The sequence below is a fragment of the Sphingorhabdus sp. genome (assembly GCF_041737645.1).
Taxonomy (GTDB): domain Bacteria; phylum Pseudomonadota; class Alphaproteobacteria; order Sphingomonadales; family Sphingomonadaceae; genus Sphingorhabdus_B.
Map to the genome: position 1 here is coordinate 1 of NZ_JBGSRI010000031.1, position 46,778 is coordinate 46,778.

A 46,778-nucleotide genomic window follows, 5' to 3' on the forward strand; every position below is an offset into this window, starting at 1 on the left:
GATCGCCCGGGCATTGCCGCCGTCGGGCAGCAGGCGGCCGACAAGGTTGATGTCCACCGGCTGCGACCGGGAACCGAGATTGCTGCGGACCAAGCGTTTGATTTCCAGCCGCGCATCGGCGCGCGGGAAGGCGGCGAAGGAGGCTTGCGACCAATCGATGCTGCCCGTCGCGCGGCCACGAATGCCGAGGCCGGGCAGGAAGGGATTGATCACCGCGATGTTCACATTGTCGAGCCGCGATTGCAGCTCCAGCCCGTCGCAATAGCTGCCCGCAAGCTTCAATGTACCATTGGCGACGCGGATGGTCGACAGCTTGATCTCATATTCGCGGCCCTTGGGCACGATGCGCAGCGGACCTTCGGTGGAGAAATCGATGCTGTTGGCCCGGCCCTTCGCCGCGATGCGCCACAGTTCGGGCGTCAGGTCGGCGTTGGCGGCGATGCGGAAGGGTACCTGGCTGCGTCCTTCGGCGAGGATCTTCGCGGTGCCGGTGCCGCCGCGATAGTCCACCTTCGCCCGCGCCGCCGCCAGTTCGATGTCGTTTAGCACTGCGTTTTGAAGCTGCACATCGGCGATTATCTGCGGGCTGTCGAAAAGGGTAATGTCGGCCTTGATGATCCCGCGCCCGATGGCGAGTTTCTGCTCCCCGCCGGTCAGTTCGGCGTTGGTTGCGATCGCATCGACCACGGCGCGCTGATACTGGCCCTGTGCCGACAGGGCGATGGTGCCGTCAAAGCCAGCGCCCACGCCGCTAAGCGTTCCCTGAAACGGCCCCGAGACCGCCTGCTGCACCCGGCCGGTCAAACCAATGCCTGCAAAATCGCCGCGCAAGATATCGATGGTAAGCGGCCCATCGCCCGACAGCACGTCGATATCGCCGCTGATCGGGCCATAATCGGTCGCTCCCGTCAGCGTGATCGCATAGCCCTTCGCACTGCGCGTCACGAGCCCGACGACATTAGACAGACCCACGCCGAAGCCCGGCCGCGACGCGGTGACGCGGGCGACGGGGCGATCGAACGTTCCGGTAAGCTGCACCGCGACAGGGCCATATTGATTGGAATAGCCAGCCCCGTTAAAGACAACGCGGCCGCCCTCGGTCACATAGGTGCCGTTGCCGCTGTTCAGCCGGAATTGCGGCGCGACGACGCTGGCCCGCGTGATGCGCAGGACACCATCGGTGCCGTAACGGATGCCCGCGTCAACGAACATCTGCCCGCCGAGGAATTTCTGCACGCCCGCGCTGAACAATTTGGTCGACCGTGCTTTCACCGTCCCCACCAGCGCATAGCCGCGCCCCAAGGTGGTTTCGAGATCGACGTCGGCAACCACGTTGAACAGCCCGACTGAGCTGACCTCAAACCCGTCCACCTTGCCATTGAGCGCACCAGTGTAGAAACCCTTGCCAATATCTCCGACAAGAAGCGCGGTGGCGTTGATCCGGTCGGACCGGATTTTCATATTGTCGGACAGCAGACGCCCGTTGGCGATGGCGATATCGCCGTTCATTTTGACATTGGTCAGCAGCCCGCCCGCAATCTGGTTGATGCCGGTCACGCGCCGCGCGACGGCGTTGACGGGAATGACAAAGCGGTCCGGCTGGCCCTGTGCCTCACCGGTCCCACGCACATCTTCGAAAGTCGTCCGGTCAAAGGCAAGCCGCGTCGCGGTCGCGGAATACGCGATAATCGGCTCGGCAAAGGCGCCGTTTAACAGGGCTTTCCCCCGGACATTTGTGCCGCTGACATTGCTCCCGATTATGCCGGGGCGCAACAACTGGATATCGAGCGCCAGATCGTCAAACCGCCCTTGTCCCATATCGATCTGCCCACTTGCCCCGAGCACAGCAGCGGCCGAACGGACGCTGCCCTTTATGTCGGCGACGCGCTTTGAAAAGGTCGCGGTCAAGTCGACGAAGGCGACAGGCGACAGGCCGCGTACAATCAAGCTATCCGCCATGACCTTGGCCGGGGCCGTCTCACCCTTGGCGGTAAAGGTCCCATCCCGCGCGGTCAGCGCAACATCCGCGACGGATTGCTCACCCATGCGCGCGGTCAGGCGGCCATCCCATTTCTGCCAGCTTCCCTGCCCGGTCAGAGCGGCTTGCATGGGCGCATCGCGCCCCATCAACCCGGCAACCAGCCCCTTGGCCGGCGCGTCAATCTTCAGATCGACATCAAAGCGGTTATCGTCCGGCACCGCATCCAGTTTCAACGCCAGCCGGTCCCCTTTTGCAGACCCCGCGGTTGCCGTCACCACGGCGCGCCGGTCCGCGATGCGCGCCTTGCCGTCAAAGGACGCGACCTGTTCTTCGCCCGTAATCGCTTTAGCAAAAACAATGCGATCAACCTTTAACCGGTCGATCTGGATATCCAGATCAGGCAGCAACGGATCACCCCGGTCCGGCACGACATTGAACGCCGGCATCCGCGCCACATTCAGCTGAGGCGCGGTCAGTGAATCGACGTCCACGACCCCCGTCAGATAGGCGAAGGGGTTCCAGTCGAGCCGGATTTCCGGAGCGCGTGCAAAAGCACCCTTGGGGTCGCGAAACTGCACATCGCGCAGCACCGCACCGCCATAAATCGATCCGTCAATCTGCCCGATCCGGATGTTCAGCCCGTTTTCGAGCGCAACGCCTGCAACCTGCCGCGCGACAAACGACCGGCCGGACTGCGTATCCAACCAGATATAAGCGCCAAAAAGCACGGCCAGCAGAACGCCCAATACTGCGGCTCCACCAATTGCGATGCGCCGCCCCAGCATCAAAATGCCTGCCCGATCGAGACGTAAACGCTGATCTTGGATTCACCCTGTTTCCGGTTCAGCGGCGTCGCAAGGTCAAGCCGGACCGGCCCGAAATTGGTATAGAAACGCCCGCCTATGCCAACGCCGAAGCGCCAGTCGTCAAATTTGGGAATGCTGCTTTCATAGACCTGCCCGGCATCGACAAAGCCCGCGACACCGAAATTGCCAAAGCGGTAGCGTGCCTCCAGCGCGGCTTCGTTCATGCTGCGCCCGCCAATGGGGTCACCATTCAGGTCCTTCGGCCCCAGTTGCTGATAGCCAAAGCCACGCACCGATCCGCCGCCGCCGCCATAATAGCGCCGCGACGGAGCCAGATCATCCCGCCCCGTTCCGCTGATGGTGCCGACGCGCCCGCGCGCCGCAAGCACCAGATTTTCAGTTGGCGAAAAATAATAGGAACCGTCGAGAATGGCGCGGGCGTAAATCCGTTTCCCGCCACCCAGGGCTGCTTCAGGCGACAAGCGCAAGTTCAGGCGATACCCTCTGGTCGGGTTCAGCAAATTGTCGGAGCGGTCGAAACCGACCTGCCCGGGCAGCGCCGCCACATAATAGATACGCCGGTCGCGCAGCCCGCGCCGGATGTCAAATTGGTCTTCCGATGTCGCCAATATTTCGAGGCCCGCCGACCATGTGAATTTCTTTTGCCAGATCGGTGTCGAGGCATAGCTGTAAAAGGCGGCGATCCGTCCGGTGTAGGCTTCAAACGCGTCATAATTGCTGTGCAATGCCGACAAGGACATTTCAAACGTACGGTCGCGTCTTCCGGCATTGGCGCGGGAAAAGGCAACGCTTGCCGCCTGTTCCTGCGTTCCCAGCACGCCCGCCGCGGTCAGCGACCCTTCCGGCGGGAACAGGTTGCGATGCGTCCAGCTTCCTTCGACCCGTGGGCCTTGGCCGGTGCCATAACCGGCGCTGATCGCCAAGGTACGTGCTGGACCCGCCTCTTGCCGGACATGCAAATCGGCATAAGACGTGCCGTCGGGTGCCGTGCCTTCGCCGGGTACAGGTTCGACCGACACCGTTGAGAGCAATCCGGTCGCGACCAACGCCGCACGCAGATCATCGACCTTGCGGCTGTCGTAAAGATCGCCTGTCTTGAACCGCCGCAATATCGCGACATGTTCGGCATCGAAGGCTTCCTTGCCCTCGCTCTTGATCTGCCCGAACACGCTGCGCGCGCCGGGATCGACCGGCAGGGTGTAATCCCCCAGCCCGCTTTCGCTATCGAGCAATATGTCCCGCTGCCCAACCGTTGCGAAGGGATAGCCATTTTCAGGCAGCTTGATCGAAATATTGGCTTCGGCGGCCAAGATCGTATCGGCGACAATCGGATCCCCGCTTTTAGGCACGAAATTGCTGGTGATCAGGTCGGCGGGCTCGACGGCTTTGGTTTCGAACCGGATTTCACCGAGATAATAGCGCCGTCCGGGCACGACATTCAGGGTAACATTGAGCGGTTCTGCCGCAGAAGGCCCATTGCCTTCCGTTGCCGCGGCGTTGGTCCGCTCGGTCGCCACGCGGACGGTGGCGTCGTAAAAACCTTCGCTGGTCAGGATATCGAGCAGCAACTGCCGGTCGGCGCGCGCGCGCTGGCTGACCACGGCACGGGTATCGGCCCGCCCGCCATCTCGACCCAGCGCCGACAGGTCGTAATAACGGCGCAGACTGGTCCGGTAAATATTCCCGTCGGCATCCACCGCGATGTCGGCGCTGGCAGCTGGATCGAGGCCGTTGATTTTGACAACATAGCGCACCGACTGGCTATTTTCATTCTCCGCCGATTGCGTCGGTTGCGGCGGGGGTTCTGCGTCGAACCCATCGATAGATGGCAGAGGCTCGTCCAGCAACGGGTCGACCACCGGCGGGTCGCTCAGGATTTCCACCGCATCCCCGTCGCGCAGGGCCGGGTTAGCCGACTCTTCTGCGGTTTGCTGTGTCTGTTGGCGGGCGTCCTCGCTCGCGCCCGTCTCGTCCCGCGCATCTTGCTCGCGCTGCCATTCTTCTACCGATTCGAGCGGTTTACCGTCGAGGCTGGGGATGGCTGCGTCGAATTCTTCGTCGCTGATGATAGGCGTGTCGCGCTCTTCGGTGGCAGGTGGAGGCGCAGATTCAACAGCTTCAGCCGCGCCTGCCGCATTCTGGGCAAGCACGGGGGTCGTTGCAAAAGCGAGGTGCAACAGAACTAGGGATCGGATCAAAAACGCATCTCCAGCCACTCAAACGCACGAAATCCAAAAAGGCTCCCTGTGCTTTCGATAGCCTGGCAAAAAAGAGATGCAACCGCGAACGGTGTGCCATCGTGCGGATTGCGGTGATTGGAGGGCGACCTCACCGTCGCTGCCCCTCTCCAACTGCGCCTAGGCCTTGCGGCCAAGGCTTCGTATCCTCTCCCCTGAAGGGGAGAGGGGGTATCTCACGCAAAGACACAAAGGCACAAAGAATAAGGAAACAAGGCGCAGCCATCATCATTAGCCTGCGATCAGTCGAAGGGTGGTGGCTTTGACAGGTGCTTCGCTCCTTTTCACTTCCCTTTGCGACTTTGTGTCTTCGTGTGAGCCAAAAAATCCCAACCTTACAGCCCACAGACTGGCGCGAATGCGCGCACCACCACGCTAACCGCTTGACGCCGGTGCGCATTTCCTTTCTTGCGCGAAACATGCGTTTTTTCTCTGACAATGCGGCTCCGGTTCACCCCAAGGTGATGCAAGCCATTGCCGATGCAAACCAGATCGACACCGCCTATGATGGCGACCGCTGGAGCGCGCAGTTGGATGCCCGTTTTGCCGAAACCTTCGGCTGCGAAGTTGCCGTGCTGTGGGTGGCCACCGGCACCGCGGCCAATTGCCTGGCGCTGACATCCTTGTGCCAGTCGCATCAGGGCATCATCTGCCACCGCGAGGCGCATATCGAGGTCGACGAATGCGGCGCGCCCGGATTTTACACCGGCGGGGCAAAGTTGATGCTGGTCGAGGGCGAAGGCGCGAAGGTCACGCCGCAGGCGGTCGGCGATTTTCTGGGGACGATCCGGAACGACGTCCATCAGGTGCAGGCAGCTGCGCTGTCGATTACCAATGCCACCGAATATGGCCTGACTTACCGCCCTGCTGAAGTCGCCGCTTTGGGTGAATTGTGCCGCACTCACAAAATCGGCTTCCATATGGATGGCGCGCGCTTCGGGAACGCCATTGCATCGCTCGGCTGCCACCCTGCCGAGGTTACCGTGCGCGCAGGCGTCGATGTGCTGAGTTTCGGATTTGCCAAAAATGGCGGCATGGGGGCCGAGGCTCTGGTCTATTTCGACCCCGCCCATGCGGACGCCGCGCGCTATCGCCGTAAACGCGCCGGGCATTTGCAATCCAAGGGCCGGTTTCTCGCGGTGCAGTTGCTGGCGATGCTGGACGATGATCTATGGCTTGCCAATGCCGGTGCGGCCAATGCGGCAGCAGCCATTATTGCCGAAGCGGCGCAAGGCCGTTTGCTTTATCCAGTCGAAGCCAATGAGATTTTCATTCGCCTGACCGCGGTTGAAGCTGCCGCATTGCGGGGCCAGGGTTTTGATTTTTACGATTGGGGCGAAGGCGCAGCGCGTCTGGTGACCAGTTGGCACCACACAGAGGACGATATCGCGCCGCTCGCCCGCGCGATTGCCACCTTGTGAGCCGATCCGACCCCGAACCCATTGCCGAACCCGGGCTGCTGACGCCGCGCGTGCTCATCCCCTTTCTGGTGGTGTCACTGATCTGGGGATCGACCTGGTTCGTGATCCGGGACCAATTGAGCGTCGTCCCATCAAGCTGGTCGGTGACCTACCGTTTTGCCGTGGCGGCAACGGGCATGTTTCTGTTGGCGCTGGTGATGCGGCAGCCGTTGCGCGTTGACCGGGAGTTTATGGGCTGGGCCGCTTTTCTGGGGCTGGTGCAGTTTTCGCTGAATTTCAACTTCGTCTATCTGGCGGAGCATCACATTACCTCGGGTCTGGTCGCGGTGATCTTCGCGCTGCTGATCATCCCCAATGCATTGCTCGGCAAATGGTGGCTTGGACGCCAGATCGGGACGCCCTTCATTATAGGGTCGGTCATTGCGACAGCGGGTGTCGGTTTGTTGATGCTGCGCGAATATCGCGTCGCGCCGGTGGGCGGAATGGAGGTGCTCATCGGGCTGTCGTTCACCATCGCAGCCGTGGGCTTTGCCTCAATTTCCAATGTGCTGCAGGTGACACCCCGCATCGCCCGCTTTCCGACCGTGACCATATTGGCCTGGTCGATGCTCTGCGGCACGATTATCAACGCCATCATCGCGTTCATCGTATCCGGTCCGCCGGTAATCGATCCGCGCCCGGCTTATCTGGTTGGCGTGCTCTATCTCGGTATTATCGGCACCGTGCTCACCTTCCCGCTTTATTTCCGACTGATCCGCGACATTGGTCCCGGCAAGGCGGCCTATACGGGCGTTTTGATTCCGGTCATTGCGATGCTACTGTCGACCGCTTTTGAAGGATATACATGGTCATTACTGGCCTTTGCGGGCGCCGGATTAGCGCTGATCGGGCTCGTCGTCGCGATGCAGACACGCAAAGCTTAAGGACTCGCCTTCGCAATAGAATCGCGATAGCTTCGCTGCAAAATAAGGCAGGAGAGGGCTATGGAGCAACTAAGCGGGCAAGACGCGAGTTTCGTCTATCTGGATACGCCGAACACGCCGATGCATATCGGGTCTGTCGCGATTTACGACCCTTCCACGGCTCCGGGCGGTTTCGTCCGCTTCAAGGATATCCTGCGGCATATCGAAGGCCGCTTGGACAAGGCGCGCAGTTTCCGGCAGAAACTGGTGCGGGTGCCGTTTGACCTCGACCATCCTTATTGGGTGGAGGATGCGAATTTCGACCTTGAATATCATGTTCGGCACATCGCCCTGCCGCAACCGGGCGACTGGCGGCAATTGTGTATCCAGGTCGCGCGCCTGCATGCGCGGGGCATGGACCTGACCAAGCCGCTTTGGGAATTCAACATTGTCGAGGGGCTCGACAATATTCCCGGCATTCCCAAAGGCAGCTTTGCGCTAGTGTCCAAGGTCCACCATGCGGCGATTGATGGCATGTCGGGCGTGGAGCTGAGCGCCGCGGTGCATGATCTGGAACCCATGGAAGTGCCTGAAGCGCCGCCGTCCAGCTGGAAGCCGGAAAGCGAACCGAAGCTAGGCGAAATGCTGATGCGGACATGGTTCAATTCGGTGACCCAGCCAGTGAAATTTGCCAAGACCGTGGCGAATACGGTTCCCGGCATTGCTCGGCTGACCAAGGAAATTGCGGGCGGCGATGTGTCGCTGAAATCAGCCCGTATGGCACCGCAAACGATCTTTAACGGCAAAGTCGGCCCCCATCGGGCGTTTGACGGTGTCGTCTATGCCCTTGCCGACATCCGCGCCATCAAGGATCGCATTGAAGGGGCAACCGTCAATGATGTTATCCTTGCCGTTATTGGCGGCGCGCTGCGTGATTATCTGACGGGCCGCGATGCTTTACCCAAGTCAAGCTTGACGGCCATGGCACCGATATCAGTGCGGGCGGAAGGCGAGAAGGAATCGCTCGGCAATCTCGTATCGGCCATGATGGTGCAGTTGGGCACCCATATCGCCGACCCCGCGGAACGGCTTCGCTATATCCATAAGGAAGTGAAGAATAGCAAGGCAATGACCAACGCCGTGGGCGCGCGGACGCTGACCGATTACAGCCAGTTCATGCCCGCCGCGCTCGCCGGACTGGGTGCACGGCTCTATACCCGGTTGGGGGTTGCGAACCTGCATTCGCCAGCTTTCAACTGTGTTGCCACCAATGTCCCTGGCCCGCGCGTGCCGCTTTACTTCGCGGGCGCGAAGCTTGTCAGGATGATGGGTCTTGGGCCGGTTTTTGACGGCATGGGGCTTATCAACACCATTTACAGTTATGGTCCTGAAATCGCCATTTCCTTCACCAGCGACCGGTCCATAATGCCTGATCCATCGGAATATGCCGCTGCATTGCAACGATCCTTCGAAGCGCTACGCGATGCGGATTTCAGCGAGAAGAAAGCGGTCGCCAAAGCAGCCAAAAAAGGAAAAGCAAAGGCGAAATAGAGATGGCAATGCCGTTAGGAAAAAACCTGCGCTTTCCAATGCGGCCATTTTAATTTTTCAAATTTCTCTGAACCTAGATCAATGTACGTGACGGACTATTGATATGGGGTCACCCATTTCCATGTTTGGACTCGCAAAATCTAGTAACCATTCTTGTAAGTCGGTATATCGCAAGGGATGCCGGAATTTGATTCCGGCCCGGTCGCCGTCCACCCATGCGATCGTGGCGTGATGGGCCGATATACCGTCAGCTATTATTCTCAATATATGACCGGAACGCAATTTTGCCCGAGCAGGGATATCCGCCAGTCCGGCGCCTGACAAGGCAATGTCCGCCATGTTACAGGAAAAGCAACCGCCATCGGTTACGATGACGACATTGGCGAAGCATTGGTAGCGTGGTGCCCGCGCCTTGATCCGGTCGATCTTGCTTTCGGAACGCGACAGAAACTTGGCAACATCAATAGCGACATCGAATTGAACGCCCGCATTGCCGTCTTTTATCCACATTATTCGACCGGTCATTTGCAAATCCGATCTTAGTTCCAGCGACATACGCTGGCCGATCTGTAATGCTAAATTCGTTTCGACACGCGCACCCATTGAAGAAATATTTCGTATCCGGCAGATCGATTGCACAGGCCCGGAAGAAAATTTAGCGATAAGCATGACGGCAACGTGACGCTCGCTGGATCGTCTTTCGACAAGTTCGGCAACGGTATTTTCTGTCACAGCGATTTGCATGATATCACCCCATCAAACATAAAGTGCTGGCACGTCAACGAAATGAAGGCGGATTCCAGACATATATGGTTAACGACATGATATGCGATTTGTTTAGTATCGGCGCGCAATCGCGCACTTCTAGATCAACTTATCGCCATATTTGCGTTGGATCCGCTCCTTTAAGCGGCCACCGGTTGATTGCATTTCTTCTCCCGTCTATGGCGGCGCGCATGAACCAACCCGAAGCCAAACCGTGGATCAATGCCATCCACGCCTACACCCCCGGTAAAGCCAAGTCTGATGATGGCCGCGTGCTTATCAAATTGTCAGCCAATGAAAACCCGTTGGGGTGCAGTGCTGATGCCACTGCCGCGCTGGTGGACGCTAGAACAAGTTTGGCGCGTTATCCCGATCCTGCCAGCACCGCATTGCGCGAAGCATTGGGGAGGCATTATGGGCTTGAAAGCGACCAGCTTGTTTGCGGCACCGGGTCCGATGAACTGCTAAATTTGGCCGCAATGGGCTATGCCGGGGCAGGCGACGAGATTATTTATGTCCGCTATGGCTTTTCCGTTTACGATATCGCCGCGCGTAAATGCGCTGCGACGGTGGTTGTCGCCCCGGACAAGGATTATGGTACGGACGTTAACGCACTATTGGCGTTGGTAAATGACAAAACCCGGGTGGTATTTGTGGCCAATCCGAACAATCCAACCGGAACATATGCAAGTGATGACGATATCGCCCGCTTGCACGCCGGATTGCCAGCGCACTGCTTGTTGGTGCTAGATCAGGCATATGGCGAATATCTGGATAATGATGGTCCGGCATCGTTTGACCTTGCCCGACGTCATGGCAATGTCCTGATCACCCGTACTTTTTCAAAAATTTACGGGCTGGCGGCGGAGCGGATTGGCTGGGCTTATGGCCAGCCGCATTTGATCGAAACGATGAACCGCATCCGTGCTCCGTTCAATGTAACGGCAGCGGGGCAGGCGGCTGCGATTGCGGCGTTGGCAGATACCGAATTTGTCAGAAAAAGCCGTGAATATAACCGCATAGGACGTGAATGGATGGCGGGCGAGATTGCCGCTTTGTCTAACCATGGCCTGAAATCGGTTCCGTCCTGGGCGAATTTCCTGATGGTGATGTTTGAAGGCGGTGTCAGTGCTGAAACCGCGTATAACGGGCTTATGGACGCCGGCTATATTGTTCGCTGGTTGCCCGGGCAGGGCCTCGGCAATGGTTTGCGGATTACCATTGGCACCGAGGATGAAAATCATGGCGTGGTCGATGCGCTGCGGACGATATTGGAATCGCATAGCTGATGCTGCCTTTTGCCCGCCTGACGATCATTGGCCTTGGTCTAATCGGATCTTCCGTTGCAAGGGCGGTAAAGGCGAATATGCCTGCTGTTCGGATCACTGGCCACGATGCTGATTCAGAAGTGCGCGCGCGCGCCACTGCGCTGGGCATTTGTGATGATGTCACAGATGCAGCAGGCGCGGCCGTTATCGATGCCGATCTGGTAATATTATGTGTACCGGTTGGTGCCATGGGCGCGGTTGCAGAAGAATTCGCCGCCGATCTTCCCGCCGGAGCAGTCGTCAGTGATGTGGGGTCGTGTAAGCAAAGCGTGGCGGATGCGTTAATGGCCGTTTTGCCTGGCGCGACAATCATTCCAGCACATCCTGTTGCCGGCACCGAAAAAAGCGGTCCGGATGCGGGCTTTGCCACGCTTTTCCAAGGCCGGTGGTGCATATTGACGCCCCCTGAAGACGCGCCAGAAGCGTCCGTGGAGGCGTTGCGGACATTTTGGCAAAGGCTGGGCGCAGAAATCGAGATTATGGATGCACGGCATCATGACATGGTTCTCGCTATTACAAGCCACCTTCCTCACCTGATCGCCTATACCATCGTGGGCACGGCGGATGATCTGCAGGGCGTCACACAAAGCGAAGTTATCAAATATTCGGCGGGTGGTTTCCGCGACTTTACCCGCATCGCGGCCAGCGACCCTGTCATGTGGCGCGACGTTTTTCTGTCGAACAAGGACGCAGTGCTGGAAATGCTGCAACGCTTTTCGGAAGATCTGTCGGCGCTGCAACGCGCGATCCGTTATGACAAAGGCGATGAGCTGGAGGCTTTGTTCACGCGCACCCGCGACATTCGCCGATCAATTGTCGAACAGGGCCAGGATGACGATGCGCCCGATTTTGGACGCAAACACTAAGGCCTGACCTTAGGCCTGCGTTGGAATTTGCCATTTTAGTCGTTCAGGGCGTTCATCGCGCTATGGACCCGGGCCTCGACCTCGGCGCGGGGCAAGCCTGCGGGAATTTCTTCACCTACCTTGTACGTGATTACACCCGGTCGCCTTATCCAATGGTTTCTGGGCATCAGCTTTCCACTGTCCACGGCGACCGGCACCACCGGGACGTTCATCATCTTGTAAAGGCCGGCGAAGCCCGACTGCAATGCGGGGCATTCCCCATGCATTACGCGGGTTCCTTCGGGGAAAATAATGATAGGCCTTCCATCCGCTAGCAAGGATTTCGACCGCGCCAACATATCACGAAGTGCCGACGCGCCGCCGTCGCGATCCACCGGAATCATGCCATATGCGAGTGCCGCTTTTCCCCAAAAGGGGATATTGAACAATTGCCGTTTGGCCACAACCGAGGGCCTGCGAAAAACGCGAGGCATGTCGATGGTTTCGTACATGCTTTCATGCTTGATGGCGTAGAGAACGGGCCGATCCGTCATGTTTCCCATAATCTGGACATCTATGCCTAATATCCATTTGGCGCAAAAATGCTGGTATCTCGCCCAACCACCAACGGCCCAGTGCATCAATTTGGGCGAAGCAAGGCTGCCGATGAAAGCTGCCACGGCGTGAAATAGGGAACCACCAAAGAATATGACTGTGAACAATATAGTCCTAACTGCGGCAATCACATCAAATTCCCAAAAGAGAAGCGACCGCACGCAACCAATATTTGTTATATTCCTTGAACAAAGCGTTCAGCGATGGCTGCGATGCCACGGCATCATTGGTCACGATAATATCGTCTGCCAAGGCGCGGTCGAGTTCAAACCTCGCACGGCGCATATGCCAGTCATGGGTGACGAGCCGTAATGTTTTGACCTTGTTACGCTTTGCCCAGCGGGCGGTTTCCAAAGCGTTCGATCGGGTGTCTACTGATTGGAAACCCAAATCAATGCAGCATTTGAAATAGCGTGAAGATCCGGCATATTGCGCGGCCAGTTCACGCGGTTTCACATCGCGATCTACACCGGAAATCAACATCTTGCTGGATTGGCCTGCTTTCAGGATTTCAAGGCCACGGTCGATGCGGTTTGGGCCACCTGTCAGAACGACGATGGCATCCGTCTTTGAAATGACCGCCGGCTGCGGCAACAATATTGCAAACCAGGCAAAACCCAATACCCATGCAAGCAGCACAAAGGACAAAATCCGTCTAATCATAACATCTTCTTGAGTGCAGATACCACCGTCCATCGGGCCATAAGCATAGCGAGGCCGGTCACGGCAAGCGGAATAATCGCCAACGCGACCCAACCATAAACGGGTAAAGATGCACCGGCAAGCAAACCAGGCTCCACCGCTGCGATCCGTCCGCCGAGCGTTAATATGACGCCCGCAGCAGCACCAAAACCGATCACACCGCCCAGCAGCGCATCGAGTGCCACGCGGCGTTGAAACAGTCGGGCAGCTTGCAGGTCTGTCCCGCCCATCATGTGCATGATCTCGATTGTCGCGCGATGGGTGTTGAGCGTGCTGCGTACGGCGAGTATTACGACCGCCGATGTCGCGATCAACAACAATATGAAAATTGCTACGGCAAGATAGATGAGTGATGCCATAAGTTGAAAAAATGGAGCCATCCAACTGCTGTGCGAATCCAGCCGGATTTTAGGAGCCATTTTTTGGGCACGCGCTTTCAAAGCGTTTAGCGTCGCGTCGTCGGGCGCTTTTTTGAAACGGATATCAATTAACGCAGGTACCGGTATGTCGGTATCGATGACATCGTTTCCAAGCCAGGGCTTTAAAAGGTTGCGGACATCGCCATCCGGAACCGGATTAACCTCTGCAATGCCGGCAACATCCCGCAATATCCGGCTTACCTCAACTTTCTGCGCCGCGCGGGCCACCGGGTCGGGTTCGATGATTTGCAAGGTTGCCTGTTGTGCAAGGTCTTCACCGCCTTTTTGAACTGCATCGAACAGACTAAGCCCGACTGCTGCAACAAGCAAAGTGAGGAAAAGCATGATTGCAATTACCCAAGGCGTCTGTCCGGAAAGGCGACCTTCCGGTATCAATTTGCGGTCATGTGCGGGCAAGGCGAAATCAAGCAGCATGGCCGTTGCCTAGTTCTTCAGAACCAACGGTCGTGGCGGATGTCGAAGAGATCCCGTCGGATCGGACAAGCGTCCCTTGTCGAGCCGCATCATTTGCGCGCCTTCGATTTCTTGTAACAAGTGGATGTCGTGTGTCGCGACAATAACCGTTGTACCCAGCCTGTTCAGTGCCTCAAACAACTGTAGCAACCGTCGCGCCATTTCGGGGTCCACATTGCCGGTGGGCTCATCAGCAACCAGCATTTCCGGCCGCCCTATAACGGCGCGGGCGATTGCGACGCGCTGTTGCTCGCCACCTGACAGGGTTGCAGGGCGCGCATCAGCCCGTTCTGTCAGCCCTATCCAGTCGAGCATTTCCGTCACAGGGCTTAGAAGATCTTTTTCCAGAATTCCGGCGATACGAAGCGGTAGAGCAATATTGTCGAATGTGGACAAATGCTGCACAAGACGGAAATCTTGGAAAACCACCCCTATCCTGCGGCGAAAGCCCGGCAAACGGTCTCGCGGCAAGGTGATTGCGTCGTGCCCGAACATCCGGATCGCGCCCCGGCTCGGCCGATGGGCCAGATATAATAATTTCAGCAGCGATGTCTTTCCCGCGCCCGATGCTCCGGTTAGAAAGTAGAAACTGCCCGGATACAAAGTGAAGCTTAAATCCGTCAGCGTTTCCGCGCCGGTCCCGTATCTCAGCCCGACATTATCAAATTCGACGACGCTCTGCATTAGTTGGCGTTCACACAAGCGAGGCAGTCGAAAGTGCAGAAGCGATCGTCGTTCATATGCATTTGGTTCACGGCCATAAAACTGTCCTACGGATTTGATCAATTTTGTCCATTGCTTCGTTGACAAGATTGACCAAAGTTCGGTCTTATCAGAAGTACAAAATTCGCATGCGCGAACAAAAATCGACATCATTCTTTCGATAATTCAACACTGCCGTCCACAGTATTTTGTGACAGCGGGGTTGCAAGTCGGTTGCGGCTCATGTTTATGGGAACGCAATGCTGTTGGTTTGCCCTTCCTGTCGTACCCGATATGTCGTTCCGGACACAGCCATTGGCATGGATGGCCGTCAGGTTCGCTGTGCGAATTGCAAGCATAGCTGGTTTCAGGAAGGCGTTATGCCGCCAATCCCGCCTGCGCCGCAGGTCATTGCGCCCGCGATTGCCCCAGCCGTCACCGACGAACCGCCGCCGGTTATCGACGCCAGCCCGGTCGCGGAACAGTTCGAATCTGCTTCAAATTCTCCTGAAGAGTCGCCGGGGTCAAGCTTCCCCCGGTTCGATGAAGATGCTCCGGTCGCGTCCACAACTGCTGGTTCAGCTTACTTTGAATCACCGGAGCAACACAGTCATTTTGCCCATGAGCCTCCGTTTCGGCCGCGTCGCAACCCAGCAAAGCTTTGGACGATAGCGGCCATCGCCTTTGCTTTGCTCGTCACTGCGGTAGGCGGTGGCGTGTGGTATTATGGGGCTCCTAATATTGGGATGGACCTCGGCTTGGCGGGCGCGGAACCCGATTTGCAGATCGTCCTCAACGAAAATCTGGAATTGAACGAGCGCGAAGACGGAACACCGTTTTTCATCGCGAGTGGCAGCATCGTCAATCCGACAAGCCGCGCCCAGCGTGTACCGGAAATGCTCGTGACCTTGAAAGATGCCGGTGGACGTCCGGTTTATAGCTGGAAAATGAGAGCGAGAGTGCGATCGTTGGCACCCGGTGACAAGGTCGATTTCAGCGAGGCACGTCTTGATGTCCCGCAAGCTGCCGCTCAAATTACCGTTGGTTGGGTGCTTTAACCGGGCTGCAGTGCCTGCCAGGCGTAGAAAATGTCGCCGATAGCGTCCCTGACTTCAGCCAATTTTTGTTCATCACCGGACTTGGCGGCGTCATTTAATCCTTTACGACATGCACCGTAAACGCGCGCCAATGTCGTGGCGAGATCGCCGCCAGCGTCAAAATCAATACTGCCTTCAAGCGCGACCAATATCGACCCGGCCTTTACCAGATGGGTGTTGCCTATAAGGGCTTGCCCCTTGCGCGCCGCAAAAAGCGCTAGATCGAGTGAACGGATCAACTCTTCGTAAAGCAGACCAACGAGCCCATGCGGACTTGCACTTTCAACACGACTTTTCAGTTCGAGCATACGGTAATGCTGGCTAGCGATAGCTGGGTGGGTTCGGGGTTGCATCATCATTAGTTATCGCTGTTATTCCAAAGCGTGATCTGTTGCTCCAGATAGCTTTGTGTTGCCCTCAAGGCGGCGATTCGGGCGTCCATTCCGGCATATTGCCGTTCCAGTCGCGTCCGATAAGCATCCTCGCGTGTTTCCATTCGCTCCCGATTTTTAGCAATATTCTCGGTTTCCCGCTGTAATGCTGCGCGAACCTGTTCGAGCGGGCCAGTCGTCGCAACTGCGGCGTCACGCAATGCATCAAGGGCAAATGTTATACCAGGGTCAGTGGCTTCCGTTCTGACGCCATCACGCGGAGGGTTAAAAATCGCTTCGACCGCATCGGGAAAATCGCGAAGAGCCGTTTCCAGCTTTGCACTGTTCACCGAGATCGTTCCGTCCCTATTGGTCGAAATGCCAACATCCGATAGCGACTTGATATTGGCGTCGCTCGTCAACGGTTGGGAAATAAATGCGCTCAATTGCCGCTCAAAAGCGCGCAAAGCGGGGTTGCCGTTGTTCGCTAATCGTGCCGCTGCTGTGTCCCGTTTCAGGGTATTGAACACCGAAACAAAGTCATTCAACGTTTGCTTCAAAACATCTGTTGGCCGTGTTGCACCGATGGTAATCGTCGCCAATGGATCTGCCTTTTTCAAGGTTATAGTTAGTCCGGGGACGACATCGTTAAAGTTGTTGGTTGCCCGGCTGTAGGCCACGCCATCGACCGTAAAGCTTGCATCACTGGCCGATTGGCCCTGTGTCATTGCAGCACTGGCAAATTGCGCGAGGCCCGGGGCGGCTCCGGCATCAGCCGTCAGGGTAAATGCCTTGGCTGCGCCGCTTTCACCCTTCAGGACAAGGCGAAAGCTGCCCGCATCATTGATGACACTGGCGCGGACACCACTTCCCGTAGCGTTGATGGCATTGGCCAGCCCGTTCAGGCTGTCATTCGTTGCATCCACGGTCACGGCAAATGTGGTCGTGCCAACCGTCAGGGTCATGCCACCCTGTCCCACGGGATCTGTGGCGGAGGTTATGTAACCCGTGTAGTTCGTCTGTGCCCGTGCAAGGCTGCTGACGACCATTTCGCCGGCATAAGCACCCAATAACGTACCCGCGTTCGCGGTCACTGCAATAGCGGTGTCGTCCGAGGTAACGGGTTGGCTCCGCAATGTGCCACCTGATGAGAGATCCGCGAGCGAATCGGCAAAAGTGTCTAGGTCACTACGCGCCTGAGCCAACGCGCTGATTTTAGCCTGCGTGGCGCGTGATAGTGCTTCGAAACGTTGAACCTTGGGTGCACGCGACGCTGCGGCCAAGTCACTGACCAGTGCCGCAGTATCAATGCCGGAACCAAAGCCGAGGCTGTTTGCAATGTTATTCAGCATTATCGATATCCTTCGCAGTTCAATACGGCTGTTCGTCGATCAAATTTAGGCCATTGGTCGCCCATCTGCGTCAAAGCGCTTGGATGGCGGCACTTCGACAACGGGCCGGACAAGGTCATTGGCCAACGAGCTTTCCAGGCGGAATACGAACGCCAATATGGCCGCTACGGCGACAAACAGGTCTTCGGAGACTACCCGACCGGTGCGCGTGGTGAAGTAAATGGCGCGTGTCAATTGCGGGTATTCCAATGTGGGCACCTGATTTTCCTTGGCCAATGCCTTAATCGCCTGCGCCACTTCACCACGACCGCGGGCGACAACGATTGGTGCAATATCAAGTCCCGGGCGATAGCGAAGGGCGACGGCGAAGTGTGTAGGGTTAGTTAGCACAACGCTGGCTTCGGCCATTCCTTTACGCGCCGATGACATCGCCATTTCCTGTTGACGGGCGCGCTGGGCTTGTTTGAGTTCGGGCGCGCCGTCGCTTTGGCGCATTTCTTCTTTCAGCTGCTGCTTCGACATGCGTAGCTTTTGGTTGCGGCGCAGCCATTGGACTGGAACGTCGATTCCAGCGATCAGGGCAAGTCCCACGGTCAAGACTATGATCGTCAGGACCAACTTGTCGCCAAGCATTTCGACCGCAGCCGCGGGATGGGTCGCGGCAAGGCCCGGCATGTTGGCTATATCGCTCGCCATGACCCAATAACCTGCATAGCCGAGCGCGACGACTTTGGCGGTGGCCTTGAAAAGCTCAATTATTCCCTGCATTCCGAAAATGCGTTTCAGTCCAGCCAGCGGGTTGATCCGGCTTCCTTTGAACGCCATTGCTTTTGCCCGCATCCCAAGTGACCCCAGCATCGCAGGCGCGGCCAGTGCGGCAAGGATACTGAGCAAAAGTAGCCCCAGAAAGGGAATTGCAATATTGCCAAGTGGTGCGGCCAATGCGTCGAGTGGTTCAAAGCGATCCGGGTCGGTCAAATCGAGGGACAAACCGCTTTTCAGCAAGCCTTTGCTGGCCGTGAAAAACCATCCGCCAAGCCCAACCATCCAAGCGGCTCCGGCTGCCATCATTACAAACGTTGCCAGCTCTTTCGAAGCTAGAACATCACCTTCCTTTAACGCATCGTCCTTGCGCTTTTGGGTGGGGGCCTCGGTTTGCTGGTCCTTTTCCGGGGTATCAGCCACCGCCGCCTCCCAACAACTGGGCCTGGTCGAGCGCCATGCGGATGGTGTGACTGATGGTGTCCGCCATCACCGGGGTCGCAATTCCCAGCAGGATAACCCCTGCAAGCAGGGCGGCAGGCATTCCAACGGCGAACAGGTTGAGTGTGGGCGCCGACCTGGCAATCATCGCCATGATGATCTGGACGAGTATCAGTGCAAACCCAACCGGAAGGGCGATGCTTAATCCGGCAGAAAATGCGAGCCCGCCAAATTTGGCTATCCCGCCGATCGCAGAATAAGAGATCCAAGATTGGCCGGGGGGCAATGCCTGATAGCTTTCGGCAATAATCGCCACCAGCGCGAGGTGGCCATCGGCCGCCAAAAAAAGAAACATCGCAAGCATCGATAGAAATTGTCCGACGGCGGGGCTTGCCTGACCGCTGGCGGGATCCGCCATGGATGCGAAGCCCAAGCCCATCGCATTACTGATCGCTTCACCCGCAACCAGCGCGGCGGCAAAGGCAATCTGTATTACAAAGCCAAGCGCCAGGCCGGTAATCACTTCGGAAACGATCATCAGAAAGCCTGGTATCGAGACAATCCCCGCCGCAGGTAGCGCCATATTAACCGCTGCCGCAGAGGGAATGCCGACTGCTAATGCCAGCACAAGACGCAACTGGACCGGCACCGCCCCCGCCCCGAACATGGGCGCTGCAAGAAACGCTGCCCCTGGACGTATCATTGCCAGCATCCAGATCAGAAGCTGCTGTTCAACATTTTCGAGGCCGGCCGGAATCATCGGACCAGCAAGGGAATTTGTGCAAAAATATCTTTGGTAAAATCGGCCAGTAATATCATGATACTGGAGCCGAATATCGCCAGAGCAATGGAAACCACGATCAGCTTGGGAACAAAGCTCAATGTCTGTTCATTGATTGATGTAGCCGCCTGCACCATTCCCAGCACGACGCCCGCGATTAGAGCTGGAATCAGAATTGGAGCCGAACCAAGGGCCAGCATCCAGAGCGCCTGTTGCGCCACACCGATGAAATAGTCCTGATCCATCGCACTAGCTCACAAATGAACTTGCAAGCGACCCCATGGTCAGTGCCCATCCATCGACCAGCACGAATAGCAAGAGTTTGAACGGCATTGAGATGATAGTGGGCGACAGCATCACCATACCCAGTGACATCAGGGCGGACGCGACAATCAAGTCGATAATCAGGAAAGGCAAAAATATCATGAAGCCTATCTGGAATGCCGTTTTCAATTCGCTGGTCACAAAGGCGGGCAGCAGGATTGAAAAGGGGACATCCGCCGGTTTGGCGAACTTACCCGCTTTGGCGATGCCACTGAACAGCGCCAGATCCGACTTGCGTGTCTGTTTGATCATAAACCCATGCATGGCCGTGGCCGAAGTCGAGAGCGCTTGCTCAAATGTCACTTCATCGCGGCCATATGGTTCCAGCGCTTGGGTATTTATTGTCGTGAAGACTGGCTGCATGACAAAAATACTGAGGAAAAGCGCAAGCCCGACCAACACCTGATTGGGCGGCGTTTGTTGTAATCCCAACGCCTGTCGCAAAATTGACAGGACGATGATGATCCGGGTGAAGCTCGTCATCATCAGGATAAGCGACGGTAAAACCGTCAATAGTCCCATGAAAAGCAATATTTGCAGCGATAAAGACAGCGGGCGACCGTCTCCGGAGACGGTTTGCAGTGCTTTTTCGATGCCTGCACCTGTCGATGTGGCGTAAGCTGGATCGTTCGCGAAGAGCGCGAAGCCGATGATGATGAAGGTTATGAATCTACGCATGCATCTCATTATGCAAGTTCGATGCCAATCTGCTAATCCCGTTGCGGGAGACACCGAGCAAAATTGTGTCGCCATTAAATTCGACAACCAGCAACTTGCCGTTGGTCCCCAGTGTTACGGCATCAATGACCCGGACCGGGCGGTTGCTTTCCGGTTTTACCGGTAAGCCAAGTTGAAGCCGTTTCCATAGCCAAAGTGAACCCCAAGCGAGGCCACCGATAAGGGGAACAACAAGAAAAAGGCGGAGGAGATATTCGACGATCATGTCCGGCGCTCCAATCCTGCAAGGCGGCGATCGGCGGCAACCACATCGACAACGCGTATGCCATAGCGGCCATCCACATCGACGATTTCACCGCGGGCGATCAACGTTCCATTGGCGAAAATGTCGAGAAAGTCGTTCGCCTGACGGTCAAGCTCGACCACGCTTCCTTCACCCAAGCGAAGCAGTTCGGACAGGGTGAGCGATGCCGACCCCACTTCAACTGAAATCCGTAACGATATGCCTGCCAGCAAATCCATATTGTCGCCCATTGGCGATCCGCCTGCGATGGAACGCATATCGGGGGCTTCTGTCATGTCACTCATTGGTCCATTTCCTTTTCTATCTTCTCAATCATAAGTGCGGCACGGCCATTGGCTTCGCCAAGTGATCCGCGTGCGAAAACACGCCCTGCAACGATCATCGGTATCTGTGCAGGTAGCAGCAGCGGCAATATGTCCCCGGGGGCCAGCGTCAGCATTTTGCTAAACGATACGTTGCAGTGGGTAAGTACGATACGTGAGGGAAATTTAACGCGCATAGCAGCGGAGCGGACACGCTCGCTCCATGCGGCATCGGTCGGTGCTTCCTGATTCTCCTCAACACTCCGGCGGTTGTCAAGAAAGCGCAGGGTTTCGGTTGTCAGAATAAGGCTGACCGCAGAAGGCTTGATAGCTTCGCCCTCGGCAAAAAAGGATTGCACGATGATCGCCTCGCGCGATTTCGGCCATGCCATTTGCAACAAGTCTGTTTCAGCCCGGATATATTCAAATGGCGAACCTTCATCTGGGTCAATGTGGGACTTGAGCAAAGGGGCCAACTGAGATCCAAAACCTGACAAGAAACGCATTTCCGCCGCCGAAAACTCGCTTCGGGCCTGCACCGTCCCACTACCGCCATAATAAAGGTCGACGATCTGGCAAACGAGCGATCCGGGCAAATGGACAAGCAATTCCTCGCCGCGCTTCGGCATCGCATAGCGAAAGACCGCGCTAAACGGGTTTTGGGCGATCCGCCATTCAGGATAGCGTGCACCGTTTGCTGTTCCGGTGGTTATCTGGAACGCGCCTTTGGTAAAGCTTCCGAGCAGGCTTTGGATTGATTGGGCAATGCGCTGCGCCAACGGCTCGAGCTGGTTAAGTTCGGCCGCATCATTTGCATTCCTGGTCAGCTGCATCATTTGGGGTGATACCGCCGTCACTGGATCACCAGGTTGGTGAAATACACATTGTCAATGCCGCCAAAGCCTTCTTTCTGGCGAAGAACATCGTTTATAGAACGCGTCAAATCGCGTTGCAGCATCTGCTTGCCTTGTGGCGTAGAAAGAACCGCGGCGTCCTGTTGCGAGAGGACCATCAGCACAGCGGACCGAATGGGTACCGCCTGACGCTCTACATTCGCTACAACCTTGCTGTCATAATAAGTGGCCAGGCTGATACCCAGTTGGACAAAGCCGGCGCCATCAGCAAGGTTGGCGGTAAAGCTCTGCTCAAGTGCGACATAGGTTACTTCAAATTTTTTCGGATCGACTTTCACCTTGTCATTTTTAACCGACACGGTGCCTTCTTTATGAACGACCTTGCCTTCTTCTCCTTCGGCCGGTGGTTCAGCAGGTTCTTCGCTGCGTTCGACCAATTTTGGTCGGTGCGGGTCCTCTTTGGCTTCTTTACCGGTGACGCCGCCTGACAGATACATACCTCCTGCGGCACCACCTGCAGTCAACAGGGTTGCACCTACGCCGATCAAAAGCATTTTTTTGTTTTTGCCGCCTTTGCCTTCAGGTTTTTCTTTGATCTTGGTCATGTGTCCGGTTCTTTCTTAAGCAAAACGTCCGCTATGCGACGTATCAGGTTTGGATGAGGGAGTGTGTCGATTGGGTTGGCTGGATGGCGTTTGCCATGCAGGGTTAGGATTTCGGGACTGATCGCGCTGCCCCTGCATCTGGTGGCCAGCCATCAAGTCGCTATTGGTAACCCGAACCCCAGATTGGCGTAATTCTTCCAGTAATTTGGGCTGTTCAGCTGCAATGATTTTGGCAGCATTTTCGGTGCTGGTCTGAAACTGGATATTCACGCCATCCTGTTGCGTTTCGACCATGACTTCCAATTGGCCCAAACCGTCAGGGGCCAACCCAAATCGCAGCTTGCCATCTTGTCCGGCAACCGACACTATTTCACGCGTAAGTTGTTCGATCCACTGTGTGTCACGGGCAAGATCAAGCTGTTGTGTGGAGAAGACATCAGGTGTCGCAAATAAAGGCGCAGTCAATGTTGAGGGAGCCGCAGCCGTCGGTGTTGGCACCTGCATAGAAAACGGCGTTACCGGTTGTTCGACAGGGTGCGATTTGGATTGTATTTCTGCCGTAGCAAATGCGATTTTTTCATGGCCGTTGTCGCCCCGGGGCAGGACGGCTTTCATGTCCTGTGGCGACTCGCTCTTTGAAGGAGCTAAATCGGCTGTGGCGATCCTCAAGGGACCAGAATTGGCCGGTTGAGCGACCGTTTGTACAAGTGTCGCAGGAAGTTCGCTTGATGGTGTATCCACCTGATCCCGCGATTCATCTTCAGAATGTCCGATATCAATGTTTTTTGTTAAAGCGATCAGCGACCCGGCAAGTTGATCCGGCACCCTTTTGGGAATCTGCATATCTGGCTTAGTCGGCACTCTTGGAGATTCTCCGTCTTGCGTGGCCGTTACCGGTTCATCCAAAGCGGAGCGTTTGCCGATGTCGGCGGTGAAGCGCTCGCCTGAATCCTTCACTGTCAAAGGCGCAACATTAGTCGGCGTTGGCGCAGAAGGTTCGGAATTGGCCTTCGCAAATGAAGGCGTTACCGCTGCGGCCTTTGGCGCGAACGCAATAAGCGCAGCCGCTACTACAGGTGCTGAAGTGGCAACTTTGGCATCGGCCCCGGCGGGAGCGGGGAGCATCTCGGACGCGTCGGGCATTGCGGATTTGGCAAGGCTGCTTTGGGCAATATTTTTGGGTGCGTTTTCGATCAACGCCACAAAGTCCAATGCGGCCTCTGTGCCGCTGGCGTGCGGCATCGCCTTGCTCGGCGGGGTGTTGATGCTTTGGATCGTGTTCACGTTCATTGTTCGTCGCCGCTCGTTTCTTGTTTGGGGTGGCAGCGCGAATTTGCTGCTTTGAGTTCGCTTTGGCGGGCGCTTTCACGCTCTGCTTTTTCAAGCAAGCGGCGTGCGCCTTGCTCCCTCATTTCGGAGTATACGCTATAAGTTTGCTGGCGGTTGACGCGCTGTATTGCGTGCTCCAGAGGCGCTGCCGTTGCCTTAAGGGCGGTGTCGAGGCGCGCTCTTGTTTCCGAAATGGCGGCAAGCGACATCCCGTCGGTCGCACCCGATGCGGCAACATTTTCATTGTTCAAGGCAACAATCCGGTCAACGATGGACCGTATCTGGTTCGCGCTGCCCTTGGCCTGTGCAAGTTCCATCTGGGCGATCCGGCTTTCGGCGGTTCGAATACGGACAATCCTGGCACGGCGTTCTAAATTGCGTGTCATGCGCCGAACCCTTGCAATAGCGCATCACGCGATGCGTTGAAATGGATTGAGCTCTGCATAGGCTGACTGATATAATTCAGCATGTCGCCGTGCATTGCGATGGCATCGTCAAGCACAGCATCATTCCCTGCGGTATACGCACCCATGAGGAGCAAATCGCGATTCTGTTCATGGGTTGACCAAAGCTGACGAAAATGGGCGGCTGCCGCCATGTGTTCGGCATCGACAATATCGGGCATGATACGGGACAGGGAACGAGCGACATCAATGGCGGGGAAAGTCCCGTTCTCAGCCAACGTCCGCGACAAAACGATATGCCCGTCAACAATCGCCCGGGCCGCGTCAACAATAGGATCTTCAAGGTCGCCGCCATCGGCCAGCACGGTGTAGATGGCGGTTATTGAACCACCCGTGCGGCTGTCAATGCCCGCGCGTTCAACCAGTTGCGGTATCAGCGCCAGTGATGACGGGGTGTAACCCTTCATTGTCGGCGGCTCACCCAAGGCCAGGCCGATTTCGCGTTGGGCATGGGCGACGCGGGTCAGGCTGTCGATAAGCAACAAGACTTTTTTGCCTTGCGCGCGGAAATATTCGGCGATGGCGGTCGCACGCATTGCAGCTCGTAAACGCAACAACGGCGAATGGTCAGCAGCGACGGCGACAACCACCGATTTGGATGCAATGCGGGGTGTCAGTTTGGTTTCGATAAAATCACTGACTTCGCGCGCGCGCTCGCCAATCAGCCCAGTAACGATGACATCGGCATCAATACCTTCTAAAATCTGCCCCATAAGGACCGACTTGCCGACACCCGAACCTGCAATCACGGCCACACGCTGGCCTTCGCCAATCGTCAAAAGGCCATTGATCGCGCGGACGCCGCAATCAATTGGGCGGGTGATGCGGCCACGCACAAGGGGGCTAGACGCCACGCCGGTGATGGGCCAGCTTTCGTGGCAGCCGGTTAAAGGTCGACCATCCAGCGGCACACCTTGCGCGTCGATGATGCGGCCAAGCAATCCATCGCCACAAGCAATATGGTCATGGCGGCCACATGGAAAAACCCGGGCACCGGTCGCGACCGACAGCCGCTGCGAAAATGGTTGGATAATGCTTTTGTTACCGCGAAACCCGACGACTTCGCCGGTTACAAAACCACCGCCATTTTGTGCGATACTCACCGCTGTACCCACGGGATATGGGAAAGCTGCGGCTTCGAGGAATTGGCCTTTGCAAGCGGTCAGCGAGCCCACACGTCGGGGCGTAGCAGCCTCCAAATGCAGCGATTCAAATATCGAACGTGCGGCCTGGGCGATGCGGGCGGTCATGCGGCCATCCCTTCGCAATGCAACAATTCGCGCAACCGGTCCATGCCCAGTGCAACACCATGCTCAATCCACCCTTGCGAACATTCGATACGGACCATCGCGCGGGGCAGGCTAGGGTCGCTGCGAACGGCCAGCTTTCCGATTGTGTCGCCAACAAGTGCGGCATCGTCGGGATGTAACAATATATGCCGGGCTTCATCCGCTTCGGTAATGATGTCGACTGCACGCGCAATCTGCTTGTTCAAAAGGGTTTCATCGATTGTCACGCCATCGGTAATTTGACTGACGAGCCGGACAACAGTTTCACGAAGCAGCAGCGAAAGTTCCGGCCCTGCATCGGACTGAAAGGCTTGCGCGCTGGCAAGCAGTCTTTGCATCGCGGTGCGTTCTGCGTCAAACGCAGCTTCTGCCATTTGTTGCCCATCGGCAAGGCCCCGTGCATATTCATCTGGGACCCGCTTAACATTTTGCACAGCCGTGGGCAAAGAACCTGCACGAAATGCAGACCCTTGCGACGTAGCCGCGAGTAACGAAATTCTTTTCGGGGCGTCAGACATAATCGTCGCTTTTTCCGCCCATCGAGATTTCGCCCGATGCCGCCATTTGCCGGGCGACGGCAATGACTGCCTTTTGGGCGGTCTCGACATCGGCGCGTTTGACCTGACCCATGTCGGCAATGTCGTCCCGAATTGTTTGCGCGGCGCGCGCCGAAAGTGTGCCGAGCATTTTCTCGCCCAACAGATCGCTGGCCCCTTTTACGGCCAAGGCAATCTGGTCCGAATCGACATTTCGGAGAATAGTACCAAGTGCCTTGGCATCGAGCGCTGCCAGATCGTCGAATACAAACATCTCTTCTTCAATGGCATCCGCAAGCAAACGATCCTTTTTCCGGAGCGAACGAAGCAATTTCTCCGCGGCTGCTCTCGGAAGGTTCTTAACGATACGGGCCACCTCGGGACGGCCACCCAACGCCACATCGGGCGCGTGTGCTTTGCCACTGGTGTAGTTCATCAAGATCGCTTCCAGATCTTCGATGGCTTCGGCCGGGATCGAACGTAAATTTGCCGACCGGAAAAGCAGATCGGTTTGGGTTGCCTCATCAAGTGAGGAAATTGCTACCGCCGAAACTTCAGGGGTCAAGACGGAAAGGATAACTGCGGCAACCTGGGGATGCTCGGATGCGACCAGCTCGGATATCGATGCCGCGTCCATCCATCGCAAAATGTCGAGCGAAGGGGCGCTGGATTGCGGTTCGATTTCGGACAATATGTTGCCTGCCCGCACATTTCCGAGGGCTTTGTGCATCATATCGCGGATACGTACCGGTGCACCGACTGCTAAAGCCGAAAGATCGCGGTTGCTGGCAACGAAGCTTTCCAACGCTTTTTCGACATCATTTTCGTTGGCGCTGGATGCTTCGAACATACCTTTACCAAGGGCCTTTACTTCGTCGGGCGCCAGATGCTGCAAAATTGTAGTGGCATCGCCGTCTTCCAGCAACATCATCAAAATGGCCGCTGACAATTCGCCGCTGATACCGGGAGCGGGGGGCGGAAGATCCTCATCCATTTGCCCGCTCCTGAATCATCTGGCGCACGACAAGCGCAGCACGCTCGGGGTCTTGACGGATAAAGGAACGAACGAGATTGGCCCGCGCTTCATAACTTGGTGCAGCTTCGATCATTTCGATTGTCACTTGATTTGAAACTCTCGGCTGGCCGGTCGCTGCCAGCAATTTCTGCTCTACTTCTGCTTGCTCTTTTGCCGCAGCCATCTTGCCCTTGGCGGCTTTCATCAAAGGCCGTCCGATAAATATAAAGGCGAGAATGGCGACCAGGACGGCCCCAATTTGCTGAACAAGCGGAAAGAACCAAGGCTCGTCCCAGAAATTGACAACTGCTTCTGCTTGTTCGGCAAAAGGCCGCGATGATATTGCCACCAGATCGCCGCGTTCGGTGCTAAAGCCAACTGCGCCTTTAACCAAAGCCTCAAGTGCGGCGACGTCGGCGGCACTCGGCTTTTTCTGACCCTTTACGTCACGCAAGGCTACAGCGACAGATAACCGCCGCAAATTTCCCTGCGGCTGATGCGTTACTGCAATTTCCCGACCCACATCAAAGTTGCGCGTGTAAGTCTCTTCGCTTTGGCTGTCACCTTCATTTGGCTGGGCGGTCTGGCCGGGCGGTGTATTGGTTAACTGGCTTGCAGGGGGCGGCTGGTTTGATAATGCGCCAGGAATGCCCACTGCTCCCGGCGTCGAAGCACTTTGCGTGCTTTTATTACCTTCTTCGCTTCGCAACGCGCGATCATCTTTTGGAAAGGTCTCGCGAGTGGATTGCGTTTCGCTCGGATCAACATCGGCATGGACTTCTACCGAGAAATTTTCGGCCCCGACGATCGGGGTTAGCAGCGTGACCACTGCCTGGCGATATCGCTCTTCCATTTGCATTTGCAATTGGAACATTTCCTGGTCAGCGCTGCCGGTGGGTGACGATATAAGTGCGCCGCTCTGGTCGATTACCGAAACAGAATCGGCGGCAAGTCCGGGTACGGACGATGCGACAAGATGACGGATCGCGCGAACCTGTGCATCGGACAGGCTGCGACCTTGCTGCAATGTCAGCATGACTGAAGCCGCTGGTTCGCGTGCTTCACGCACGAATACACTGGGTTCAGGCATGGCGAGATGAACCCGCGCTGTCTTTACAGCATCGATGGCCTCTATGGTGCGGGCGAGGTCGGCTTCACGCGCGCCGCGCAGCGTTTCGCCTTCGACGGCGCGGCTCGACCCCATCGGTAAGGACGCAATCACAGCATCGCCTGACGGCAATGCTTTGGGCAACCCTTGCCCTGCCAACAGCATCCGGGCTTCATGGATTTTACCGGCATCAACCGAAATCGCGCCAGTGCCCGGGTCAAGGCTGTAACTAATACCCGACGCTTGCAAAGCATCGGCGACCGCAGCTTTATCGCCTTCCGCCAATCCTTGGAACAATGGGGCTTGGGCAGGCGTGGCCAACGCAAAATAGGAAATCGCGGCAATGCCAACGGCCGCGGTTAATGCGAGCGCTGGAAGTGCCTTGCGGACGGCGGGCTGGCTCGTAATATCGCGCAACGCGCCAAAGCCACCCGAGGTGGAGGGCGTGGCAAAGCGGGTCATTTGACCGCCCGCAGGCACAGCTTCAGCAGAAAGTATCTGGTTATCGGCCATCGATTAAACCGGCATATTCATGATGTCGCGATATGCAGACAATAATTTGTTGCGGACCTGCATCGTTGCTTCAAAGCCTATGGAGGCCTTTTGGCGTTCGACCATTACCGAGACGATGTCGTGCGTTTCGCCGCGTTCGTAAGATGCGGATAATTCACTTGCTTTGCTTTGCTGCGAATTCACCACTTGCAGCGCATCGGTCATGGTCTTGGCAAAAGGGGCTTGGGCGACAGTCTCGCTTGTATCTACACCACGCCCGGCGGCACGTTGCAGCGCCCCGTTCTGGCTCAGGATTGTTGAACGCATTTGCAGCAACCGGCTCTGGTCAATGGTCGACATATGCTTTGGTCCGAAGGCGGAATTGCCTATACGGGTTTATAAGCAATGGCCGTGCCAAATTGATATAAAGCTATGATTAACAATATTTTAGATGCGTAAAATATACCCCCCGCCAATATTCCGACGATGATGGATTAAAGCTGGGCGGGGTTCCGCCGTTACTGCTTTCCGAGGCTGCTCGTCGATTAGGGCTGCCCCAATTGAGAGACAGCAAAAGGATTTATCATGACCGTAGTCAACACAAATGTCAGCGCACTTCGCGCTCAGAATGCTTCGCGTATGGCGAATATGGATCTTGGGCAGGCAATGGAGCGTTTGTCGAGCGGCAAGCGCATCAATGCAGCGAAAGACGATGCCGCAGGCCTCGCCATTTCGACCCGTATGGATGCAAAAGTCCGTGGCTTGAACCAAGCCGTACGTAACGCCAATGACGGTATTTCTTTGGCGCAGACCGCTGAAGGCGCGATGGGCGAGATTTCGAATATCCTCGTTCGTATGCGTGAATTGGCCGTTCAGTCTGCCAACGGCACGTCCGCTGCATCTGACCGTACCGCCATCGCCGCTGAAGCCACCGCACTGGTTGCCCAGATCGGCGACATCACTTCGCGTACCGACTTTAACGGCACCGTCCTTATCGACGCCGCAAAGACAATCAGCATCCAGACCGGCGTTGAAAGCGGCGAAACTGTTGACATTGACCTTGTTGCAATGACAGCAGCTGGCCTTGGCATCGGTGCCGTCGACTTGTCGACTTCTGCAGGTGCTAGCACAGCTCTGAACCTGCTCGACACCGCCATCGACACTGTTGCAACACAACGTGCCGACATCGGTGCCGTACAGAACCGTCTGGACGCAACTGTCAACAATTTGACGTCAACCGCCACCAATTTGACGGAAGCAAAATCGCGTATTCAAGACGCTGACTTCTCGGCTGAATCGACCAAGCTTGCGTCGGCACAGATCCTGAGCCAGGCCTCGACCGCAATGTTGGCGCAGGCCAACCAGAGCCAGCAGGGCGTATTGAACCTGCTGCGTTAATAACGCCTTCGGGACAAACCTAGCAAAAACCTACCCCGGTGGTTCGCCACCGGGGTTTTTTATGTTGGCAAAGGACGCTTGAATTCATGGCCACAGATGTCTATGCGAACCGCCGTGGCCAAAAGCCATCGCCGCCTTAGCTCAGTTGGTAGAGCATCGCATTCGTAATGCGGGGGTCGTAGGTTCGAATCCTATAGGCGGCACCATATTTTTCAACAGCTTACGCTATAGTTTTTGGAATGAGACGGGCCAATTTATTATTCAGGCAAGCACGGGGCAAGCAGCTAAAAAGTGTGGTGTAGTCTGCGCTGATGCGATCCAATACAAGAGCACTGGCATTTGAAGGTATCGCGGAATGACAGCTTTGCGCCCAGCTGCGGTCATTCTGAGCATAAAGTGACGAGCAAATAAGTGGACGTCAGACTCCGGTGATTTTCAAGCGACGTTGATGGCATTGTCATTTGATTTTTCAAAGTTTCACGCGATTGAGCCTTAAGGCATTCATTACAACTGTGAACGATGACAAGGCCATTGCAGCGCCCGCAAACATCGGAGACATCAATATACCAGCAACAGGATAAAGAACGCCCGCCGCGACCGGAACGCCGATACCGTTGAAAAGGAAAGAGAAAAACAAGTTTTGCCGGATATTGCGCATCGTCGCTTTGGCTAACGCGCGCGCGCGGACAACGGCTGCGAGATCGCCTTTGGTAAGTGTGATTCCTGCGCTTTCAATCGCAACATCCGTGCCGGTCCCCATCGCAAGACCTACGTCGGCGGCGGCCAGTGCCGGGGCATCGTTAATCCCGTCACCGGCCATTGCAACCGTTGCGCCCGTCGCTTTGAGTTCGCCAACGATGCGTGCTTTGTCGTCGGGTTTAAGTTCTGCGTGAACACCGTCGAGGCCGCCCACGGCGTCGGCAACAACTTGTGCGGTCGTCGGATTGTCTCCTGTCAGCATGATGACGCGCAGGCCCTGTTTGCGCAGCGCTTCGATAGATTCGCGGGCATTTGCACGAATAGGATCAGCTACAGCAACGAGTCCGGCAAGTTTCCCATCGACAGCAATGAGCATAACCCCTGCGCCTTCGCGGCGTCTTGCTTCCGCAGCGTCGTTAAGCGGTGTCGGATCGACTCCAATGCTCTTCATCTGCGCAGCGTTGCCGATTACAACGGCGCGCCCGGCTACAGTTGCGCTAATCCCTGCGCCGACTTGAACCTCAAAATTTTCCGGCTCGCCAAGTTCCAGCTTGCGCTCGTTCGCTGCGCCCACAATCGCATGGGCCAGCGGATGCTCTGAGCGCGCCTCCACCGATGCCGTAAGAACCAGCAATTCATTCTCGTCCATCCCGCCAATTGTCTGGATGGCTGCGAGCTTGGGCTTCCCTTCGGTCAGCGTTCCAGTCTTGTCGATAACGAGCGTATCGACCTTCTCGAACGCTTGGAGTGCTTCAGCATGTTTGACCAGCACGCCCGCGTGCGCGCCGCGTCCAGTTGCAACCATGATCGACATCGGCGTTGCCAGCCCCAACGCACACGGACATGCTATTATGAGGACGGCAATCGCATTCAGAAGCGCATGGCCGATACGCGGTTCGGGGCCGACAAGGCTCCAGACCGCAAAGGACAGTATGGCAATAGCGATCACCAACGGCACAAACCATCCTGAAATCCGGTCTGCCACTGCCTGTATCGGTGCGCGGCTGCGCTGCGCTTCGGCCACCATGCGGACGATCCGCGCGAGCATGGTGTCGCTGCCGACCGCTTGTGCCTCCATCACAAGGCTGCCTGTGCCGTTGACCGTGCCGCCGGTCAGCGCGCTTGTCGCTTCCTTGGCAACTGGCAGTGGTTCACCCGTGAGCATCGACTCATCGACCGATGAACGTCCTTCGACCACAACACCGTCGACCGGAACGGCTTCGCCCGGACGCACGCGCAGGCGGTCGCCCATATGGACGTCGGCTAAAGGAATCTCGGTTTCGGTGCCGTCGGCATTGATCCGTCGCGCAGTCTTTGGCGCGAGATTGAGCAATGCACGGATTGCCTTGCCGGTTGCCGCTCTTGCTCGAAGCTCCAACACTTGTCCAAGCAACACCAGCGCCACGACCACGCCAGCCGCTTCATAATAAACAGGCACCGTGCCGCCGTGCATTCTAAAGGTATCTGGAAACAGACCCGGCGCGAACGTCGCAACCACGCTATATGAGAATGCTGCGCCAACGCCAACAGCGATAAGCGTGAACATATTGAGTTTGCGCGTAATAATCGACGTCCACCCGCGCGTGAAGAACGGCCAGCCAGCCCACAAGACAATCGGTGCGGTCAGCGCCAACTGAATCCACGGCGAGTAGGCGGGGTCAACAAGGTGCAATCCTAAAAATTCGGTTCCCATCGTCAGGATTAGCAACGGCACTGCCAGTGCAGCCGACACCCACCAGCGCCGCGTGAAGTCGACTAGCTCCGGGTTCGGCGCATCATCTAGCGATGGCTCTTCGGGTTCCAGCGCCATCCCGCAAATCGGGCAAGTTCCCGGATCCTGCTGGCGAATTTCGGGGTGCATCGGGCAGGTCCACATCGCACCGGGTGCAGCAGTCACTTCCGTATATGGAGCGCCAGCGAGATATTTGGTGGGCTCCGCCGTGAATTTAGCCAGACACCCCGCGCTGCAAAAATGATAATGAGCGCCGACATGCGTAGCATGATGCGCGGTGGTCGCACGATCAACCTTCATTCCGCAGACGGGATCAAATGCAGAGTTTAGGCTTGCAGCATCGTCAGGTATTCCCGTGGACGATAATGCTGGGGCAGTATGAGAATTTCCAGATGGCATATCTTTTACCTAAGGGTGGAGCAAAGCGCCGATGCCATTTACACCTGTGCCTATTCGGCCCGATCAATTGTTTATCATTCCCGTCGGCAAAAACATAGTTGGTTAGAATTGATGTCTATGCTCTTTGCCGCTACTACGCGGCTCTAATTGTGGCTAATCGGGCCTACAAACGACGCTGGCCGACAGTATGTCGAGTAACGCGACAAACGGCCAGCCCATGTCACTGATATGATCAAGTCCGATGGGCTTTTATTTCAGTTGCAATGTCAGACTAGCTTATTGAGCAGGTTTATCGTGGCTTTTCAGCCATGCCTGCATTTTCGCTATTTCCCGCGTTTGTGTCGTAATTGTCATTTGCGCCATATTGCGCGTTTGCTTGTCTGTTGCCTTCTCAAGCGCCACACGCGACATAGCGATGGCGCCACGATGATGTTCAATCATTTTGCGTGTCCACAATTCCGATGGAAGTCCCTGCTTTGCCATCATCATTTTTTTGTGCATTTCCATCTCGGTCGCACCATACGGATTATTGGGATCATTCATCATCGCCATCATGTCTGACTGTTCCATAGGCATCTTGCTATGGTCCATTTTGCTGTGGTCCATGGGTGGCATCGGCGCCTGTTGCGCCAACACTGGAGATGATAAAGTAAATGCAGCGGCTGCTATAAAATAAAATTTCATGAAAATTTCCTTATTTGTTCTGCCAGCTGGTAGAAACTCAACTGGATACGCCCAAAATGGTCGGAAGATTTTACTTCCAGTCGGTCAAGGCTCACGAAGATGCTCGATTGGGCGAGCGGCGACAGCCTATGGACGTCACTCAAATAAGCTAACTAAACTGAAACCCATTGGTTCCGAGGGCTCGCCTACGTTTGTGGCAAGAAACAAATCTAAATACCGTTACATTGTCGCAGGGGGCTTTTCAGTGTTTTGCTCTCATCTTCGTTTCTTACAGTCACTACAATGAAACCAAAACATTCACCTAATTTACAACACCAATCTGTCTATTGAATGCTGACGGGGGAAAGGGCCAAGCGGTACCGCGCCCACAAAATGGTGCCCAGAAGAGGACTCGAACCTCCACGCCGTTACCAGCGCCAGCACCTGAAGCTGGTGCGTCTACCAATTCCGCCATCTGGGCACGGGGTAGGCGGCGCGCTTAGCGGCTTTCGATTGCTGATGTCAATCCAAAGCGGGGCGCATAACGCATTATTTAACTTAAAATTGAAACGCCGGGGCCAGGGCGTTCGATCAGTATGAGCGCAGGGCTGCCGTCGGGTGTTCGATACCCCTGTTCAACCGCAGCGCGCACATGGTGAACCTGTTCTGCTGCAAGTATCGCAACACAGGCACCCCCAAAGCCGCCGCCGGTCATCCGTGCGCCGCCTTGAGGTCCTATCGCTGTTTGCAATACAGCTACAAGTTGGTCGATGGCAGGGACCGTGATTTCAAAATCGTCGCGCATCGACGCATGGCTTTGCGCCATTAAATCGCCAAGCGTTGCGAGGTCGCCGTTGGAGAGCGCCACTGTTGCATCAAGTGTCCGCTGGTTTTCGCCAATGACGTGGCGGGCGCGGGCGCGGGTTGTGGGGTCCAACGTGGCGGCGTTCAGCAGATCCATGTCGGCATCACGCAAGGCTGCTACCCCCATTGCCTTTGCAGCAGCTTCGCATTGACGGCGGCGTTCATTATAGTGGCCATCCACCAGACCCCTCGTGACGCCGGAATGAACGATCATAATGGCCATGTCATCGGGTACCGGCGCGTCGGTCAGGTTCAGCGATCGGCAGTCAATCAGCAACGCATTCCCCGCCTTGCCCTGGGCCGAAATAAGCTGGTCCATGATACCGCATTGGGTGCCGACAAAATCACACTCCGCCGCCTGTGCAATTTGTGCAAGGCGGGTGCGGTCGATCGATGTGTCGGTAAGCGCAAGCATGGCCTGCCCCACCGCGACCTCCAGCGATGCCGAAGATGACAGGCCGGCCCCTTTAGGTAAATTGCCTGCTATCGCAAGGTCGGCGCCGATCAAGGGAAGCCCCGCTTTTTTTAGGGCGTCGACCATGCCGCGAACATAATTGGCCCAGCCTTGTGTGGCAGGAGTAATGTCGTCCAGCGCAAAACTGTCCGTCGCGCCGTCAAAATCGGCGGCGATGACATTTACTTTGCCGTCGGAGCGGGCGCTGGCGGCGACCATGGTCGCAGGGCCGATGGCGCAGGGCAGGACAAAGCCGTCATTATAGTCTGTATGCTCCCCGATCAGATTGACGCGGCCCGGCGCACGGACGACACAAAGGGGCTGTTCTCCAAAATGTGTTGTGAAGGCAGAGGTTACGCGTTGGCGCAGGGCGGTGTCGGCGGGGGTCATGCTTCGCTCCGGTAGTGGATAGGGCTTTGTGCCCGAAGTTGTGCGGCGGCGGTTTCTGGGGTCAGATCACGCTGCGCCTCGGCCAACATTTCATAGCCGACCATGAATTTGCGGACGCTCGCCGATCGCAGGAGTGGCGGGTAGAAATGGGCGTGCAATTGCCAGTGCGGTTCATACTGCTTTGCCGACGGCGCAATATGCCATCCCATCGAATAGGGGAAGCTGGTTTGGAACAGATTATCATAGGCTGTGGTGATGGATTTGAGGATTTCGGCGAGGGCGTTGCGTTGCAGTTTGTTGACTCGGCTGAAGCTTGGAGCGGCAAAAAGGGGTAGGAGGAGGACCTCGTAGGGCCAGCTTGCCCAATAGGGGACGACCGCCAGCCAGTGGGCGTTGGCGGCCACGGTGCGGCTGCCGTCGGCGCGTTCCGCTTCGGCATAAGCCAGTAACATCGGTGACCCATGTTCTTTAAGCCATTGTTTTTGTTTAATATCCTCCTGATGAGGCTCGGCAGGGACATAGTCCGTCGCCCAGATCTGGCCATGGGGATGAGGGCTCGAACAGCCCATCATCGCGCCCTTGTTTTCGAAAATCTGCACATAGGCATGGGATTTCGCCAGCTCCGCTTCCTGCTCGGCCCAGACATCAACCAAATGTCGGATAGCGGTCACGGGCAGTTCGGGCAGGCTTTTGCCATGATCGGGCGAGAAACAGATGACGCGGCAAGTGCCGTTCGCCGCCGCCGACTGAAACAGCGAACTGCCCTTATCCTCGGGCACATCATCGCCGGGCATGAGCGCAGCAAAATCATTGTCGAAAACAAAAACGTCCGCATAGTCCGGATTGGCCACGCCGCCGACCCGTTCATTGCCGGGGCACAGATAGCATCCGGGGTCATAGGCCGGACGCACGGCGTTGTCCGGTTCATCCTGCTGCCCCTGCCAGGGCCGCTTCGCCCGATGCGGGGATACGAGTACCCATTGTCCGTTAAGCGGATTGAACCGCCGGTGCGGCTGGTCATCAAAGGACATCAGGCAGGCTCCAGTCTATGGGGGATTGTCCGTGCTTTTCCAAAAAGGCGTTGGCTTGCGAAAAATGGCGGCACCCCAGAAAGCCCTTATGCGCCGACAAAGGCGAGGGATGCGCCGCCTTCAAAACCAGATGCCGCGTTGCGTCCACAAATGCCGCCTTTTTCTGGGCATAGCTGCCCCACAGGAGGAACACGACCGGGTCCGGCTTGTCATTGACCAGCTTTATGACCGCATCGGTAAACCGCTCCCACCCTTTTTGACTGTGCGAAGCGGCCTTCGCCATTTCCACGGTCAATACGCTGTTGAGCAGCAACACCCCCTGCCGCGCCCAATGCTCCAGAAAGCCATGGCGCGGACGGGGCAGTCCCAGATCGCTTTCGAGTTCCTTAAAGATATTCAGCAGGCTGGGCGGCGGCCGGACACCGGGCCGCACGCTGAAGCAAAGGCCATGCGCCTGGTCCGGACCGTGATAAGGATCCTGCCCGAGAATGACCACCCGCACTTTGTCGAGCGGCGTCAGATTAAGCGCCCGAAACCATTCACTGCCCTTGGGGTAAATGGTCTTGCCGGCTGCCTTTTCCGACTGCAGAAACTGCTTCAACGCCGCCATATAGTCTGAAGAAAATTCAGACAGCAGCGGCGTTTTCCAGCTTTCGTGCAGTTGGATGTCAGGCATGGGATGCAGCTCTCGTAAATCTCGTAAAAGAGACGAGAGAAGGGGAGGACGCGGTATGGGTCATTAATGTCGGTCGTTTCCGATACGCTGCATGCCGTCTTTGAACATTGCACAGCCGAAATTGAGCAACAGGCCAAACGGAAGGTTCATTAGCCTGATATATGTCAGTACCTGTTTGCGGTGGATCGGACCCAGTTTTTCGAGCGATTTTACTTCCACCAGAAAGACGTTGCTCAAAAGCAAGTCATACCTAAACGCATCGTCATATCTTTTGCCATAAATGTCGACATGGACCGGCTGTTGCCGGTCGACTTTTACCCCACATTGAGTCAGTCGATCTGCCAACACTCTTTCATAGACGGATTCGATCAAACCCGGCCCGACGTCCCGATGAATTTCCAAACCCAAGTTGAAGGTCAACTGAATCAGCGCCTCAATGTTTGCAAGATCTGTCTTCACAAAACCGGCTCTCGCCTTCTCCCACCTCTTTTACATCATTCCGACGCTGACCTCAAAAGCAACGCCGCCCAGGCCTCAACCTCTTTCTTGCTCGCCGGACCCAAAAGCTCCATGGCGTGGCGAAGGCGTTCGCGGATGATGTCGCGGCCAAGATGGACGATGGCATCGAACAACGGCACACCCTGCGGTTGGCCGGTGATGGCGATATACATTGGCCGGATCACATCCTTCAGCTTGGCTTCCAGCACTTCGGCGGTGCGGCGCAAGGTGGCTTCCACACCCTCCTTGTTCCATTCGATCAGCCCGTCAAATTGCTGCAGCGCCAGTGTATAGGCCGCACGCTGCTGATCCTGCTCGATCTTCACGCCGTCGCGCAGCGCCTCTGCGGTCAGGCCATCGATGCGGTTCATGAAGAACATGCCAACAAGCCCGCCCAAATCGGACAATTTGGTAATCCGCGCCTGCGCCATTTCAGCAATAGGTGTCAGATACGCGTCGTTCAACGCCCATGCTTTTACCGCATCAAGAAACTGCGTAACGTCCAGTTCTTCGCGTAAATACCGGCCATTGAGCCAGTCGAGTTTCGAGGTATCGAACACGGGTCCGCCCAGCGAGATATTATGGACGTCAAAACCATCGATCAGGTCCTGCAGTGACGTTTTTTCATCCTCTTCGCTCGCGCTCTTGATGAAAAGCCCTAGGAAATTCTGCATGGCCTGCGGCAAATACCCGGCGCGCTGATAGAACAGGATGCTCGTAGGGTTTTTGCGCTTGGACAGCTTGGATTTATCGGCATTGCGTAACAAGGGGAGGTGCGTCAGCACTGGAGGCTCCCAGCCGAAATATCGATACAACAGCAAATGCTTCGGTGCCGAAGAAATCCACTCTTCGCCGCGCATGACATGGGTGATGCCCATAAGATGGTCGTCAACGACATTGGCCAGATGATAGGTCGGCAACCCGTCGGATTTCATCAGCACCTGCATATCGACAACGGCATATTCGAATTCGATTTCGCCGCGCAGGGTATCCTGAACGATGCATTTGCCTTCGGTCGGGATCTTCATGCGGACAACATGGCTAACCCCTTCGCCATCCAGCTTGGCGCGATCGGCATCGGTCAACGACAGGCAGGTGCCATCATATTTCGGAGGCTGTTTTGCGGCAATCTGGTGCCGCCGCATGGCCGTCAGTTTTTCCGATGTGCAATAGCATTTGAACGCATGGCCATCAGCGAGCAGCCGGTCGCAATGTTCGGTATAGATCGCGCTGCGTTCGGACTGGCGATAAGGTCCGTGCGGGCCACCGACATCGGGGCCTTCGTCCCAGCTAAGCCCCAGCCAGCGCAACGAATCCAATATCATCTTTTCCGATTGCGGTGTTGAACGGGCCTGATCGGTATCTTCGATCCGCAGCAGAAATTCGCCGCCATGTTTCTTGGCAAAGCAATAATTGATCAGCGCAATATAAGCGGTGCCGACATGGGGGTCGCCAGTGGGCGAGGGCGCTACGCGGGTACGAACGGTCATGGGTAACAAAAGCCTTTGGTTTGATTTGCCAGCGCTCTATCAAGGTGAAACGGCATTGTCATCTTTCGGGTGCAGCCTGCGGCGTGCAAATTTGAGGAGCCTTTCATGAACTTGACCCGCCGCCAATTGGGTTTTGGCCTTGGCAGCATTGCCTTTGCCGGACTTACCGCACGGTTGATCGGGCAGGCTCCTGTCGCCGGTATGAACGAGGTTACAGGCTACGGGCCGTTGGTGCCCGATCCTGATAATCTGATCGATCTGCCAAAGGGCTTCGATTATCGGGTTATATCGCGGCTCGGCAATGTCATGGACGACGGTTTTCTGGTTCCAAATGCCGCCGACGGCATGGGGGCGATTGACTTGGGGAAGGGCAAGATTGCCCTTGTCCGCAACCATGAATTGAGCGTCGATGAATATGGATCTGGTCCATTTACGGGCAAGGTTCCGTCGGGTTTTTTAACCTATGACAGAATGGCCGATGATAAATCCCGGCCCTTGCCGGGTGGCACAACGACCTTAATCTACGATATGAAAACCGGCCAGCGGGAGGCGGAATGGCTTAGCCTTTCGGGGACAATCCGCAATTGTTCGGGCGGCATCACACCATGGGGCAGTTGGCTAAGCTGCGAAGAAAATGTGACCCGCGCCGGCAACGGCGTGGGCAAGGATCATGGTTATATTTTTGAAGTTTCGCCAAGAACCAGAGGCCTCGCCGACCCCGTGCCGCTGAAGGATATGGGCCGTTTCAACCATGAGGCTGCGTGCGTCGACCCCCGCACAGGCATCGCTTATCTGACTGAAGATCGCGGCGATGGATTATTGTACCGGTTTTTGCCCAACCAAAAAGGCGATTATGCCAAGGGCGGGCGGCTGGAAGCGCTGGCCTTTGCCGAAACCGATATCACAGATTCGCGCAACTGGGCCGAGGCGCAGGTTGGTAAAGGCAGGCAATATAAAGTGCGCTGGATACCGTTATCCGACCCTGAAAGCCCGAATGATGATTTGCGGAAACAGGGTTCTGCCAAAGGTGCGACCCTTTTTGCGCGTGGCGAGGGAATTTTCTGGGGCAAAGGGGAGCTGTTCTTTGCCTGCACCAATGGCGGGGCGGGGAAGTACGGCCAGATTTTTCGTTATGTTCCTTCGGTGGACGAGGGATCGTCTGGTGAAACCGATGCGCCGGGTATGATTGACCTGTATATGGAATCGACCAATCCCGCTTTTTATAATTACGGAGATAATCTGGCCGTTATGCCCAACGGCCATCTGCTGGTGTGTGAAGACCAATATACCGATATTACCGCCAACCATTTGCGCGGCGTCAATGGCAAAGGTCAAACTTATATGATCGCCCGAAGCCGGGTGCAGACAGAATTCGCTGGTGGCTGTTTTTCTCCCGATGGAACAACGCTGTTCGTGAACCTGTACGAACCGACGATGACGCTGGCGATCAAGGGGCCTTGGGGACGCGTGTCGGGTTAGGGTTCAAGTTTCCCAATAGCCGGGTCCATGCACGGGCAAGTATGATGCGAGCGCGCCAGTGCATCACGATCTTTCGATGAGAGCCGCTTGCGTCTCTTCGATTTTGCCAATTTTGTTAATATGTGATCGTTTGCTGGCATAATTAAAACTCCGTTTAGTATGATCTGGAACATCAAATGAACGGAGCAGGTAAAATTTTCACAGCGTATTGAAGACGTGGGGACAGTCCCCAGCCGTTTTCGATTTTCGCCCTGTCGTGGCACGCCAAACAGGGACGCGTGTCGGGATAGAGTTGTTCGCTATTTTCCTCTCTCCTTCAGGGGAGAGGTACGTAGTCTTATGGCTTTAGCCATTAGACGAAGTGGAGAGGGGGAGTTGGGGCACTGACCTCACCGTTGTAGCCCCTCTCCAACTGCGCCTAGGCCTGTCGGCCAAGGCTTCGTATCCTCTCCCCTAAAGGGGAGAGGTAAGGTGCTTTCTACCTCTCCCCTTTAGACGAAGTGGAGAGGGGGAGTCGGAGCTCGACCTTTTTTTGCTTTGATTTATGTCGCAAAATTTCTATCCATAAATAATGAGAAATCAAACTCTTATTGAAAGAGCTAAGCATATGCGGCGGGAGGCTACGCCGCCTGAGCGCGCTTTGTGGGCTCGTTTGAAATCTGATCAACTCAACGGTGCAAAATTCCGTCGGCAGGTGGTTATTGGACCCTATATTGCCGACTTTGCGTGCCGTTCGCCAATGATGCTGGTGGTCGAAATTGATGGCGATACGCACGGCTCGCGATTGGAATATGACGCAAAACGGACACGCTATCTCGTAAGTCGAGGCTATCGCGTTTTGCGTTTTTCGAACCGGGATGTGTTGCAGAATAGAGAGAATGTACTGGCGACGATTAGCGCCAACCTCACCGTCGAACCCCTCTCCAACTGCGCCTAGGCCTTGCGGCCAAGGCTCCGTATCCTCTCCCCTAAAGGAGAGAGGCCAAGCGCCATTTCCCTCTCTCCTTCAGGGGAGAGGTACGTAGTCTTATGGCTTTAGCCATTAGACGAAGTGGAGAGGGGGAGTTGGAGCGCGAACCTCATCCATTTCCAAAAAGCAAATCTTACAATCACATACATTGTAGTGCTATGTTTATCGCTTCTATTGCTATATGATCGCTGGCTCTTTGCCACCGGCCTGTGTAACCTTTGGAACTTATGATGCCCCTCTCCCCCCGTTTGCGTGCCGTTGGCACGGCTTTGCCTGCACATCCTATTACCCAAAAACAGGTTCTGGAAATTCTCGCGCAGGCCAAAGGCAAGAACTTGCCGCCGCGGCTGGCAGATATTCTTGGTAATACCGGAATACTGCAACGCCACATCGCGATGCCGCCGGAATATTATTTTTCCGAAAGATCATGGCCTGACCGCGCCCGGGTGTATCAGGAATCGGCGTCCCAAATGTTTCAGGTGGCAACGACGCGGGCGCTTCAAAAGGCTGGCTTAACCGCCGCCGACATTGGCCAAATTGTTTTTGTTTCGACTACCGGGACCATGACGCCCAGCCTGCCGAGCCGGATGATCGCGACAATGGGCTTTGCCCCGGATACACGGTGCGTGCCCTTATTCGGCTATGGCTGTGCGGGCGGCGTCATCGGACTTGGCGTTGCCGCCGACCTGTATCGCGCATCGCCCGATAAGCCGGTCTTGCTCGTCAGCCTCGAACTGTGCAGCATTGCTTATGACCATAGCCGGATGGACAAAAAGGATATGGTGGCGCTTGCGCTTTTTGCCGACGGTTGTGCCGCCATTGTCATTGGCGACGGAGCGGGTCCCGAAATATCGGCTTTCGCCAGCCATGTGTGGCCGGACACGCTTGACATGATGGGGTGGGAAATTGGCGATACGGGCTTTGATCTCGTGCTTTCGCGCAATATTCCGCAATTTGTGAACAGCCATTTCGCGCCGACCTGCGATGCGTTTCTGGCCGGGCAAGGGTTGGACAAGGCGGATATGGCGGAACCGGCATGCCATCCCGGGGGTGGCCGCGTCGTTGATGCGTTGGCCGACTATATCGGCGACGATTTGAACGAAACGCGCGCGATCCTGCGTGACCACGGGAATATGAGCTCGCCTACCGTTTTGTTCGTTCTGGAGCGCTTGTTGGCAAAGGGGCCAATGACCGAACCGATGTTGATGACCGCGCTCGGACCGGGTTTTGTCGGCGCAATGGGGGTATTGCGGCCATGACATTGCTCGATTGGCCATTATGGGCGCAGATCGTGTTTGCCTATGTCGTCATCCAACGGCTGGCGGAGCTTGTTTATGCCAACGCGAACACCCGCCGCCTGTTGTCCGAAGGGGGTCAGGAACATGGGGAGCGCCATTATCCTTTGTTTATCATATTGCACGGCGGATGGCTGATATCGATCGCACTTTTCGCAGTTCCTGAAAATCAGCCCAGCCTGCTCCTCCTCAACATTTTTATCGCCAGCCAGACGTTCCGCTTCTGGACGTTGGCGAGTATCGGCCGCTGGTGGACCACCCGTATTATAAGTGCCCCGCACTTCCCAAGGGTCAAAAAGGGGCCGTACCGGTTTATCAAACATCCTAATTATGCGCTGGTGATCGTCGAAATCGCGCTTCTGCCCCTGCTGCTCGGCGCGCCGGCGATGGCGATTACATTTTCGGTCCTGAACGCGGCATTGTTGTGGTGGCGTATACGCGTTGAAAATGCGGCGCTGGTCGAACGGCAACCTTAAGGTGTGCGTGCGGCCTCCAGTTTCAAATGATATTATTTTGTTGAACCTTGACCCAAAACCAATCCGGCGCTAATGGCGCGCCTTCTCGACGGTCTTGGGGGTGATTCCCGAATGCGTCGTGAAAAATCAATATAGCTAGCACATTATGTGTCAGGTCGGGTGGGTCAAAGGCTGAGCCTCCACCGCAACAACGCCTTGCCACCTAAAGTAACCGCTTAACAAAGGTGAAGATATGCCAACGATTAACCAGCTGGTCCGCAAGGGCCGGACTCCGCAGAAGACCAAGTCCAAGGTCCCTGCGATGGACCAAAATCCACAGAAGCGCGGCGTTTGCACCCGCGTTTATACGACGACCCCTAAAAAGCCGAACTCGGCTTTGCGTAAAGTTGCGAAGATCCGTCTGACCAACCAGCGCGAGGTTATTTCCTACATCCCTGGCGAAGGCCACAACCTGCAAGAGCATAGCGTTGTGCTGATCCGCGGCGGTCGCGTACGCGATCTTCCCGGTGTGCGTTACCACGTTCTTCGCGGCGTACTCGATACGCAGGGTGTCAAGGACCGCAAGCAATCGCGCTCCAAATATGGTGCAAAGCGTCCGAAGTAATTCGAACAGCTTTCCATTGGCGGATCGGTCTGGCGCGCTTCGGTGCAGCCAAGCGGTCTACAGAGATAAAGGAAATTTAATATGTCACGTCGTCGTCGTCCCGAAAAGCGCATCATCCTGCCGGATCCCAAATTCGGTGATATCGTGCTTTCGAAATTCATGAACAACCTGATGCTGGACGGTAAGAAGTCCGCAGCAGAGCGTATCGTTTATGGTGCCCTAGAAACCGTTGAATCGCGCGCCAAGAAAGATCCTTTGCAGACCTTTCACGAAGCGCTTGATAACGTAAAGCCCGGCATCGAAGTCCGCAGCCGCCGCGTTGGTGGTGCGACCTATCAGGTGCCTTGCGAAGTTCGTCCAGAGCGCGCGCAGGCATTGGCTATCCGCTGGTTAATCGGCGCGGCACGTAACCGCAGCGAAACCACTATGGCCGCCCGTCTATCCGGTGAATTGATGGATGCTGCGTCAAATCGTGGCAACGCTGTCAAAAAACGGGAAGATACGCACCGTATGGCCGAAGCCAACCGTGCATTCGCACATTACCGCTGGTAACCTAAACAGGACCGTATTGGCGGTCCACACTTCGGAGTAACGATCATGGCACGCAGCCATCCACTGAGTATGTATCGTAATATCGGTATTATGGCGCACATCGACGCCGGTAAGACCACGACCACCGAGCGTATCCTTTTTTACACCGGCAAGTCGTACAAGATCGGCGAAGTTCATGATGGCGCGGCCACCATGGATTGGATGGAGCAAGAGCAAGAGCGCGGCATCACGATCACGTCGGCTGCGACCACCTGCTTCTGGAACGATCACCGGATCAACATCATCGACACCCCAGGCCACGTTGACTTCACGATTGAAGTTGAACGCTCGCTGCGCGTGCTCGACGGTGCGGTTGCGTGCTTTGATGGCGTTGCCGGTGTTGAACCGCAATCGGAAACCGTATGGCGTCAGGCCGACAAGTACGGCGTTCCGCGCATGTGCTTCATCAACAAGCTCGACCGTACCGGTGCGAACTTCAAATATTGCGTGCAGTCGATCATCGATCGCCTCGGTGCAAAGCCTGCCGTGCTTTATATTCCGATCGGTCTCGAAGCTGATTTGAAGGGGCTGGTTGATCTGGTCCAGAATCGCGCGATCATCTGGAAAGACGAAAGCTTGGGTGCAGACTTTTTCTTCGAAGAAATTCCCGCAGACATGGCCGCCGAAGCCGCCAAATATCGCAGCGATCTCATCGAGCTTGCCGTTGAGCAAGACGACGATGCGATGGAAGCCTATCTGGAAGGTAATGAGCCTGACGTTGCAACGTTGAAGGCCCTGATCCGCAAGGGTACGCTGAACCAGTCATTTGTGCCTGTATGCTGTGGTTCTGCGTTCAAGAACAAGGGCGTTCAGCCTTTGCTCGACGCCGTGGTGGATTATCTGCCTTCGCCGCTCGACATCGAAGACGTACAGGGCGTTCACATGGACACGCTTGAGCCAGATAGCCGTCCGCCTACCGATGAAGCGCCGTTCTCGGCACTGGCTTTCAAGGTCATGAACGACCCGTTTGTGGGCTCGCTCACCTTCATCCGCATCTATTCAGGTTCGCTCGTCAAGGGCACCTATCTGAACTCGGTTAAGGACAAGAAGGAAAAAGTCGGCCGTATGCTCGAAATGCACGCCAACGAACGTAAGGACGTTGACGAGGCATTTGCAGGGGACATCATCGCGCTTGCAGGGATGAAGGAAACCACAACCGGCGATACACTATGCGCCGAGCGTTTCCCGATCATCCTTGAGCGGATGGAATTCCCTGATCCGGTTATCGAACTTTCAGTGGAACCAAAGACTAAGGCTGACCAGGAATAGATGGGCATCGCGCTTTATCGTCTGTCGGCTGATGATCCTTCGTTCCGCGTTTCGACCGATCATGAATCGGGTCAGACGATCATCAAGGGGATGGGCGAGCTTCACCTCGACATCATCGTTGACCGTATGCGCCGCGAATTCAAGGTTGAGGCCAATGTCGGTGCGCCTCAGGTTGCGTACCGCGAATATCTCGCACGCGAAGTTGATGTCGATTACACCCATAAGAAGCAATCGGGTGGTTCGGGTCAGTTCGGCCGCATCAAGTTCACCGTTAAACCGGGCGAGCGCGGCAGCGGTGTGACGTTCAAGGACGAAGTCAAGGGCGGTAACATTCCGAAGGAATATATTCCGTCTGTTGAAAAGGGCATGCGCGAAACTGCCGAATCAGGTTCGCTCATAGGCTTCCCGATCATCGATTTCGAAATCATCTTGTATGACGGTGCTTACCATGACGTCGACTCGTCGGCGCTGGCCTTCGAAATTGCCGGTCGTGCAGGTATGCGTGAAGCTGCCCAAAAGGCAGGCATCAAATTACTTGAGCCAATCATGAAGGTCGAAGTTGTCTCTCCTGAAGAATATCTGGGTGACGTTATCGGTGACATGAACTCGCGTCGTGGCCAAATTCAGGGTACCGACAGCCGCGGAAACGCTCAGGTTGTTGAGTCGATGGTGCCGCTGGCCAATATGTTCGGCTATGTGAATCAGCTCCGCTCGTTCACACAAGGACGCGCCAATTATTCGATGTTCTTCAATCATTATGATGAAGTCCCGTCGAACGTTGCGGCGGAAATCAAGGAGAAGCTTGCCTGATAGGCAAAAGCGGATTAAGGGCGGCGCCTGATTCAGCAGGCTTCGTCCAACCTGATCAAAATATTACCTAATCGAAAGAAGGTTTGAGAAAATGGCAAAAGCTAAATTTGAGCGGAC

Annotated in this window: 43 protein-coding genes, 2 tRNA genes and 2 pseudogenes; 15 read left to right on the forward strand and 32 right to left on the reverse strand. The window is 56.1% G+C overall.

All coding sequences use genetic code 11. The features are described 5' to 3' along the window. Positions 1-2,766, reverse strand: a pseudogene (locus ACEW72_RS03590) (hypothetical protein); the annotation flags it as partial. Further along, positions 2,766-5,006, reverse strand: a complete 2,241-nt coding sequence (locus ACEW72_RS03595) for an autotransporter assembly complex family protein (RefSeq protein WP_373475010.1) — start codon at positions 5,004-5,006, stop codon at positions 2,766-2,768. The gene ACEW72_RS03595 and the pseudogene ACEW72_RS03590, both read right to left, overlap by 1 nt. Before the next feature lie 458 nt (positions 5,007-5,464). Here ACEW72_RS03595 and ACEW72_RS03600 point away from each other — a divergent pair, with 458 nt between their 5' ends. Genes ACEW72_RS03600 through ACEW72_RS03610 form a run of 3 tightly spaced genes read left to right on the forward strand, consistent with a single transcriptional unit; the run spans position 5,465 to position 8,919 of the window. Then, positions 5,465-6,466, forward strand: coding sequence for a low specificity L-threonine aldolase (locus ACEW72_RS03600; protein ID WP_373475011.1), 1,002 nt, complete (start codon positions 5,465-5,467; stop codon positions 6,464-6,466). Then, positions 6,463-7,389, forward strand: coding sequence for a DMT family transporter (locus ACEW72_RS03605; RefSeq protein WP_373475012.1), 927 nt, complete (start codon positions 6,463-6,465; stop codon positions 7,387-7,389). The genes ACEW72_RS03600 and ACEW72_RS03605 overlap by 4 nt, the downstream gene beginning before the upstream one ends. A gap of 60 nt (positions 7,390-7,449) precedes the next feature. After that, on the forward strand, positions 7,450-8,919 hold the full coding sequence (locus tag ACEW72_RS03610; protein WP_373475013.1) for a wax ester/triacylglycerol synthase family O-acyltransferase: 1,470 nt from the start codon (positions 7,450-7,452) through the stop codon (positions 8,917-8,919). A 78-nt stretch (positions 8,920-8,997) separates the two neighbouring features. Here ACEW72_RS03610 and ACEW72_RS03615 read toward each other — a convergent pair whose 3' ends face one another. Next, a complete protein-coding gene (locus tag ACEW72_RS03615; RefSeq protein ID WP_373475014.1) occupies positions 8,998-9,663 on the reverse strand; it encodes a PilZ domain-containing protein in 666 nt (221 codons plus the stop codon). A 212-nt stretch (positions 9,664-9,875) separates the two neighbouring features. On the opposite strand from ACEW72_RS03615, the gene hisC reads away from it, so the two are divergent. Continuing rightward, positions 9,876-10,973, forward strand: coding sequence for a histidinol-phosphate transaminase (gene hisC / locus ACEW72_RS03620; RefSeq protein WP_373475015.1), 1,098 nt, complete (start codon positions 9,876-9,878; stop codon positions 10,971-10,973). Then, entirely contained in the window at positions 10,973-11,878 is a 906-nt protein-coding gene (locus ACEW72_RS03625; protein WP_373475016.1) for a prephenate/arogenate dehydrogenase family protein, read from the forward strand. The genes hisC and ACEW72_RS03625 overlap by 1 nt, the downstream gene beginning before the upstream one ends. A 35-nt stretch (positions 11,879-11,913) precedes the next feature. On the opposite strand, the gene ACEW72_RS03630 is transcribed toward ACEW72_RS03625, so the two are convergent. From ACEW72_RS03630 to ftsE, 4 genes are read right to left on the reverse strand one after another with little or no spacing between them, the layout of a single operon-like run. Continuing rightward, positions 11,914-12,603: a lysophospholipid acyltransferase family protein gene (locus tag ACEW72_RS03630; RefSeq protein ID WP_373475017.1), complete on the reverse strand. Its 690-nt coding sequence runs from the start codon at positions 12,601-12,603 to the stop codon at positions 11,914-11,916. Between the two features lies 1 nt (position 12,604). Continuing rightward, positions 12,605-13,135, reverse strand: coding sequence for a YdcF family protein (locus ACEW72_RS03635; RefSeq protein WP_373475018.1), 531 nt, complete (start codon positions 13,133-13,135; stop codon positions 12,605-12,607). Beyond that, positions 13,132-14,028, reverse strand: a complete 897-nt coding sequence (locus ACEW72_RS03640; protein WP_373475019.1) for a cell division protein FtsX — start codon at positions 14,026-14,028, stop codon at positions 13,132-13,134. Before ACEW72_RS03640 ends, ACEW72_RS03635 begins: the two co-directional genes overlap by 4 nt. Before the next feature lie 9 nt (positions 14,029-14,037). Further along, complete coding sequence (gene ftsE / locus ACEW72_RS03645) at positions 14,038-14,751, reverse strand: cell division ATP-binding protein FtsE (protein WP_373475020.1); 714 nt, start codon at positions 14,749-14,751, stop codon at positions 14,038-14,040. 278 nt (positions 14,752-15,029) lie between these two features. Between ftsE and ACEW72_RS03650 the strand changes: the two genes are divergently transcribed. Continuing rightward, on the forward strand, positions 15,030-15,827 hold the full coding sequence (locus tag ACEW72_RS03650) for an MJ0042-type zinc finger domain-containing protein (RefSeq protein ID WP_373475021.1): 798 nt from the start codon (positions 15,030-15,032) through the stop codon (positions 15,825-15,827). Here ACEW72_RS03650 and fliS read toward each other — a convergent pair. From fliS to fliE, 17 genes are read right to left on the reverse strand one after another with little or no spacing between them, the layout of a single operon-like run. Continuing rightward, positions 15,824-16,225: a flagellar export chaperone FliS gene (gene fliS, locus ACEW72_RS03655; protein ID WP_373475022.1), complete on the reverse strand. Its 402-nt coding sequence runs from the start codon at positions 16,223-16,225 to the stop codon at positions 15,824-15,826. The genes ACEW72_RS03650 and fliS overlap by 4 nt on opposite strands. Continuing rightward, entirely contained in the window at positions 16,225-17,589 is a 1,365-nt protein-coding gene (gene fliD / locus ACEW72_RS03660; protein WP_373475023.1) for a flagellar filament capping protein FliD, read from the reverse strand. The genes fliS and fliD overlap by 1 nt, the downstream gene beginning before the upstream one ends. A gap of 45 nt (positions 17,590-17,634) precedes the next feature. After that, positions 17,635-18,774, reverse strand: coding sequence for a flagellar biosynthesis protein FlhB (locus ACEW72_RS03665; RefSeq protein ID WP_373475024.1), 1,140 nt, complete (start codon positions 18,772-18,774; stop codon positions 17,635-17,637). Continuing rightward, positions 18,767-19,552: a flagellar biosynthetic protein FliR gene (gene fliR, locus ACEW72_RS03670; RefSeq protein WP_373475025.1), complete on the reverse strand. Its 786-nt coding sequence runs from the start codon at positions 19,550-19,552 to the stop codon at positions 18,767-18,769. Before fliR ends, ACEW72_RS03665 begins: the two co-directional genes overlap by 8 nt. After that, the gene (gene fliQ, locus ACEW72_RS03675) at positions 19,549-19,818 is read right to left on the reverse strand and encodes a flagellar biosynthesis protein FliQ (RefSeq protein ID WP_373475026.1); all 270 of its coding nucleotides are present in this window, start codon (positions 19,816-19,818) and stop codon (positions 19,549-19,551) included. Before fliQ ends, fliR begins: the two co-directional genes overlap by 4 nt. Positions 19,819-19,822: 4 nt before the next feature. Next, positions 19,823-20,575, reverse strand: a complete 753-nt coding sequence (gene fliP / locus ACEW72_RS03680) for a flagellar type III secretion system pore protein FliP (protein WP_373475027.1) — start codon at positions 20,573-20,575, stop codon at positions 19,823-19,825. Continuing rightward, positions 20,568-20,840, reverse strand: a complete 273-nt coding sequence (locus tag ACEW72_RS03685) for a FliO/MopB family protein (protein WP_373475028.1) — start codon at positions 20,838-20,840, stop codon at positions 20,568-20,570. Before ACEW72_RS03685 ends, fliP begins: the two co-directional genes overlap by 8 nt. Next, positions 20,837-21,163: a flagellar motor switch protein FliN gene (gene fliN, locus ACEW72_RS03690; RefSeq protein ID WP_373475029.1), complete on the reverse strand. Its 327-nt coding sequence runs from the start codon at positions 21,161-21,163 to the stop codon at positions 20,837-20,839. The genes ACEW72_RS03685 and fliN overlap by 4 nt, the downstream gene beginning before the upstream one ends. Next, positions 21,160-22,017 (reverse strand): FliM/FliN family flagellar motor switch protein, encoded by an 858-nt coding sequence (locus ACEW72_RS03695; RefSeq protein WP_373475030.1) that lies wholly within the window; start codon positions 22,015-22,017, stop codon positions 21,160-21,162. The genes fliN and ACEW72_RS03695 overlap by 4 nt, the downstream gene beginning before the upstream one ends. A 17-nt stretch (positions 22,018-22,034) precedes the next feature. After that, positions 22,035-22,640, reverse strand: coding sequence for a flagellar basal body-associated protein FliL (fliL, locus tag ACEW72_RS03700; RefSeq protein WP_373475031.1), 606 nt, complete (start codon positions 22,638-22,640; stop codon positions 22,035-22,037). 15 nt (positions 22,641-22,655) lie between these two features. Further along, positions 22,656-23,930: a flagellar hook-length control protein FliK gene (locus ACEW72_RS03705; protein WP_373475032.1), complete on the reverse strand. Its 1,275-nt coding sequence runs from the start codon at positions 23,928-23,930 to the stop codon at positions 22,656-22,658. Next, positions 23,927-24,355: a hypothetical protein gene (locus ACEW72_RS03710; RefSeq protein ID WP_373475033.1), complete on the reverse strand. Its 429-nt coding sequence runs from the start codon at positions 24,353-24,355 to the stop codon at positions 23,927-23,929. The genes ACEW72_RS03705 and ACEW72_RS03710 overlap by 4 nt, the downstream gene beginning before the upstream one ends. Further along, positions 24,352-25,683 carry a FliI/YscN family ATPase gene (locus ACEW72_RS03715; protein ID WP_373475034.1) on the reverse strand — a complete coding sequence of 444 codons (1,332 nt, stop codon included), beginning with the start codon at positions 25,681-25,683 and terminating at the stop codon, positions 24,352-24,354. Before ACEW72_RS03715 ends, ACEW72_RS03710 begins: the two co-directional genes overlap by 4 nt. Continuing rightward, positions 25,680-26,240 carry a FliH/SctL family protein gene (locus tag ACEW72_RS03720; RefSeq protein WP_373475035.1) on the reverse strand — a complete coding sequence of 187 codons (561 nt, stop codon included), beginning with the start codon at positions 26,238-26,240 and terminating at the stop codon, positions 25,680-25,682. The genes ACEW72_RS03715 and ACEW72_RS03720 overlap by 4 nt, the downstream gene beginning before the upstream one ends. Next, positions 26,233-27,252 (reverse strand): flagellar motor switch protein FliG, encoded by a 1,020-nt coding sequence (locus ACEW72_RS03725; protein ID WP_373475036.1) that lies wholly within the window; start codon positions 27,250-27,252, stop codon positions 26,233-26,235. The genes ACEW72_RS03720 and ACEW72_RS03725 overlap by 8 nt, the downstream gene beginning before the upstream one ends. Next, entirely contained in the window at positions 27,245-28,894 is a 1,650-nt protein-coding gene (fliF, locus tag ACEW72_RS03730) for a flagellar basal-body MS-ring/collar protein FliF (RefSeq protein ID WP_373475037.1), read from the reverse strand. Before fliF ends, ACEW72_RS03725 begins: the two co-directional genes overlap by 8 nt. 3 nt (positions 28,895-28,897) lie before the next feature. Then, the gene (gene fliE, locus ACEW72_RS03735; RefSeq protein WP_373475038.1) at positions 28,898-29,233 is read right to left on the reverse strand and encodes a flagellar hook-basal body complex protein FliE; all 336 of its coding nucleotides are present in this window, start codon (positions 29,231-29,233) and stop codon (positions 28,898-28,900) included. Positions 29,234-29,458: 225 nt separating this feature from the next. On the opposite strand from fliE, the gene ACEW72_RS03740 reads away from it, so the two are divergent. Further along, on the forward strand, positions 29,459-30,271 hold the full coding sequence (locus ACEW72_RS03740) for a flagellin (RefSeq protein WP_373475039.1): 813 nt from the start codon (positions 29,459-29,461) through the stop codon (positions 30,269-30,271). A 130-nt stretch (positions 30,272-30,401) separates the two neighbouring features. After that, positions 30,402-30,477 (forward strand) — tRNA-Thr (locus ACEW72_RS03745). Positions 30,478-30,740: 263 nt separating this feature from the next. Here the strand turns inward: ACEW72_RS03745 and ACEW72_RS03750 are convergent. The 8 genes from ACEW72_RS03750 to gltX form a co-directional block, all read right to left on the reverse strand. Next, on the reverse strand, positions 30,741-33,101 hold the full coding sequence (locus ACEW72_RS03750; protein ID WP_373475040.1) for a heavy metal translocating P-type ATPase: 2,361 nt from the start codon (positions 33,099-33,101) through the stop codon (positions 30,741-30,743). Between the two features lie 276 nt (positions 33,102-33,377). Beyond that, entirely contained in the window at positions 33,378-33,785 is a 408-nt protein-coding gene (locus ACEW72_RS03755) for a DUF305 domain-containing protein (RefSeq protein WP_373475041.1), read from the reverse strand. A 373-nt stretch (positions 33,786-34,158) separates the two neighbouring features. Further along, positions 34,159-34,245 (reverse strand) — tRNA-Leu (locus ACEW72_RS03760). 72 nt (positions 34,246-34,317) lie between these two features. Then, positions 34,318-35,472 carry a galactokinase gene (gene galK / locus ACEW72_RS03765; RefSeq protein ID WP_373475042.1) on the reverse strand — a complete coding sequence of 385 codons (1,155 nt, stop codon included), beginning with the start codon at positions 35,470-35,472 and terminating at the stop codon, positions 34,318-34,320. After that, positions 35,469-36,503, reverse strand: a complete 1,035-nt coding sequence (locus tag ACEW72_RS03770; protein WP_373475043.1) for a UDP-glucose--hexose-1-phosphate uridylyltransferase — start codon at positions 36,501-36,503, stop codon at positions 35,469-35,471. The genes galK and ACEW72_RS03770 overlap by 4 nt, the downstream gene beginning before the upstream one ends. Next, a complete protein-coding gene (gene ung, locus ACEW72_RS03775) occupies positions 36,493-37,179 on the reverse strand; it encodes a uracil-DNA glycosylase (protein WP_373475044.1) in 687 nt (228 codons plus the stop codon). The genes ACEW72_RS03770 and ung overlap by 11 nt, the downstream gene beginning before the upstream one ends. A 63-nt stretch (positions 37,180-37,242) precedes the next feature. Continuing rightward, positions 37,243-37,638 carry a GxxExxY protein gene (locus ACEW72_RS03780; RefSeq protein WP_373475045.1) on the reverse strand — a complete coding sequence of 132 codons (396 nt, stop codon included), beginning with the start codon at positions 37,636-37,638 and terminating at the stop codon, positions 37,243-37,245. 35 nt (positions 37,639-37,673) lie between these two features. Then, positions 37,674-39,167 carry a glutamate--tRNA ligase gene (gene gltX / locus ACEW72_RS03785; RefSeq protein WP_373475046.1) on the reverse strand — a complete coding sequence of 498 codons (1,494 nt, stop codon included), beginning with the start codon at positions 39,165-39,167 and terminating at the stop codon, positions 37,674-37,676. A gap of 105 nt (positions 39,168-39,272) precedes the next feature. Between gltX and ACEW72_RS03790 the strand changes: the two genes are divergently transcribed. The 7 genes and pseudogenes from ACEW72_RS03790 (at position 39,273) to fusA (ending at position 46,661) form a co-directional block, all read left to right on the forward strand. Continuing rightward, entirely contained in the window at positions 39,273-40,646 is a 1,374-nt protein-coding gene (locus ACEW72_RS03790) for an alkaline phosphatase PhoX (protein WP_373475047.1), read from the forward strand. Positions 40,647-41,217: 571 nt separating this feature from the next. Then, a complete protein-coding gene (locus ACEW72_RS03795) occupies positions 41,218-41,583 on the forward strand; it encodes an endonuclease domain-containing protein (protein WP_373475048.1) in 366 nt (121 codons plus the stop codon). A gap of 260 nt (positions 41,584-41,843) precedes the next feature. Then, positions 41,844-42,875 (forward strand): type III polyketide synthase, encoded by a 1,032-nt coding sequence (locus tag ACEW72_RS03800; RefSeq protein WP_373475049.1) that lies wholly within the window; start codon positions 41,844-41,846, stop codon positions 42,873-42,875. Then, the gene (locus ACEW72_RS03805; protein WP_373475050.1) at positions 42,872-43,387 is read left to right on the forward strand and encodes an isoprenylcysteine carboxyl methyltransferase family protein; all 516 of its coding nucleotides are present in this window, start codon (positions 42,872-42,874) and stop codon (positions 43,385-43,387) included. Before ACEW72_RS03800 ends, ACEW72_RS03805 begins: the two co-directional genes overlap by 4 nt. Positions 43,388-43,619: 232 nt before the next feature. Next, a complete protein-coding gene (gene rpsL, locus ACEW72_RS03810; protein WP_143776737.1) occupies positions 43,620-43,991 on the forward strand; it encodes a 30S ribosomal protein S12 in 372 nt (123 codons plus the stop codon). An 81-nt stretch (positions 43,992-44,072) separates the two neighbouring features. Then, positions 44,073-44,543, forward strand: a complete 471-nt coding sequence (rpsG, locus tag ACEW72_RS03815; protein WP_373475051.1) for a 30S ribosomal protein S7 — start codon at positions 44,073-44,075, stop codon at positions 44,541-44,543. 45 nt (positions 44,544-44,588) lie between these two features. Further along, positions 44,589-46,661: pseudogene (gene fusA / locus ACEW72_RS03820) on the forward strand (elongation factor G). Positions 46,662-46,778 lie beyond the last annotated feature (117 nt).

Coding starts and splice junctions, on each gene's coding strand:
- ACEW72_RS03600 (WP_373475011.1), top strand. CDS start 5,465: ATGCGTTTTTTCTCTGACAATGCGGCTCCGGTTCACCCCAAGGTGATG.
- ACEW72_RS03610 (WP_373475013.1), top strand. CDS start 7,450: ATGGAGCAACTAAGCGGGCAAGACGCGAGTTTCGTCTATCTGGATACG.
- ACEW72_RS03615 (WP_373475014.1), bottom strand. CDS start 9,663: ATGCAAATCGCTGTGACAGAAAATACCGTTGCCGAACTTGTCGAAAGA.
- hisC (WP_373475015.1), top strand. CDS start 9,876: ATGAACCAACCCGAAGCCAAACCGTGGATCAATGCCATCCACGCCTAC.
- ACEW72_RS03625 (WP_373475016.1), top strand. CDS start 10,973: ATGCTGCCTTTTGCCCGCCTGACGATCATTGGCCTTGGTCTAATCGGA.
- ACEW72_RS03635 (WP_373475018.1), bottom strand. CDS start 13,135: ATGATTAGACGGATTTTGTCCTTTGTGCTGCTTGCATGGGTATTGGGT.
- ACEW72_RS03640 (WP_373475019.1), bottom strand. CDS start 14,028: ATGCTGCTTGATTTCGCCTTGCCCGCACATGACCGCAAATTGATACCG.
- ftsE (WP_373475020.1), bottom strand. CDS start 14,751: ATGCAGAGCGTCGTCGAATTTGATAATGTCGGGCTGAGATACGGGACC.
- ACEW72_RS03650 (WP_373475021.1), top strand. CDS start 15,030: ATGCTGTTGGTTTGCCCTTCCTGTCGTACCCGATATGTCGTTCCGGAC.
- fliS (WP_373475022.1), bottom strand. CDS start 16,225: ATGATGATGCAACCCCGAACCCACCCAGCTATCGCTAGCCAGCATTAC.
- fliD (WP_373475023.1), bottom strand. CDS start 17,589: ATGCTGAATAACATTGCAAACAGCCTCGGCTTTGGTTCCGGCATTGAT.
- fliR (WP_373475025.1), bottom strand. CDS start 19,552: ATGATTCCGGCCGGCCTCGAAAATGTTGAACAGCAGCTTCTGATCTGG.
- fliQ (WP_373475026.1), bottom strand. CDS start 19,818: ATGGATCAGGACTATTTCATCGGTGTGGCGCAACAGGCGCTCTGGATG.
- fliP (WP_373475027.1), bottom strand. CDS start 20,575: ATGCGTAGATTCATAACCTTCATCATCATCGGCTTCGCGCTCTTCGCG.
- ACEW72_RS03685 (WP_373475028.1), bottom strand. CDS start 20,840: ATGATCGTCGAATATCTCCTCCGCCTTTTTCTTGTTGTTCCCCTTATC.
- fliN (WP_373475029.1), bottom strand. CDS start 21,163: ATGAGTGACATGACAGAAGCCCCCGATATGCGTTCCATCGCAGGCGGA.
- ACEW72_RS03695 (WP_373475030.1), bottom strand. CDS start 22,017: ATGATGCAGCTGACCAGGAATGCAAATGATGCGGCCGAACTTAACCAG.
- fliL (WP_373475031.1), bottom strand. CDS start 22,640: ATGACCAAGATCAAAGAAAAACCTGAAGGCAAAGGCGGCAAAAACAAA.
- ACEW72_RS03705 (WP_373475032.1), bottom strand. CDS start 23,930: ATGAACGTGAACACGATCCAAAGCATCAACACCCCGCCGAGCAAGGCG.
- ACEW72_RS03710 (WP_373475033.1), bottom strand. CDS start 24,355: ATGACACGCAATTTAGAACGCCGTGCCAGGATTGTCCGTATTCGAACC.
- ACEW72_RS03715 (WP_373475034.1), bottom strand. CDS start 25,683: ATGACCGCCCGCATCGCCCAGGCCGCACGTTCGATATTTGAATCGCTG.
- ACEW72_RS03720 (WP_373475035.1), bottom strand. CDS start 26,240: ATGTCTGACGCCCCGAAAAGAATTTCGTTACTCGCGGCTACGTCGCAA.
- ACEW72_RS03725 (WP_373475036.1), bottom strand. CDS start 27,252: ATGGATGAGGATCTTCCGCCCCCCGCTCCCGGTATCAGCGGCGAATTG.
- fliF (WP_373475037.1), bottom strand. CDS start 28,894: ATGGCCGATAACCAGATACTTTCTGCTGAAGCTGTGCCTGCGGGCGGT.
- fliE (WP_373475038.1), bottom strand. CDS start 29,233: ATGTCGACCATTGACCAGAGCCGGTTGCTGCAAATGCGTTCAACAATC.
- ACEW72_RS03740 (WP_373475039.1), top strand. CDS start 29,459: ATGACCGTAGTCAACACAAATGTCAGCGCACTTCGCGCTCAGAATGCT.
- ACEW72_RS03750 (WP_373475040.1), bottom strand. CDS start 33,101: ATGCCATCTGGAAATTCTCATACTGCCCCAGCATTATCGTCCACGGGA.
- ACEW72_RS03755 (WP_373475041.1), bottom strand. CDS start 33,785: ATGAAATTTTATTTTATAGCAGCCGCTGCATTTACTTTATCATCTCCA.
- galK (WP_373475042.1), bottom strand. CDS start 35,472: ATGACCCCCGCCGACACCGCCCTGCGCCAACGCGTAACCTCTGCCTTC.
- ACEW72_RS03770 (WP_373475043.1), bottom strand. CDS start 36,503: ATGTCCTTTGATGACCAGCCGCACCGGCGGTTCAATCCGCTTAACGGA.
- ung (WP_373475044.1), bottom strand. CDS start 37,179: ATGCCTGACATCCAACTGCACGAAAGCTGGAAAACGCCGCTGCTGTCT.
- gltX (WP_373475046.1), bottom strand. CDS start 39,167: ATGACCGTTCGTACCCGCGTAGCGCCCTCGCCCACTGGCGACCCCCAT.
- ACEW72_RS03790 (WP_373475047.1), top strand. CDS start 39,273: ATGAACTTGACCCGCCGCCAATTGGGTTTTGGCCTTGGCAGCATTGCC.
- ACEW72_RS03795 (WP_373475048.1), top strand. CDS start 41,218: ATGAGAAATCAAACTCTTATTGAAAGAGCTAAGCATATGCGGCGGGAG.
- ACEW72_RS03800 (WP_373475049.1), top strand. CDS start 41,844: ATGATGCCCCTCTCCCCCCGTTTGCGTGCCGTTGGCACGGCTTTGCCT.
- ACEW72_RS03805 (WP_373475050.1), top strand. CDS start 42,872: ATGACATTGCTCGATTGGCCATTATGGGCGCAGATCGTGTTTGCCTAT.
- rpsL (WP_143776737.1), top strand. CDS start 43,620: ATGCCAACGATTAACCAGCTGGTCCGCAAGGGCCGGACTCCGCAGAAG.
- rpsG (WP_373475051.1), top strand. CDS start 44,073: ATGTCACGTCGTCGTCGTCCCGAAAAGCGCATCATCCTGCCGGATCCC.